The organism is Klebsiella sp. PK01, assembly GCF_057624675.1.
Genome location: NZ_JBYEZM010000001.1, coordinates 856052 through 911562, shown reverse-complemented (window position 1 = coordinate 911562; position 55511 = coordinate 856052). Strand labels below are relative to the sequence as shown.

53 protein-coding genes, 2 tRNA genes, 5 other RNA genes and 1 other annotated feature (1 of these 61 cut by a window edge) are annotated in these 55511 nt (G+C 53.3%); of the genes, 33 read left to right on the top strand and 27 right to left on the bottom strand.

The window, feature by feature from the left end; translation table 11 throughout:
* Nucleotides 1-5: 5 nt before the first annotated feature.
* The 8 genes from AC22LX_RS04430 to AC22LX_RS04395 form a co-directional block, all read right to left on the bottom strand.
* Nucleotides 6-138: non-coding RNA, RtT sRNA (locus AC22LX_RS04430), on the bottom strand.
* A 43-nt stretch (nucleotides 139-181) separates the two neighbouring features.
* A non-coding RNA gene (locus AC22LX_RS04425) (RtT sRNA) lies at nucleotides 182-314 on the bottom strand.
* Nucleotides 315-357: 43 nt separating this feature from the next.
* Nucleotides 358-490, bottom strand: a non-coding RNA gene (locus AC22LX_RS04420) — RtT sRNA.
* 43 nt (nucleotides 491-533) lie between these two features.
* Nucleotides 534-618, bottom strand: a tRNA-Tyr gene (locus AC22LX_RS04415).
* Nucleotides 619-657: 39 nt separating this feature from the next.
* Nucleotides 658-790: non-coding RNA, RtT sRNA (locus AC22LX_RS04410), on the bottom strand.
* 43 nt (nucleotides 791-833) lie between these two features.
* A tRNA-Tyr gene (locus AC22LX_RS04405) sits at nucleotides 834-918 on the bottom strand.
* A gap of 159 nt (nucleotides 919-1077) precedes the next feature.
* Nucleotides 1078-1920, bottom strand: coding sequence for a formyltetrahydrofolate deformylase (purU, locus tag AC22LX_RS04400; RefSeq protein ID WP_487333767.1), 843 nt, complete (start codon nucleotides 1918-1920; stop codon nucleotides 1078-1080).
* 44 nt (nucleotides 1921-1964) lie between these two features.
* Nucleotides 1965-2423, bottom strand: coding sequence for a YchJ family protein (locus AC22LX_RS04395; protein WP_045397568.1), 459 nt, complete (start codon nucleotides 2421-2423; stop codon nucleotides 1965-1967).
* Between the two features lie 110 nt (nucleotides 2424-2533).
* Here AC22LX_RS04395 and rssA point away from each other — a divergent pair, with 110 nt between their 5' ends.
* The 3 genes from rssA (at nucleotide 2534) to galU (ending at nucleotide 5637) form a co-directional block, all read left to right on the top strand.
* Nucleotides 2534-3433, top strand: a complete 900-nt coding sequence (gene rssA / locus AC22LX_RS04390; protein ID WP_045397562.1) for a patatin-like phospholipase RssA — start codon at nucleotides 2534-2536, stop codon at nucleotides 3431-3433.
* A gap of 89 nt (nucleotides 3434-3522) precedes the next feature.
* The gene (gene rssB, locus AC22LX_RS04385) at nucleotides 3523-4536 is read left to right on the top strand and encodes a two-component system response regulator RssB (RefSeq protein ID WP_045397559.1); all 1014 of its coding nucleotides are present in this window, start codon (nucleotides 3523-3525) and stop codon (nucleotides 4534-4536) included.
* 198 nt (nucleotides 4537-4734) lie between these two features.
* Nucleotides 4735-5637, top strand: a complete 903-nt coding sequence (galU, locus tag AC22LX_RS04380; RefSeq protein WP_045397556.1) for a UTP--glucose-1-phosphate uridylyltransferase GalU — start codon at nucleotides 4735-4737, stop codon at nucleotides 5635-5637.
* Between the two features lie 125 nt (nucleotides 5638-5762).
* Here galU and hns read toward each other — a convergent pair whose 3' ends face one another.
* On the bottom strand, nucleotides 5763-6170 hold the full coding sequence (gene hns / locus AC22LX_RS04375; protein WP_004103116.1) for a histone-like nucleoid-structuring protein H-NS: 408 nt from the start codon (nucleotides 6168-6170) through the stop codon (nucleotides 5763-5765).
* Between the two features lie 546 nt (nucleotides 6171-6716).
* Between hns and tdk the strand changes: the two genes are divergently transcribed.
* Nucleotides 6717-7337, top strand: a complete 621-nt coding sequence (gene tdk, locus AC22LX_RS04370) for a thymidine kinase (RefSeq protein ID WP_045397553.1) — start codon at nucleotides 6717-6719, stop codon at nucleotides 7335-7337.
* Between the two features lie 184 nt (nucleotides 7338-7521).
* On the opposite strand, the gene adhE is transcribed toward tdk, so the two are convergent.
* Nucleotides 7522-10200 (bottom strand): bifunctional acetaldehyde-CoA/alcohol dehydrogenase, encoded by a 2679-nt coding sequence (gene adhE / locus AC22LX_RS04365; protein WP_045397551.1) that lies wholly within the window; start codon nucleotides 10198-10200, stop codon nucleotides 7522-7524.
* A 478-nt stretch (nucleotides 10201-10678) separates the two neighbouring features.
* Here adhE and AC22LX_RS04360 point away from each other — a divergent pair, with 478 nt between their 5' ends.
* The 7 genes from AC22LX_RS04360 to AC22LX_RS04330 all read left to right on the top strand — a co-directional run bounded on the left by AC22LX_RS04360 (nucleotide 10679) and on the right by AC22LX_RS04330 (nucleotide 18548).
* Complete coding sequence (locus AC22LX_RS04360; RefSeq protein WP_045397549.1) at nucleotides 10679-11326, top strand: YchE family NAAT transporter; 648 nt, start codon at nucleotides 10679-10681, stop codon at nucleotides 11324-11326.
* Between the two features lie 753 nt (nucleotides 11327-12079).
* Nucleotides 12080-13711, top strand: coding sequence for an oligopeptide ABC transporter substrate-binding protein OppA (gene oppA / locus AC22LX_RS04355; RefSeq protein ID WP_045397547.1), 1632 nt, complete (start codon nucleotides 12080-12082; stop codon nucleotides 13709-13711).
* Nucleotides 13712-13795: 84 nt separating this feature from the next.
* Nucleotides 13796-14716, top strand: coding sequence for an oligopeptide ABC transporter permease OppB (oppB, locus tag AC22LX_RS04350; RefSeq protein ID WP_015367069.1), 921 nt, complete (start codon nucleotides 13796-13798; stop codon nucleotides 14714-14716).
* Nucleotides 14717-14730: 14 nt separating this feature from the next.
* Nucleotides 14731-15639 carry an oligopeptide ABC transporter permease OppC gene (oppC, locus tag AC22LX_RS04345; protein WP_015367068.1) on the top strand — a complete coding sequence of 303 codons (909 nt, stop codon included), beginning with the start codon at nucleotides 14731-14733 and terminating at the stop codon, nucleotides 15637-15639.
* Between the two features lie 11 nt (nucleotides 15640-15650).
* Entirely contained in the window at nucleotides 15651-16664 is a 1014-nt protein-coding gene (gene oppD / locus AC22LX_RS04340; protein ID WP_045397545.1) for an ABC transporter ATP-binding protein, read from the top strand.
* Nucleotides 16661-17665, top strand: coding sequence for a murein tripeptide/oligopeptide ABC transporter ATP-binding protein OppF (gene oppF, locus AC22LX_RS04335; protein WP_015367066.1), 1005 nt, complete (start codon nucleotides 16661-16663; stop codon nucleotides 17663-17665). The genes oppD and oppF overlap by 4 nt, the downstream gene beginning before the upstream one ends.
* A 16-nt stretch (nucleotides 17666-17681) precedes the next feature.
* The gene (locus AC22LX_RS04330; protein ID WP_045368707.1) at nucleotides 17682-18548 is read left to right on the top strand and encodes an ion transporter; all 867 of its coding nucleotides are present in this window, start codon (nucleotides 17682-17684) and stop codon (nucleotides 18546-18548) included.
* A 68-nt stretch (nucleotides 18549-18616) separates the two neighbouring features.
* On the opposite strand, the gene AC22LX_RS04325 is transcribed toward AC22LX_RS04330, so the two are convergent.
* Both AC22LX_RS04325 and cls read right to left on the bottom strand, forming a co-directional pair.
* Nucleotides 18617-18946 carry an HI1450 family dsDNA-mimic protein gene (locus AC22LX_RS04325; protein ID WP_015367064.1) on the bottom strand — a complete coding sequence of 110 codons (330 nt, stop codon included), beginning with the start codon at nucleotides 18944-18946 and terminating at the stop codon, nucleotides 18617-18619.
* A 34-nt stretch (nucleotides 18947-18980) separates the two neighbouring features.
* Nucleotides 18981-20441, bottom strand: a complete 1461-nt coding sequence (cls, locus tag AC22LX_RS04320) for a cardiolipin synthase (RefSeq protein ID WP_045397543.1) — start codon at nucleotides 20439-20441, stop codon at nucleotides 18981-18983.
* 144 nt (nucleotides 20442-20585) lie between these two features.
* Between cls and AC22LX_RS04315 the strand changes: the two genes are divergently transcribed.
* Nucleotides 20586-20759, top strand: a complete 174-nt coding sequence (locus tag AC22LX_RS04315) for a YciY family protein (protein ID WP_086538044.1) — start codon at nucleotides 20586-20588, stop codon at nucleotides 20757-20759.
* A 52-nt stretch (nucleotides 20760-20811) separates the two neighbouring features.
* On the opposite strand, the gene AC22LX_RS04310 is transcribed toward AC22LX_RS04315, so the two are convergent.
* Complete coding sequence (locus tag AC22LX_RS04310) at nucleotides 20812-21108, bottom strand: YciI family protein (RefSeq protein ID WP_015367051.1); 297 nt, start codon at nucleotides 21106-21108, stop codon at nucleotides 20812-20814.
* A 210-nt stretch (nucleotides 21109-21318) separates the two neighbouring features.
* Between AC22LX_RS04310 and tonB the strand changes: the two genes are divergently transcribed.
* Nucleotides 21319-22059 (top strand): TonB system transport protein TonB, encoded by a 741-nt coding sequence (tonB, locus tag AC22LX_RS04305; RefSeq protein ID WP_045397540.1) that lies wholly within the window; start codon nucleotides 21319-21321, stop codon nucleotides 22057-22059.
* Between the two features lie 37 nt (nucleotides 22060-22096).
* On the opposite strand, the gene AC22LX_RS04300 is transcribed toward tonB, so the two are convergent.
* From AC22LX_RS04300 to pfkB, 3 genes are all read right to left on the bottom strand, one after another.
* Entirely contained in the window at nucleotides 22097-22963 is an 867-nt protein-coding gene (locus AC22LX_RS04300; RefSeq protein ID WP_047046724.1) for a fructosamine kinase family protein, read from the bottom strand.
* A gap of 105 nt (nucleotides 22964-23068) precedes the next feature.
* Nucleotides 23069-23353, bottom strand: a complete 285-nt coding sequence (gene ghoS, locus AC22LX_RS04295; RefSeq protein WP_047046721.1) for a type V toxin-antitoxin system endoribonuclease antitoxin GhoS — start codon at nucleotides 23351-23353, stop codon at nucleotides 23069-23071.
* Nucleotides 23354-23439: 86 nt separating this feature from the next.
* The gene (pfkB, locus tag AC22LX_RS04290; RefSeq protein ID WP_045397531.1) at nucleotides 23440-24372 is read right to left on the bottom strand and encodes a 6-phosphofructokinase II; all 933 of its coding nucleotides are present in this window, start codon (nucleotides 24370-24372) and stop codon (nucleotides 23440-23442) included.
* A gap of 357 nt (nucleotides 24373-24729) precedes the next feature.
* Here pfkB and AC22LX_RS04285 point away from each other — a divergent pair, with 357 nt between their 5' ends.
* From AC22LX_RS04285 to ihfA, 9 genes are all read left to right on the top strand, one after another.
* Complete coding sequence (locus AC22LX_RS04285) at nucleotides 24730-25488, top strand: DUF481 domain-containing protein (protein WP_015705111.1); 759 nt, start codon at nucleotides 24730-24732, stop codon at nucleotides 25486-25488.
* Nucleotides 25489-25919: 431 nt separating this feature from the next.
* Nucleotides 25920-27848, top strand: a complete 1929-nt coding sequence (gene thrS / locus AC22LX_RS04280) for a threonine--tRNA ligase (RefSeq protein WP_045397528.1) — start codon at nucleotides 25920-25922, stop codon at nucleotides 27846-27848.
* A gap of 3 nt (nucleotides 27849-27851) precedes the next feature.
* Entirely contained in the window at nucleotides 27852-28394 is a 543-nt protein-coding gene (infC, locus tag AC22LX_RS04275; protein WP_004189469.1) for a translation initiation factor IF-3, read from the top strand.
* Between the two features lie 90 nt (nucleotides 28395-28484).
* The gene (rpmI, locus tag AC22LX_RS04270) at nucleotides 28485-28682 is read left to right on the top strand and encodes a 50S ribosomal protein L35 (RefSeq protein ID WP_001124225.1); all 198 of its coding nucleotides are present in this window, start codon (nucleotides 28485-28487) and stop codon (nucleotides 28680-28682) included.
* A 50-nt stretch (nucleotides 28683-28732) separates the two neighbouring features.
* Nucleotides 28733-29089, top strand: a complete 357-nt coding sequence (rplT, locus tag AC22LX_RS04265) for a 50S ribosomal protein L20 (protein ID WP_004102963.1) — start codon at nucleotides 28733-28735, stop codon at nucleotides 29087-29089.
* Between the two features lie 118 nt (nucleotides 29090-29207).
* Nucleotides 29208-29332, top strand: a sequence feature (Phe leader region).
* Nucleotides 29213-29257, top strand: a complete 45-nt coding sequence (pheM, locus tag AC22LX_RS04260; protein WP_001386830.1) for a pheST operon leader peptide PheM — start codon at nucleotides 29213-29215, stop codon at nucleotides 29255-29257. Its footprint overlaps the feature before it by 45 nt.
* Before the next feature lie 63 nt (nucleotides 29333-29395).
* Nucleotides 29396-30379: a phenylalanine--tRNA ligase subunit alpha gene (gene pheS, locus AC22LX_RS04255; protein ID WP_015367044.1), complete on the top strand. Its 984-nt coding sequence runs from the start codon at nucleotides 29396-29398 to the stop codon at nucleotides 30377-30379.
* A 15-nt stretch (nucleotides 30380-30394) separates the two neighbouring features.
* Nucleotides 30395-32782, top strand: coding sequence for a phenylalanine--tRNA ligase subunit beta (gene pheT, locus AC22LX_RS04250; RefSeq protein ID WP_045422920.1), 2388 nt, complete (start codon nucleotides 30395-30397; stop codon nucleotides 32780-32782).
* A 4-nt stretch (nucleotides 32783-32786) separates the two neighbouring features.
* The gene (gene ihfA, locus AC22LX_RS04245) at nucleotides 32787-33086 is read left to right on the top strand and encodes an integration host factor subunit alpha (RefSeq protein WP_015367042.1); all 300 of its coding nucleotides are present in this window, start codon (nucleotides 32787-32789) and stop codon (nucleotides 33084-33086) included.
* A gap of 57 nt (nucleotides 33087-33143) precedes the next feature.
* Here ihfA and AC22LX_RS04240 read toward each other — a convergent pair whose 3' ends face one another.
* The 3 genes from AC22LX_RS04240 to admX are packed head-to-tail and all read right to left on the bottom strand — an operon-like array spanning nucleotide 33144 to nucleotide 35712.
* Complete coding sequence (locus AC22LX_RS04240) at nucleotides 33144-33497, bottom strand: RidA family protein (RefSeq protein WP_072251454.1); 354 nt, start codon at nucleotides 33495-33497, stop codon at nucleotides 33144-33146.
* Entirely contained in the window at nucleotides 33494-34759 is a 1266-nt protein-coding gene (locus tag AC22LX_RS04235; protein ID WP_323133878.1) for a D-amino acid dehydrogenase, read from the bottom strand. Before AC22LX_RS04235 ends, AC22LX_RS04240 begins: the two co-directional genes overlap by 4 nt.
* A 38-nt stretch (nucleotides 34760-34797) precedes the next feature.
* Nucleotides 34798-35712, bottom strand: coding sequence for an HTH-type transcriptional regulator AdmX (gene admX, locus AC22LX_RS04230; RefSeq protein WP_049060848.1), 915 nt, complete (start codon nucleotides 35710-35712; stop codon nucleotides 34798-34800).
* Nucleotides 35713-35989: 277 nt separating this feature from the next.
* On the opposite strand from admX, the gene AC22LX_RS04225 reads away from it, so the two are divergent.
* Both AC22LX_RS04225 and btuC read left to right on the top strand, forming a co-directional pair.
* The gene (locus AC22LX_RS04225; protein WP_045396055.1) at nucleotides 35990-37423 is read left to right on the top strand and encodes a gluconate:proton symporter; all 1434 of its coding nucleotides are present in this window, start codon (nucleotides 35990-35992) and stop codon (nucleotides 37421-37423) included.
* Nucleotides 37424-37550: 127 nt separating this feature from the next.
* Nucleotides 37551-38537, top strand: coding sequence for a vitamin B12 ABC transporter permease BtuC (gene btuC, locus AC22LX_RS04220; RefSeq protein WP_045396058.1), 987 nt, complete (start codon nucleotides 37551-37553; stop codon nucleotides 38535-38537).
* 36 nt (nucleotides 38538-38573) lie between these two features.
* Here the strand turns inward: btuC and AC22LX_RS04215 are convergent, their stop codons facing one another.
* The gene (locus tag AC22LX_RS04215) at nucleotides 38574-39374 is read right to left on the bottom strand and encodes a MetQ/NlpA family ABC transporter substrate-binding protein (RefSeq protein WP_045362713.1); all 801 of its coding nucleotides are present in this window, start codon (nucleotides 39372-39374) and stop codon (nucleotides 38574-38576) included.
* A 231-nt stretch (nucleotides 39375-39605) separates the two neighbouring features.
* Here AC22LX_RS04215 and AC22LX_RS04210 point away from each other — a divergent pair, with 231 nt between their 5' ends.
* The 4 genes from AC22LX_RS04210 (at nucleotide 39606) to selO (ending at nucleotide 43008) form a co-directional block, all read left to right on the top strand.
* A complete protein-coding gene (locus AC22LX_RS04210; RefSeq protein WP_045396063.1) occupies nucleotides 39606-40157 on the top strand; it encodes a glutathione peroxidase in 552 nt (183 codons plus the stop codon).
* Nucleotides 40157-40906 carry a vitamin B12 ABC transporter ATP-binding protein BtuD gene (gene btuD, locus AC22LX_RS04205; protein ID WP_047050196.1) on the top strand — a complete coding sequence of 250 codons (750 nt, stop codon included), beginning with the start codon at nucleotides 40157-40159 and terminating at the stop codon, nucleotides 40904-40906. Before AC22LX_RS04210 ends, btuD begins: the two co-directional genes overlap by 1 nt.
* An 81-nt stretch (nucleotides 40907-40987) precedes the next feature.
* Nucleotides 40988-41452, top strand: a complete 465-nt coding sequence (locus AC22LX_RS04200) for an NlpC/P60 family protein (protein ID WP_045396070.1) — start codon at nucleotides 40988-40990, stop codon at nucleotides 41450-41452.
* A 113-nt stretch (nucleotides 41453-41565) separates the two neighbouring features.
* A complete protein-coding gene (selO, locus tag AC22LX_RS04195) occupies nucleotides 41566-43008 on the top strand; it encodes a protein adenylyltransferase SelO (RefSeq protein ID WP_063447547.1) in 1443 nt (480 codons plus the stop codon).
* Nucleotides 43009-43036: 28 nt separating this feature from the next.
* Here the strand turns inward: selO and hemP are convergent, their stop codons facing one another.
* The 3 genes from hemP to ppsR all read right to left on the bottom strand — a co-directional run bounded on the left by hemP (nucleotide 43037) and on the right by ppsR (nucleotide 45421).
* Nucleotides 43037-43216, bottom strand: a complete 180-nt coding sequence (gene hemP, locus AC22LX_RS04190) for a hemin uptake protein HemP (protein ID WP_161799839.1) — start codon at nucleotides 43214-43216, stop codon at nucleotides 43037-43039.
* A gap of 170 nt (nucleotides 43217-43386) precedes the next feature.
* Nucleotides 43387-44433 (bottom strand): 3-deoxy-7-phosphoheptulonate synthase AroH, encoded by a 1047-nt coding sequence (gene aroH, locus AC22LX_RS04185; protein ID WP_047050216.1) that lies wholly within the window; start codon nucleotides 44431-44433, stop codon nucleotides 43387-43389.
* A gap of 154 nt (nucleotides 44434-44587) precedes the next feature.
* Nucleotides 44588-45421: a posphoenolpyruvate synthetase regulatory kinase/phosphorylase PpsR gene (gene ppsR, locus AC22LX_RS04180; RefSeq protein WP_015367027.1), complete on the bottom strand. Its 834-nt coding sequence runs from the start codon at nucleotides 45419-45421 to the stop codon at nucleotides 44588-44590.
* A gap of 330 nt (nucleotides 45422-45751) precedes the next feature.
* On the opposite strand from ppsR, the gene ppsA reads away from it, so the two are divergent.
* Nucleotides 45752-48130, top strand: a complete 2379-nt coding sequence (gene ppsA / locus AC22LX_RS04175; protein ID WP_015367026.1) for a phosphoenolpyruvate synthase — start codon at nucleotides 45752-45754, stop codon at nucleotides 48128-48130.
* Nucleotides 48131-48213: 83 nt separating this feature from the next.
* Here ppsA and rprA read toward each other — a convergent pair.
* Both rprA and ydiK read right to left on the bottom strand, forming a co-directional pair.
* Nucleotides 48214-48321, bottom strand: an RNA gene (gene rprA / locus AC22LX_RS04170) — antisense sRNA RprA.
* A gap of 170 nt (nucleotides 48322-48491) precedes the next feature.
* Complete coding sequence (gene ydiK, locus AC22LX_RS04165; protein WP_045396076.1) at nucleotides 48492-49616, bottom strand: AI-2E family transporter YdiK; 1125 nt, start codon at nucleotides 49614-49616, stop codon at nucleotides 48492-48494.
* A 218-nt stretch (nucleotides 49617-49834) separates the two neighbouring features.
* On the opposite strand from ydiK, the gene ydiJ reads away from it, so the two are divergent.
* Both ydiJ and menI read left to right on the top strand, forming a co-directional pair.
* Nucleotides 49835-52891: a D-2-hydroxyglutarate dehydrogenase YdiJ gene (gene ydiJ, locus AC22LX_RS04160; RefSeq protein ID WP_487333766.1), complete on the top strand. Its 3057-nt coding sequence runs from the start codon at nucleotides 49835-49837 to the stop codon at nucleotides 52889-52891.
* Nucleotides 52888-53298: a 1,4-dihydroxy-2-naphthoyl-CoA hydrolase gene (menI, locus tag AC22LX_RS04155; RefSeq protein ID WP_045396082.1), complete on the top strand. Its 411-nt coding sequence runs from the start codon at nucleotides 52888-52890 to the stop codon at nucleotides 53296-53298. Before ydiJ ends, menI begins: the two co-directional genes overlap by 4 nt.
* A gap of 46 nt (nucleotides 53299-53344) precedes the next feature.
* Here menI and AC22LX_RS04150 read toward each other — a convergent pair whose 3' ends face one another.
* Nucleotides 53345-53533 carry a YegP family protein gene (locus tag AC22LX_RS04150; RefSeq protein WP_045396087.1) on the bottom strand — a complete coding sequence of 63 codons (189 nt, stop codon included), beginning with the start codon at nucleotides 53531-53533 and terminating at the stop codon, nucleotides 53345-53347.
* Nucleotides 53534-53700: 167 nt separating this feature from the next.
* On the opposite strand from AC22LX_RS04150, the gene AC22LX_RS04145 reads away from it, so the two are divergent.
* Nucleotides 53701-53949: a GlsB/YeaQ/YmgE family stress response membrane protein gene (locus AC22LX_RS04145; RefSeq protein ID WP_020079088.1), complete on the top strand. Its 249-nt coding sequence runs from the start codon at nucleotides 53701-53703 to the stop codon at nucleotides 53947-53949.
* A gap of 520 nt (nucleotides 53950-54469) precedes the next feature.
* Here the strand turns inward: AC22LX_RS04145 and AC22LX_RS04140 are convergent.
* Nucleotides 54470-55066 carry a hypothetical protein gene (locus AC22LX_RS04140; RefSeq protein ID WP_487333765.1) on the bottom strand — a complete coding sequence of 199 codons (597 nt, stop codon included), beginning with the start codon at nucleotides 55064-55066 and terminating at the stop codon, nucleotides 54470-54472.
* A gap of 177 nt (nucleotides 55067-55243) precedes the next feature.
* On the opposite strand from AC22LX_RS04140, the gene AC22LX_RS04135 reads away from it, so the two are divergent.
* Nucleotides 55244-55511: the 5' portion of an MBL fold metallo-hydrolase gene (locus tag AC22LX_RS04135; RefSeq protein ID WP_487333764.1), read on the top strand. The gene runs 542 nt beyond the window's last position; only the first 268 of its 810 coding nucleotides appear in the window; the start codon lies at nucleotides 55244-55246; its stop codon lies off the right edge, out of view.

Genomic DNA, 55511 nt, shown 5'->3' with positions numbered 1-55511 from the left:
GGAGATGGTGGTGGGGGAAGGATTACTCGGCGCTAAAGCGCCTCGCCCTTCGGGCCGTTGCCTGCGGCAACGTTCTCTCGCTGACGCTCGAGTCGAACCTTAGTCGAAGCTTCTCATCCTTCCCCATTGGGCAGAATATAGAATATCGCAGGTAGATTAAGCTGGGCATAACATGGGGAGATGGTGGTGGGGGAAGGATTACTCGGCGCTAAAGCGCCTCGCCCTTCGGGCCGTTGCCTGCGGCAACGTTCTCTCGCTAACGCTCGAGTCGAACCTTAGTCGAAGCTTCTCATCCTTCCCCGTAGGGCAGAATATAGAATATCGCAAGTAGATTAAGCTGGGCATAACATGAGGAGATGGTGGTGGGGGAAGGATTACTCGGCGCTAAAGCGCCTCGCCCTTCGGGCCGTTGCCTGCGGCAACGTTCTCTCGCTAACGCTCGAGTCGAACCTTAGTCGAAGCTTCTCATCCTTCCCCGTAGGGCAGAATATAGAATATCGCAAGTAGATTAAGCTGGGCATGACATGAGGAGATGGTGGTGGGGGAAGGATTCGAACCTTCGAAGTCGATGACGGCAGATTTACAGTCTGCTCCCTTTGGCCGCTCGGGAACCCCACCAGGGGTAAAATCAAATTGTAGGCTATTCAGCAAAATGAATGGTGGTGGGGGAAGGATAACTCGTCGCTATCGCTCCTCGCCCTTCGGGCCGTTGCCTATGGCAACGTTCTCTCGCTGGCGCTCGAGTCGAACCTTAGTCTAAGGTTCTCACCCTTCCCGCTAAATGCAAACATCGTTTACGCTTGTCGGGGAAACCATATCACTGTAGTGAATAATGGTGGTGGGGGAAGGATTCGAACCTTCGAAGTCGATGACGGCAGATTTACAGTCTGCTCCCTTTGGCCGCTCGGGAACCCCACCACGGGGTAATGCTTTGTACTGGCCTGCTCCCTTCTCGGGAAGCGGGGCGCATCATACCAAATGACGCGCCCCTGTAAAGCATTCCTTTGACAAAATTAAACTGGTTGCCTGATTTTTACGCGTAACGCCGTAAAGCTAACCAATTCATTTCGCTGTCGATTAAAGAATAATCGTCCGGTTACCGTAAACAAAGACGCGCTGCGCCAGCACCCGATAAAGCGCTCGGCTTAAGACGTTTTTTTCAACGTCGCGCCCCGCGCGCATCATATCTTCGGCGGTATAGGTATGATCGACGTGAATCACGTCCTGCATGATGATTGGGCCTTCATCCAGATTATCATTCACGTAGTGGGCGGTGGCGCCGATAATCTTCACCCCGCGCTCATAGGCCTGATGATACGGACGCGCACCGATAAACGCCGGCAGGAACGAGTGGTGAATATTAATGATTTTGTTCGGGAAACGAGCAACAAACGCCGGAGTTAGCACGCGCATGTACTTTGCCAGTACCACGTAGTCCGGATCGTGGGCGGCTATCGCATCGCCCATTCGCTGGTCGTGCTCTTCACGGCTCAGTCCCTCATGGCTCACCAGCTCAAAAGGAATACCGAAACGTTCCACCAGCGTGCGCAGCGTTTCATGGTTGCCGATTACCGCGGCGATGTCGACATCCAGCCCACCGTAGTTGGCTTTCATCAGTAGATCGCCGAGACAGTGCGCTTCTTTGGTGACCAGAATCACCACCCGGCGACGGCCGGCCGGGTTGAGTTCGCGAATTGAACCTTCCGGCAGCGCGCTATCGAGGTCGGCCAGCAGTGTGGCGTCGTTAAAAATACCTTCGAGCTCGGTACGCATGAAGAAGCGACCGGTACGGTGGTCGACAAACTCATTGTTCTGCACGATGTTTAACTCGTGCTTGTAGCAGATATTCGTGATACGCGCGATGAGGCCTTTCTGATCAGGGCAAATGGTGCGTAGTACTTTACGTTGTAATGAATGCATCGCGGGGGAAATCCTGTTGTGTTTGCAATTGCTGATGCCGGGCCTTACTGGCCGCAGCATTTTTTAAATTTTTTACCTGAACCGCAAGGGCAGGGGTCATTACGACCAATTAATGGCCGGGTGCCGTCAATATAGTACCACTGTCCGTTTTCTTTTAAGAATCTGGAACGTTCAATAATCGCGCCGGGGCGGTTATCTTCAGTAAAACGTGCGATAAAACTGACGAAGCCTTCGTCGGGATTACGTCCGTTATCGGTGGCGAAAACGGTTAAGCCGAGCCATTGCGTATTGGCAAAGCCTTTTTCAATATCGGTGCGAAAACGTGACGCTTCACAGGTCGGATGCCAGGTTTTGATTAAATAATCGACATCTTTCATCACGAATGCGCTATAGCGGGAACGCATCAGCTGTGACGGGCTCGGCGCTAGCTGACCGCCGTCCAGATATCGCTGGCAACATGAGCTATACTCGAGAGCGCTGCCACAGGGGCATAATTGCGACAAAATCGCCTCCATGGAAAAGAATGACGGCGCCTGAGCGCCAACCTGCATTATGTTAACTGAGCGATGGCGCTGATGTCATGCTCGGAGTGGAAGGATATGTATCAGTACTAATGAGAAAGTTGAAGATTGGTTTAGCGCTAGGGGCTGGCGCCGCGCGCGGTTGGTCGCATATCGGCGTGATAAAAGCGCTGCATCGGGCGGGAATTGATGTCGATGTAGTGGCGGGATGTTCTATTGGTGCCTTAGTCGGTGCGGCTTACGCCTGCAATCGTCTCCCTGCGTTGGAAAAGTGGGTTAGCTCCTTTAGCAACTGGGATGTGCTGCGCTTGATGGATCTCTCCTGGCGGCGCGGCGGTTTGTTACGCGGCGAGCGGGTGTTCAATCAATACCGGCAAATTATGCCTGTTGCGCAAATCGAAGAGTGTGAACGTCGTTTTGCCGCCGTGGCGACAAACCTGAGCACCGGGCGTGAATTATGGTTTACGGAAGGTGACCTGCACATGGCGGTCCGCGCTTCTTGTAGTATGCCGGGCCTGATGTCGCCGGTGATGCATAACGGCTACTGGCTGGTAGATGGTGCGGTGGTCAATCCGGTTCCGGTCTCGCTAACGCGAGCCTTGGGGGCGGATATTGTGATTGCCGTTGACCTCCAGCATGACGCCCATCTTATGCAGCAGGACCTGTTATCAATCGAATCGCCGCGTCCGGAGCCGATAGAAGAGCTAAGTTGGCATTCCCGCCTGCGATCCCGGTTGGGGAGAATGAGCTCTCGTCGTGCGACAATAACCCCCACGGCGATGGAGATTATGTCCACCTCGATTCAGGTGCTGGAAAACCGCCTGAAACGTAATCGTATGGCAGGCGATCCGCCAGATATCCTGCTACAGCCGTTTTGTCCGCAAATCTCCACTCTCGATTTTCATCGTGCTGGCGAAGCGATGGCCGCAGGACAGCTGGCCGTTGAGAAAAAAATGGATGAATTATTACCCTTGGTGCGCACTTCCGCGTAGCGCACTTGTCCAACACTTAAGTAAATTCTGACAGGCGATAGCGTGAATAGCGTGCCACTATTTAATTATCGTCAGCCAGGGGAGAGAACATGACGCAGCCATTGGCGGGAAAACAGATTCTGATAGTTGAAGACGAACCCGTTTTCCGCTCTCTTCTGGATAGCTGGCTCACTTCACTGGGGGCGACCATCCGCCAGGCGGAAGACGGCATTGAGGCGCTGCAGCAAATCGCGATTTCGAAACCGGATCTGATGATTTGTGATATCTCGATGCCGAGAATGAACGGCCTGGAGCTGGTTGAACAGGTTCGCAACCAGGGTGAACAACTTCCTATTTTGATGATTTCCGCGACCGAAAACATGGCGGACATTGCCAAAGCGCTGCGTCTTGGCGTGCAGGATGTCTTACTGAAGCCGGTAAAAGATTTTAATCGCCTGCGTGAAACGGTGTATGCATGTCTCTACCCGACAATGTTTAGTTCTCGAGTAGAAGAGGAAGAGCGATTATTTGAAGACTGGGATGCGTTAGTTAGCGATCCTCTGGCCGCGTCAAGGTTATTGCAGGAGCTTCAGCCGCCGGTACAGCAGGAGATATCTCATTGTCGCATTCATTACCGTCAGCTTATCTCTGCGGATAAACCGGGGCTGGTGCTGGATATTGCGCCGTTATCAGAAAACGATCTGGCGTTTTATTGCCTGGATGTTACCCGTGCCGGTGATAATGGCGTTCTGGCCGCATTATTATTACGCGCTTTGTTTAATGGTTTGTTGCAAGAACAGCTTGCTCATCAGGGGCAGCGACTGCCGGAAATGGGCGCATTGTTAAAACAAGTTAACCAATTACTCCGCCAGGCCAATTTACCAGGCCAATTCCCATTGTTGGTTGGTTATTATCACAGCGGATTAAAAAATTTGATTCTGGTTTCTGCTGGCCTTAACGGCACGCTGAATACCGGAGAGCATAAAATTCAAATTAGTAACGGCGTTCCGTTAGGAACGTTGGGCAACGCATACCTCAACCAAATTAGCCAGCGCTGCACATCATGGCAGTGTCAAATTTGGGGAGCCGGGGGACGTTTACGCCTGATGTTGTCTGCAGATTGAACAATTCTATCTATTTTTAGTAGGTGGGATTACCGGGCCTACATTTCCGGTGGTACTATCACTGCGTTTTATGCGTAAAAGTCCTAATTCGAGGGTATCCAAACCTTTTCAGACCAGGTTTATCTGATCAGACTGATATACTCGATGCGTTATTTATTGACGATTAAGTTCAAAAAACGAACAGTCCAGGAGATTTCAATGGCTGCCCTTAATTCTAAAGTAAGAAAAGCTGTTATCCCGGTAGCGGGATTAGGCACCAGGATGCTACCCGCCACCAAGGCTATTCCGAAAGAAATGCTGCCACTGGTAGATAAACCATTAATCCAATATGTTGTTAACGAATGTATCGCCGCTGGGATTACTGAAATTGTTCTGGTGACACACTCTTCGAAAAACTCTATTGAAAACCATTTCGATACCAGCTTCGAACTCGAAGCGATGCTGGAAAAACGTGTAAAACGTCAGCTTCTGGAAGAAGTTCAGTCTATTTGTCCGCCGCACGTCACCATCATGCAGGTACGTCAGGGGCTGGCTAAAGGTCTGGGCCACGCGGTGCTGTGCGCGCATCCGGTTGTCGGCGACGAACCGGTTGCGGTTATTCTGCCGGACGTGATTCTGGACGAATATGAATCCGATCTGACCCGCGATAACCTGGCGGAAATGATTGCTCGCTTTGACGAAACGGGCGCCAGCCAGATCATGGTTGAGCCGGTTGATGACGTTACGGCCTATGGTGTTGTTGACTGCAAAGGCGAAAGCCTGCAGCCTGGCGAAAGCGTGCCGATGGTTGGCGTTGTTGAGAAACCGAAGGCAGACGTCGCGCCGTCTAATCTGGCGGTAGTCGGTCGTTATGTGCTGAGCGCCGATATTTGGCCGCTGCTGGCGAAAACCCCTCCGGGAGCTGGCGATGAAATTCAGCTGACTGATGCTATTGATATGCTGATCGAGAAAGAAACCGTTGAAGCCTACCACATGAAAGGCAAAAGCCATGACTGCGGTAATAAGCTCGGTTATATGCAGGCCTTCGTAGAATATGGCGTTCGCCATAAAACTCTGGGCGAAGACTTTAAAGCCTGGCTTGAGCAGGCTGTCGCGAAGTAATATTCGCCAGCAGAACAACCGGATCGTCTGATGATGATCCGGTTTTTTTATGCCTGTTACTTTAAGCGTGTAGCGATAAAAAAAATCCCGCCGAAGCGGGATTTTTATATCAAGCATAAAGCTAATTAGAGCAGGAAATCGTCCAGTGTTTTACCTTGCTCGTCCATTGCTTTCTTGATGACTGCCGGAGTACGACCCTGGCCAGTCCAGGTTTTAGTTTCGCCGTTTTCATCAACGTAGCTGTATTTAGCCGGACGTGCAGCACGTTTAGTTTTGGTGCCAGCTTTAACTGCCGCCATGGTGCTCAGCAGTTCATTCGGATCAATACCGTCAGCGATCAGCATTTCGCGGTACTGTTGCAGTTTACGAGTGCGCTCTTCAATTTCTGCAGCAGCGGCGCTTTCTTCTTCGCGACGTTCGTTAACGACAACTTCTAATTTTTCCAGCATCTCTTCAAGCGTTTCAAGGGTGCATTCTCTTGCCTGCGCACGAAGAGTACGGATGTTGTTCAAAATTTTAAGTGCTTCGCTCATTGTAGTAATCTCAAACTTATATTGTGGGGTGGTTTGTTGAAGTAATAATAGAGCGATAAAATCAGATGTGCAATAGGGGAGAATGTAAGGAATTCAAAATTACTTGTTATTTGTCTGGTTGATTAAATAATTTAAGTTAAATTTTCGCGCGACTTCACATCTTCTCGCTTATAGCTTAAGCATACGCACTGGCGCTAAAACCATGAGTCAGGATGGTTTTCCTGCGTTTCGAGAGTAAATTTATACTTTACGTGGATAAATATCACTCTTCAGTTTTAGCGCATTAGTTACGGTGATGCTTAATATAAATTGGCGGCCAAAACCCATTATAGTTGTCCGGAGAATGGCGGTTTAAGCACAAAACGACAATGATTTGTATCTGCTGGCGCAGTAACGGTCTTGCCTGAAGCTATTCATTCACCGTCCGTTTCATTTTTTGTAAAGCATTATCGTTAAGTCGGCAATACCCCCTGTGAAAGCACGGTCGGCTCGGTAATATATGATACAATTGCGCAGTAAAACACATTGATTGGGGTTACGCAGCCGATGGCACAACTTTATTTTTACTATTCTGCAATGAATGCCGGTAAGTCTACCGCACTGTTGCAGTCTTCGTACAATTACCAGGAACGAGGGATGCGTACAGTCGTTTATACCGCTGAAATCGACGACCGCTTTGGTTCTGGCAAAGTGAGCTCGCGAATCGGGCTGTCTTCTCCGGCGCGGCTGTATAATCCTCAGACGTCATTATATGCCGATATAGCGTCAGAACATGCCCGCCAGCCTATTCATTGCGTGCTGGTGGACGAAAGCCAGTTCCTGACCCGTGAACAGGTCCACGAGCTCTCAGAAGTGGTGGATGAGCTCGATATCCCTGTATTGTGCTACGGCTTGCGTACGGACTTTCGCGGTGAGTTATTTAGCGGTAGCCAGTATTTGTTGGCATGGTCGGATAAGCTGGTTGAATTAAAAACTATTTGCTTCTGTGGGCGAAAGGCAAGCATGGTTTTGCGTCTTGACCAGGAGGGGCGACCGTACAATGAGGGCGAGCAGGTGGTGATTGGCGGTAATGAGCGCTACGTTTCCGTATGCCGTAAGCATTATAAAGAGGCGTTGAATATCGGTTCGTTAACCCAGGTGCAAAGTAAGCTGCGCCACTGCGAATAATTCTTTAATTTCATTATCTTCAGGCGCCTGTATGGCGCCTGTTGTCTTTTATGGAATCGGTTCCTGTATTCAGATATTACCCAGTGTATTGCTTCTTGTACTTCTGTATGTGAACACGAATAAAGTACGAATATAAAAAAAGCCCCATCAATAGATGGGGCTTCGTTCATATCAATGCCGTGAATTAAGCGGATTTTTTCGCTTTTTTCTCAGCTTTGACTGGAGCCGCTTCTTTTTTCACAGCCGCTGCTTCGCCTTCGACAAAGTCACGACCGTAGTAGGTGTCCAGCAGAATCTGTTTCAGCTCGGCGATCAGCGGGTAGCGCGGGTTAGCGCCGGTGCACTGGTCATCGAAGGCGTCTTCAGACAGCTTATCAACGTGAGCCAGGAAATCAGCTTCCTGAACACCGGCTTCACGGATAGATTTCGGAATACCCAGCTCCGCTTTGAGGCTTTCCAGCCATGCCAGCAGTTTCTCGATTTTCGCAGCAGTGCGGTCGCCCGGAGCGCTCAGACCCAGGTGGTCTGCGATCTCGGCGTAACGACGGCGTGCCTGCGGACGGTCATACTGACTGAATGCGGTCTGCTTGGTCGGGTTGTCATTCGCGTTATAGCGGATAACGTTGCAGATCAGCAGGGCGTTCGCCAGACCGTGAGGAATGTGGAACTGTGAGCCCAGTTTGTGCGCCATAGAGTGGCACACGCCCAGGAAGGCGTTAGCAAACGCGATACCGGCGATAGTGGCGGCACTGTGCACACGTTCGCGGGCTACCGGGTTCTTAGAACCTTCGTGGTAAGAGGCCGGCAGATACTCTTTCAGCAGTTTCAGCGCCTGCAGAGCCTGACCATCGGAGAACTCGGAAGCCAGTACGGAGACGTAAGCTTCCAGGGCATGAGTCACGGCGTCCAGACCACCGAAGGCGCACAGGGACTTCGGCATATCCATGACCAGGTTGGCATCGACAATCGCCATATCCGGAGTCAGCGCGTAATCGGCCAGCGGATATTTCTGTCCAGTTGCATCGTCGGTTACCACGGCGAACGGAGTCACTTCAGAGCCGGTACCGGAAGTCGTGGTGATGGCAACCATCTTCGCTTTAACGCCCATTTTCGGGAACTTGTAGATACGTTTACGGATATCCATAAAGCGCAGCGCCAGTTCTTCGAAGTGGGTTTCCGGATGCTCATACATAACCCACATGATTTTGGCTGCATCCATCGGGGAACCGCCGCCCAGCGCAATGATTACGTCTGGTTTGAAGGAGTTGGCCAGATCCGCGCCTTTACGCACGATGGTCAGCGTTGGGTCAGCTTCAACTTCAAAGAACACTTCGGTTTCTACGCCAGCCGCTTTCAGTACGGAAGTGATCTGGTCGGCATAACCGTTGTTGAACAGGAAGCGGTCAGTCACAATCAGCGCGCGTTTGTGACCATCAGTAATCACTTCATCCAGTGCGATTGGCAGAGAGCCACGACGGAAGTAGATAGATTTCGGAAGTTTATGCCACAACATGTTTTCAGCTCGCTTAGCAACGGTTTTCTTGTTGATCAGGTGTTTCGGACCAACGTTTTCAGAGATGGAGTTACCACCCCAGGAACCACAACCCAGAGTTAGGGAAGGTGCGAGTTTGAAGTTATACAGGTCGCCGATACCACCCTGAGAAGCCGGGGTGTTGATCAGGATACGCGCGGTTTTCATCATCTGGCCGAAGTAGGCCACGCGAGCCGGCTGGTTGTCCTGGTCGGTGTACAGGCAAGAGGTGTGACCGATACCGCCCATGGCGACCAGTTTTTCTGCTTTATCGACCGCGTCTTCGAAATCTTTCGCCCGGTACATTGCCAGCGTCGGGGACAGTTTTTCGTGAGCGAACGGTTCGCTTTCGTCAACGTCGGTAACTTCGCCGATCAGAATCTTAGTGGTGGCCGGCACGGTGAAGCCTGCCAGTTCAGCGATTTTTGCCGCCGGTTGACCAACGATCGCCGCATTCAGCGCGCCATTTTTCAGGATGATGTCCTGAACGGCTTTCAATTCTTTGCCCTGCAGCAGGTAGCCGCCGTGGCTGGCAAAACGTTCGCGAACGGCATCGTAGACCGAGTCGACAACAACAACAGACTGTTCAGAAGCACAGATAACGCCGTTATCGAAGGTTTTTGACATCAGTACGGACGCTACTGCGCGTTTAATATCGGCAGTTTCATCGATAACAACCGGCGTGTTACCTGCACCAACGCCGATAGCTGGTTTACCAGAACTGTAAGCAGCTTTAACCATACCTGGGCCACCGGTGGCGAGGATCAGGTTGATGTCAGGGTGGTGCATCAGCGCATTAGACAGTTCTACTGAAGGTTGGTCGATCCAACCAATCAGATCTTTCGGCGCACCGGCAGCAATCGCCGCCTGCAATACGATGTCAGCCGCTTTGTTGGTAGCGTCTTTAGCACGCGGGTGCGGGGAGAAGATAATGGCGTTACGCGTCTTCAGGCTGATCAGCGATTTGAAGATAGCCGTTGAGGTCGGGTTGGTAGTCGGAACGATACCGCAAATAATACCGATTGGTTCAGCAATGGTGATGGTACCGAAAGTGTCGTCTTCAGACAGGACGCCACAGGTTTTTTCATCTTTATAGGCGTTGTAGATATATTCGGAGGCGAAGTGGTTTTTGATCACTTTATCTTCAATAATACCCATGCCGGATTCGGCAACGGCCATTTTTGCGAGAGGGATTCGAGCATCTGCAGCGGCCAGAGCGGCGGCACGGAAGATCTTATCAACTTGTTCTTGAGTGAAACTGGCATATTCACGCTGGGCTTTTTTTACGCGCTCTACAAGTGCGTTAAGTTCAGCGACATTAGTAACAGCCATAATGCTCTCCTGATAATGTTAAACTTTTTTAGTAAAACAGTAGCTCGATTCGACATTATAGACAGGCTGTTAACAGCTTGCATGTAAATGTTAACGTAAAGATTTCTAACGCTTTGAACACACTGATTTACTAAAAAAGCTTTGTCTCACTACGCACTCAGGTACTTCGGCCTTTCACTCTCTTGATGTAGCCAAGATTACTCACTTCTGAGTATGAATTACGTGATTTAGATCAATATTTGGCGATGCTGATACCTTTCAGCAGGGCAATAATTGACCAGTTAGATGATGGGGAGTGATAAGGTATGCATATTTAATGAATAAAGCCCATCCGCTAAACAAATATATAACAAATAAAAGCAAACAGCCGCGGCTGCATATTTGAGATGAATTGTGGCTATGAAAAGGGTATCTTCTGCCAAATTAATTTGTACTGACACTGTCAACAGCCTTTTTTAATGGTGCTGCGGAGTTCACTGTGACCCTACCGTTGTTTGATTTCGCTGTTTATTTTAAATTTTTTATCGGCCTTTTCGCGCTGGTCAACCCGGTCGGCATCATCCCGGTTTTCATTAGCATGACCAGCTACCAGACGGCGCTGGTGCGCAATAAGACGAATCTGACGGCTAATCTGTCGGTGGCTATCATTCTCCTTACCTCGCTCTTCCTTGGCGATGGCATCTTGCAAATTTTCGGCATCTCTATTGATTCTTTCCGTATTGCGGGTGGGATCCTGGTGGTGACTATCGCCATGTCGATGATTAGCGGCAAACTCGGTGAAGATAAACAAAACAAACAGGAGAAGTCGGAGACGGCTATTCGTGAAAGTATCGGTGTCGTACCGTTAGCGTTACCTTTAATGGCGGGGCCAGGGGCGATAAGCTCCACGATCGTTTGGGGGACTCGCTATCACTCCATTGCCCACCTGATCGGTTTTTCAATCGCCATTGCGCTGTTTGCCGCCTGTTGTTGGGGAATTTTCCGCATGGCGCCATGGTTGGTCAGATTGTTAGGGCAGACCGGGATTAACGTCATTACTCGTATCATGGGTCTGTTGCTGATGGCTTTAGGGATTGAGTTTATCGTCACCGGGATTAAAGCGCTGTTTCCTGGATTGACAGGGTAACTTACTTGGCAGGAGCGGGGCGTGGGGCCTCGCGTTTGAAAGATTATTAGCAAAACTTATTTCTGCAGCTGATATAAAAGACAAACTATAACTTTTACCAATTATGATTTAATTTTATATTTATCATATGGTTAGTCGTTTTTATTCTATCTCGCCGTACTGTCTTTCTCCCCTCATCACTGTTATTTTCGTCACATCATTCTCTGGCGCTTGCTGTCGGATCATTGAAATGATATTAGTAATTTCTGCGAGACAGCAGATTAATGTGCTAAAAATTAGACAATTGTTAAATTATTGTGCAAAAAAGCAACTTTGCGCGCAGAGCGGGAACGCAAAATGACAGGGTGTTCCTATCTTGCTGATTAAAAGCAATATTTTTGCTTTTTTAACATGATAAGTCTTACGTTAAGTGCGGCTAAAAAAACAATAAAAGAGAATCCGGTAACATATTTGCAAATTGCATTGGCGGACATGAAACCGTTTTGGTACTTTCCGGCCTGATCGCTAACTAAATAATGTGCACAGATGAGAATTATTATTACATAACTCATTGTGCCGGAATTCCCCTCTGGACAGGGGGATAAAGAATCGACGTCAAGGCTGCCGTTTGAGCGGTCGTAATAAATAAGTCGGTGATAGCAAGCAGTAGAATCTGACAGCGGCAAAGACTCCTGCACTGTACAGAATCCCTTTAAGGGAAAAATAACAGGCTGGTTAAATAACCAGTAATTATAATGAGTGGAGTAACAACACATGACCATCATCACTAAAAAAAGTCTGGTAGCGGCGGGAATTTTATCTGCGCTAATCACCGCAAATGTTGCTATGGCAGCAGATGTTCCTGCTGGGGTGCAACTGGCGGATAAACAAACGCTGGTGCGTAATAACGGGGCAGAGGTGCAATCTCTGGATCCGCATAAAATTGAAGGCGTCCCGGAGTCCAACGTTAACCGCGATCTGTTTGAAGGGTTAGTGATTGGCGATCTTAACGGCCATCCTGTGCCGGGCGTTGCCGAATCGTGGGATAACAAGGATTTTAAAGTCTGGACCTTCCATATCCGCAAGGATGCCAAATGGTCCGACGGTTCACCGGTTACCGCGCAAGATTTCGTTTATAGCTGGCAGCGTCTGGCCGATCCGAAAACGGCATCTCCTTACGCCAGCTATCTCCAGTACGGCCATGTCGCCAACGTCGATGAGATTATCGCTGGCAAAAAACCTGCAACAGACCTTGGCGTCAAAGCGATTGACGACAAAACGTTTGAAGTCACGCTGAGCGAACCGGTTCCTTATTTCTATAAACTCCTCGTCCATCCATCCGTTTCTCCAGTACCAAAAGCTGCCATTGAAAAATATGGTGAGAAATGGACTCAGCCGGCGAATATTGTCACCAACGGCGCTTATAAATTAAAAGACTGGGTGGTCAACGAGCGTATTGTGCTCGAGCGTAATACGAATTACTGGGACAACGCCAAAACCGTTATTAACCAGGTAACTTACCTGCCAATTTCTTCTGAAGTTACCGATGTGAACCGCTATCGCAGCGGCGAGATCGACATGACCTATAACAACATGCCGATTGAACTGTTCCAGAAGCTGAAAAAAGAGATCCCGAAAGAAGTTCACGTCGATCCTTATCTGTGTACTTATTATTACGAAATCAATAACCAGAAAGCGCCATTTACCGACGTACGCGTCCGTACCGCGCTTAAGCTGGCGCTGGATCGCGATATTATCGTCAATAAAGTGAAAAACCAGGGCGATCTGCCGGCTTACAGTTATACCCCGCCATACACCGACGGCATGAAACTCGTTGAGCCGGAGTGGTTCAAATGGTCTCAGGACAAGCGTAATGAAGAAGCGAAAAAATTGCTGGCGGAAGCCGGTTATACCGCTGATAAGCCGCTGACCTTTAATCTGCTCTACAACACTTCCGATTTACATAAAAAACTGGCTATCGCCGTGGCGTCCATCTGGAAGAAAAACCTTGGCGCTAACGTTAAGCTGGAAAATCAGGAGTGGAAAACCTTCCTCGATAGCCGTCATCAGGGCACCTTCGATGTCGCTCGCGCCGGCTGGTGCGCTGATTACAACGAGCCGACATCGTTCCTGAACACCATGCTCAGCGACAGCTCTAACAACACGGCGCATTATAAGAGCCCGGCATTCGATAAGATCATCGGCGATACCCTGCAGGTCACCGATGAAGCGAAACGCGCCGAGCTGTACGCGCAGTCGGAACAACAGCTGGATAAAGATTCCGCGATTGTGCCTGTTTACTACTATGTGAACGCGCGCCTGGTTAAACCGTGGGTTGGCGGTTATACCGGTAAAGACCCGTTGGATAATATTTACGTGAAGAACCTTTATATTATCAAACATTAATGGCAAGACGTGGGGCAGGCTGAGCTTGCCCCACCGTGTCTGAATTCATCGCACTCGATAGGCACAGGCCAGAAGGTACGGGCAATGTTAAAATTCATATTACGTCGCTGTCTGGAAGCGATTCCGACGCTATTCATTCTTATTACTATCTCTTTCTTCATGATGCGCCTCGCGCCGGGCAGTCCTTTTACCGGTGAACGCACGCTGCCGCCGGAAGTCATGGCGAATATTGAAGCGAAATATCATTTAAACGACCCCATCATGACCCAGTACTTCAATTATCTGAAGCAACTGGCGCACGGTGATTTCGGTCCTTCCTTCAAATATAAAGATTATTCGGTCAACGATCTGGTCGCATCAAGCTTCCCGGTTTCCGCCAAACTGGGCCTTGCAGCCTTCTTGTTAGCCGTGATTCTTGGCGTCAGCGCCGGGGTTATTGCCGCGTTAAAACAGAATACCAAATGGGACTACGCGGTGATGGGGGTGGCAATGACCGGCGTCGTCATACCGAGTTTCGTGGTGGCGCCGCTGTTGGTGATGATTTTCGCCATCACGCTGCACTGGCTGCCTGGCGGCGGCTGGAACGGCGGGGCGCTGAAATTTATGATCCTGCCAATGGTGGCGTTATCGCTGGCCTATATTGCCAGTATCGCCCGTATCACCCGCGGTTCGATGATTGAAGTTTTGCACTCTAACTTCATTCGCACCGCGCGGGCGAAAGGTCTGCCGATGCGCAGAATTATCTTCCGCCACGCGTTGAAGCCTGCGCTGCTGCCGGTGCTTTCCTATATGGGGCCGGCGTTCGTCGGCATTATCACCGGCTCAATGGTTATCGAAACGATTTACGGCCTGCCGGGTATTGGCCAGTTATTCGTCAACGGCGCGCTTAACCGCGACTACTCGCTGGTGCTTAGCCTGACGATTCTGGTCGGCGCGCTGACCATTCTGTTTAACGCGATCGTCGACGTGCTGTACGCCGTTATCGATCCGAAAATTCGCTACTGAAGCCGGAGTTCGCCATGATGTTAAGTAAGAAAAACAGCGAGGCGCTGGAGCACTTCAGTGAGAAGCTGGAGGTTGAGGGCCGTAGCCTGTGGCAGGATGCGCGTCGCCGCTTTATGCATAACCGCGCGGCGGTAGCCAGCCTGATTGTGCTGGTGATTATTGCGCTGTTTGTGACTATCGCTCCAATGTTGTCGCAGTTCTCCTATTTCGATACCGACTGGGGGATGATGTCCAACGCTCCGGATATGGAGTCTGGTCACTATTTTGGTACCGATTCATCCGGTCGCGACCTGCTGGTGCGCGTAGCGATTGGCGGACGTATTTCGCTGATGGTTGGCGTGGCCGCAGCGCTGGTGGCGGTGATCCTCGGCACCCTCTATGGTTCACTTTCCGGTTATCTCGGCGGCAAAGTGGACTCGGTGATGATGCGTTTGCTGGAAATCCTCAACTCCTTCCCGTTCATGTTCTTCGTGATCCTGCTGGTTACCTTCTTTGGTCAGAACATCCTGCTGATCTTTGTGGCGATCGGGATGGTATCTTGGCTGGATATGGCGCGTATCGTACGCGGTCAGACCCTGAGTCTGAAACGTAAAGAGTTCATCGAAGCCGCGCAGGTCGGCGGGGTCTCCACCGCGAATATCGTTATTCGCCATATCGTGCCGAACGTCCTGGGCGTGGTGGTGGTTTACGCTTCACTGCTGGTACCCAGCATGATTCTGTTCGAATCCTTCCTGAGCTTCCTCGGCCTTGGTACCCAGGAGCCGCTGAGCAGTTGGGGCGCGTTACTCAGTGATGGCGCCAACTCAATGGAAGTCTCGCCGTGGCTGTTATTGTTCCCTGCCGGGTTCCTGGTGGTAACGCTGTTCTGTTTCAACTTTATCGGCGATGGCCTGCGTGATGCCCTCGACCCGAAAGACCGCTAAGGAGCGCCGTCATGAGCACAATTGAAATGACTAAAGCGCCGCAGGCCGCGCAGCAAAGCGGTCTGCTGCTGGATGTGAAGGATCTTCGGGTGACGTTTAAAACGCCGGATGGCGATGTCACCGCGGTTAACGATCTGAATTTTAACCTGCGGGCTGGTGAAACCTTAGGTATCGTCGGTGAGTCAGGTTCCGGTAAATCGCAAACGGCATTCGCTTTAATGGGGCTGCTGGCGGCGAATGGCCATATCGGTGGTTCCGCCACTTTTAACGGTCGTGAAATCCTCAATTTGCCGGAGCGCGATCTGAATAAGCTGCGTGCCGAACAGATTTCGATGATTTTCCAGGATCCGATGACGTCGTTGAACCCTTATATGCGGGTCGGCGAGCAGCTGATGGAAGTGCTGATGCTGCATAAAGGGCTGAGCAAAGCCGCGGCTTTTGAAGAGTCGGTACGGATGCTCGATGCGGTGAAGATGCCGGAAGCGCGTAAGCGCATGAAGATGTTCCCGCACGAGTTCTCCGGCGGAATGCGCCAGCGCGTGATGATCGCCATGGCGCTGTTATGTCGGCCAAAACTGCTGATTGCCGATGAACCGACCACCGCGTTGGACGTCACCGTGCAGGCGCAGATCATGACCCTGCTTAACGAGCTGAAGCGCGAGTTTAACACCGCGATTATTATGATTACCCACGACCTCGGCGTGGTGGCGGGGATCTGCGATAAGGTACTGGTGATGTATGCCGGGCGTACCATGGAATACGGTCAGGCGCGCGATGTGTTCTACCGACCGTCGCACCCGTACTCGATCGGTTTACTCAATGCGGTACCGCGTCTCGATGGCGAAGGCGATTCCTTGCTGACGATTCCAGGCAACCCGCCGAACCTGCTGCGTCTGCCGAAAGGATGTCCGTTCCAGCCGCGCTGTCCGCATGCTATGGAAATCTGTAATAGCGCTCCGCCTCTGGAGTCGTTTGCGCCAGGTCGCCTGCGCGCCTGCTTTAAACCGGTAGGGGATCTGCTATGAACGCCGTGATCGAACAAAGAAAAGTGTTGCTCGAAATTGCTGACCTGAAAGTACATTTTGATATTAAAGATGGTAAGCAATGGTTCTGGCAGCCGTCAAAAACGCTCAAAGCGGTGGATGGCGTTACTCTGCGCCTGTATGAAGGCGAAACGCTCGGGGTGGTTGGTGAATCCGGCTGCGGTAAATCGACCTTCGCCCGCGCCATCATCGGCCTGGTGAAAGCTACCGACGGTAAAGTGGCCTGGCTTGGAAAAGATCTGTTAGGCATGAAGCCGGAAGAGTGGCGCGACGTGCGCAGCGATATCCAGATGATCTTCCAGGATCCTTTAGCATCGCTGAATCCGCGTATGACCATTGGCGAAATCATCGCTGAACCGCTGCGGACCTATCACCCGAAGATGCCACGTCAGGAAGTGCGCGATCGCGTGAAGGCGATGATGATGAAGGTCGGACTGCTGCCGAACCTGATTAACCGCTATCCGCACGAATTCTCCGGCGGCCAGTGTCAGCGCATTGGTATCGCTCGCGCGCTGATCCTTGAGCCTAAGTTGATTATTTGCGATGAGCCGGTATCGGCGCTGGATGTTTCCATCCAGGCGCAGGTGGTGAACTTACTACAACAACTGCAGCGGGAGATGGGGCTGTCGTTGATTTTTATTGCCCATGACCTGGCGGTAGTAAAACATATTTCCGACCGCGTGCTGGTCATGTATTTGGGTCATGCGGTGGAGTTAGGTACCTATGATGAGGTGTACCATAATCCGCTGCATCCTTATACCAAAGCGCTGATGTCGGCCGTACCGGTGCCGGATCCTGATCTTGAGAAGAATAAAACCATCCAACTGCTGGAAGGGGAGTTGCCTTCGCCGATTAATCCGCCTTCGGGTTGCGTGTTCCGCACCCGATGTCCATTGGCCGGGCCCGAATGCGCCAAAACGCGTCCGGTGCTGGAAGGCAGTTTCCGCCATGCGGTTTCCTGCCTGAAGGTAGACCCGTTATAATCACTTGGGCTGACTGATGTCAGCCCTTTTTTATTGTGAGGTTAACGTGGCAGTTTCGCTTTCCGCCGCCCGTTTGCGGCTTTACCATTTACTTTTCGATCAAACTCGTCGCTCCGGCCGCCGTTTTGAAGGGCTTTGCGGTTTATTCGCCCTGTTGAGCGTGGTCATTATTTTTGTTGAGTCCGGACTCGGTTCGCAGTATCACCTGTCGCTAGATGAATGGCATATTTTTGTCTGGCTGGAGTTGGGGGTCACCGCGGTCTTCACCGCGGAATATATTTTACGTGTTATCAGCTGGCCGAATCCGCTGCGCTATATCTTCAGCTTCTGGGGATTTATCGATCTGGCGACCGTTTTGCCGCTGTATGTGATGTGGCTATGGCCGGAAATGAGCCTCGAGTATGTTTTTGCCTGGCGGGCCATGCGGGTTATCCGCGCGCTGCGTATTCTTAAACTGCTGCGTTTTATGCCGTCGCTGAATATTTTTTGGCGGGCTATCGTCAGCGCCCGCCATCAGCTCATTCTGTTCTACTCGTTTATTGCTATTGTGATGGTGATTTTCGGCTCGCTGATGTATTTAATTGAAGGGCCGCAATACGGGTTTACCACCTTAAATGCTTCGGTCTATTGGGCAATCGTCACCATTACTACCGTGGGGTATGGCGACATTACGCCGCATACGCCGCTAGGGCGGATACTCGCCTCGGTGTTAATTCTCATCGGTTATTCTATCATCGCCATTCCAACCGGGCTGATAACGACCCATATGACTACGGCGCTGCAAAACCGACGCGCCCGCCGCGTTTGCCCAAACTGCAATAACGCCGAGCATGATAAAAACGCCCGTTTCTGCCACGCCTGCGGAACAGAATTACCGCAATAACGTATAAAACAAAAAGCCTGCCGATGTTACCGTCGGCAGGCTTTTTTACAGGCGCATTAGCTTAATGCTTATTCACGCCACAGAATGTGGCACAGCTTGTGATCTTTTTCGCGGCACAGCAGAACGCGAGCGAAGATATCGTTGATCTCACCGCCATCGGTATCGGCCAGGCCAATGACAACTTCGGCGAAGAAATCTGGATTGAGGTCGTAATCGACATGCTCCTGCCAGTCTTCCGCCGGGTCAAACAGCTCGGCGCCGCCGCGCTCTTCAAACTGCAGATTGAAAAGAATGATATCCGCTGGGTCTAGGTTATCTGCCGCCAGCTCAAGAAAGATATCGTAGGCCTGTTCGAGCGTTTCGTCTTCGGTCAGGCGATTGTTTAAATCCATATCCATGATTGCTACCCGTTAAGCATCTGATGGGCACGTTTTACAGCAACGGGCTGAAGAAGTAAAACAGTCGCTCTGCGATCCGCTGCCATAGCGGACGTTTGGCCCACAGTTTTGCATCCAGCAGGCGCGATCGGGAGATGTAATCGTCCTGTACCGCCGCCAGGTCTCCGCCGAAGCCCACGTCGTCTATCGCCAGCGTGATCTCGAAATTAAGCCACAGGCTGCGCATATCGAGATTAACGGTACCGACCAGGCTCAATTCGCCATCCACCAGCACGCTTTTGGTATGTAGCAGACCGCCTTCGAATTGGTAAATTTTCACGCCAGCGGCAAGCAGTTCAGTGAAGAAGGCGCGACTGGCCCAGCCTACCAGCAAGGAGTCGTTTTTACGCGGCATGATAATACTCACCTCGACACCGCGTTGGGCGGCGGTACAGATGGCGTGCAGCAGGTCATCGCTGGGGACGAAGTAGGGGGTGGTCATGATCAGATGTTCTTTCGCCGCATAGGCTGCGGTTAACAACGCCTGATGAATCAAATCTTCCGGGAAGCCGGGACCAGAAGCAATGGTATGGATGGTATGTCCATTGGCTTCCTCAAACGGCATGATGTTGACGTCCGGCGGCGGCGGCAAAATTCGCTTGCCGGTCTCAATTTCCCAGTCGCAGGAGTAGACGATACCCATCGCCGTCGCCACCGGACCTTCCATTCGCGCCATCAGATCGACCCATTGGCCGACGCCGGAATCCTGTTTGAAGTAGCGCGGGTCAACCATATTCATGCTACCGGTGTAGGCAATATAGTTGTCAATCATCACCATTTTACGGTGCTGACGCAGATCCATACGGCGTAAAAATACACGCATCAGATTCACTTTCAGCGCTTCGACCACCTCGATACCGGCGTTACGCATCATTGCCGCCCACGGGCTGCGGAAAAAGGCGACGCTACCGGCCGAATCGAGCATCAGCCGGCAATGCACGCCGCGTCGTGCGGCTGCCATCAGCGATTCCGCCACCTGGTCGGCCATCCCGCCGGGCTGCCAGATGTAGAATACCATTTCGATGTTATGCCGCGCCAGCTGGATGTCTCGAATCAGCGCCTGCATGACATCATCAGATTCGGTCAGCAGCTGTAGCTGGTTACCTTTTACGCCAGCGATCCCCTGGCGACGTTCGCACAGTTTGAACAGTGATTCGGCAACCGGGCTATTTTCTTCAGCAAAAATATGTTTGCAGCTTTTCAGGTCCGTTAGCCATTTGGCGGTGGAGGGCCACATGGCGCGAGCGCGCTCGGCTCGACGCTTACCAAGATGCAGTTCGCCGAAAGAGAGGTAAGCGATAATTCCCACCAGCGGCAGGATGTAAATGATCAGTAACCATGCCATGGCGGAAGGCACTGCGCGACGTTTCATTAAAATGCGTAATGTAACGCCGGCAATCAGTAGCCAGTAACCAAGAATGACTAGCCAGTTTACGACCGTGTAAAAGGTTGTCATAGATGAAAAATCCTTTTGAATAGCCCGATGCCATGAGTTTACGCATCATCATCCATCTGGCAAATAAAAACGCAGCGAAAGCGATGGTCAGACAGATTCATCGGTTTATAATGAGGGCTGTTTTTCACTCGTAGAGTAGTAGCAATGAAGCGTAGTAGAACGGAAGTAGGGCGCTGGCGCATGCTTAGACAAGTAAGTCGCCGTAAATCGCGCTGGCTGGAAGCCCAATCTCGCCGCAACATGCGGATTCTTTCAATCAGGAAGTGCCTGGTCAAACGGCAGCGTCATGCTTTGCTGTTCACCTTCTCTGAATTCTGAGAGTTAAAACGAAAGGCACCGCTTGCGGTGCCTATGTGTTTTAAGTGGTTGATTAAAATACTTTTTTGTAAGGTTTCACCGAGACGTGCTGATAGACGCCTGCGGCGATATAGGGGTCATCGTTGGCCCAGGACTGCGCCGCTTCCAGCGATTCAAATTCTGCGATAACCGTTGAGCCGCTAAATCCTGCCGCGCCAGGTTCATTGCTATCTACCGCGGGCATTGGGCCTGCGGTCAGTAAACGGCCTTCATCATGTAATAGTTGTAGGCGCGCCAGATGGGCAGGGCGCACCGCCTGGCGTTTTTCCAGAGAATCGGCGATATCTTCTGCGTAGATGACGTAAAGCACGGCAAGGCTCCTTAATCAAAAAATAGGCAAATCACGTGACGTGAAAGCGTTATGAGCAGCAATGTAAGATGCGCACGCCTTTAGCATGCCACGGCACGCCGGTTTTTTTCCACAAAACGAGGCAAAATTTGATGCAAGATAACACGTCTTATTGAATATGATTGCTATTTGCATTTAAAATCAGGGCATCATTTTTCAACAGAAACGACTATGAGCGCAATGACCCTTGATTTACCTCGCCGCTTTCCGTGGCCAACGCTGCTGTCCGTGGCTATCCACGGTGCCGTTGTGGCGGGGTTGCTTTATACCTCGGTACATCAGGTTATTGAAAAGCCTTCGCCTTCACAGCCAATCGAAATAACGATGGTGGCGCCGGCGGATTTAGAGCCTCCACAGGCGGCGCAGCCGGTCGTTGAACCCGTTGTTGAACCGGAGCCGGAGCCGGAACCTGAAGTGGTGCCTGAGCCGCCAAAAGAGGCGCCAGTGGTAATCCACAAACCGGAGCCGAAGCCCAAACCTAAGCCGAAACCAAAGCCTAAGCCAGAGAAAAAGGTCGAGCCGAAACGTGAGGTGAAACCCGCTGAGCCGCGTCCGGTCTCGCCGTTTGAGAATAACAATACGGCGCCTGCGCGTACCGCCCCGAGTACGACGGCGGCAACGGCAAAACCGATGACCACCGCGCCGAGCGGTCCTAAAGCGTTGAAACGCGGCGACCCTTCTTACCCGCAACGTGCGCAGGCGCTACGTATTGAAGGTGACGTGAGCGTGAAATTTGATGTTACTGCCGATGGTCGCGTGGAGAACATCCAGATAGTCTCCGCCAAGCCGGCCAATATGTTTGAGCGTGATGTCAAAACAGCGATGCGTAAATGGCGCTACGAGCCTGGCAGACCGGGTACTGGCCTGACGATGAACATCCAATTCCGCTTAAATGGCGTGAAAATGGATTAATCCTGCTGATGAAAAAGGCCCCTTTGAGGGCCTTTTTTTACGCTTCTTGCAGGGCTTCATCGAGCGCTTTTTGCGCGGTAACCAGGTGTTGGCCGCCGAACAGAATCGCCCGATTAAGTAAGGTATATAGCTGGTAAATCGGTTGTCGTTCAAGGAAGCCAGCAGGCAGCGGCGAGACCGACTGGTAACCGTCATAAATCTGCGGCGGCTGTTCCGGATGAAGTGGCAGCATAGCCAAATCGCATTCGCGATCGCCCCAATAACACGCCGGATCGAAAATATACGGGCCATTGGGCCCCAGCGCGCAGTTCCCTGACCACAAGTCGCCATGTAATAAAGAAGGCTGCGGCTGATGGTTGCTGAGCCGCCGCTGTACGGTGTCGACAATGCTGTCGATATCGCCGAAGTGCAGCCCTTTTTCCGCCGCTAGCTCCAGCTGCCAGCCAATGCGTTGTTCAGCGAAAAACGTTGACCAGCGGCGCTGCCAGGCATTCGGCTGCGGGGTCGTCGACAGATCGTTGTCAAAATCAAGGCCAAACTGCGGCTGATCGCTCCACTGATGTAAATGGGCTATTTGCTGACCGAGCAGAAACGCGTTATGTGCATCCAGCGGGCGCGGCGGTAAATATTCCATCACCAGAAAGCTGTAATCCCGATCGCTGCCGACGGCGAAGACCTGCGGAACGCTAACGGTTTTACAGCGCGAGAGCAGCTCCAGCTGATCCGCCTCCGCGGTAAAAATGGGGAGCAGCTCGCGTTCATCGCATTTGACGAAATAATCTTTCCCGCCAAAACGTAAATGCCAGGCGGCATGGATTTCTCCGCCGGGTAGCTCGTTGCGCAGTTCGATTTCAGCGCCGTCAGTGTGCTGCTCGCTTAACAAATTGCTAATAGCTTGCCACATGCTGTCTCTCCCCATGTTTTCCACCATATCATAAGGTTAGCGTATAACCTGGCCGTAAAGTACGAGCTAACGCACAACTGGCGCCTTCAGCGGTGGCGATCGCACTTATTGAGCTTTTAACCATTCGCTAAATGTGGTGATGGCGATCTCTGCCGGTCTGCCTAAGGCCGTTTCCGCAAGACCTGCGCTTAAAGCCCGGACGTCGTCGGCGCTCTGCGCGCTCAGCAGGCCAAATGTGTTGGTGCCTAATTCATGAGTTTTGCCATCATCATCGTTGAGCGTCAGGACAAAACCTGCGCGGATGAAATGATTGCTGAGCTCATTTATCTCGGTCAGCGCCTGTTCCTGAAATTTAACGGTGATCACGTGCGCGGTAATATCGTTGCTCATTTTTCACTCTGTTGTTATGCATGGAATTTCTAGCATAGACCATGATGGCGAATTGACCCCCTTCACCGGAGCGAAGGGGGGCGAGACTAGCGGCCACACAGGTAATCGTAGATTTTCTGCGTATTGGCTAAGGAACAGAGACGGGTGCCGTGGTTAATCGTGGCGGCGCTGCCGGCGGCGACGCCAAAGCGGACCATATCTTCCAGCGAGGCGTGCTCGGCGAGACGCAAAGTCATCGCGCCGACCATACTGTCGCCGGCGCCGACGGTGCTTTGGCTTTTCATCGGCGGCGGCACCACCTGTACGCTACCGTTGGAATCAACACCCAGCGCCCCCTGCGGGCCCAGCGAAACCACTACCCGGCGTACTTTTCCGGAGCGGATGAGCTCCAGCGCGGCATTGCGCACATCGTCCGGCTGGCTGAGGTCGCGCTGTACCAGCGCGCTGAGTTCTTTCTGGTTAGGTTTGACCAGTTCGATATTGCCAACGTCCAGCGCGGCGGCCAGCGCATCGCCAGAGCTGTCGATGATGCAACGCAGCCCGTGTTGCTGGGCATTTTTTACCAGTTGAGTCAGATGCCCGACGCTGATACCGGGCGGCAGACTGCCGCTGATAACCAGCAGAGAACCGGGCTCAATCGCCAGCACTTTCTCTTCCAGGCGGCGGAATTCATCTTCGGTTAGCGCCGCGCCGGGCATGACAAAGCGATATTGTTCGCCGCTGGCATCGACATGCACATGTAAGTTTTGCCGCGTCCAGTCGCGGGTTTCTACTGTTTCGACCGGGACCTGCTCATCAGCCATCAGGGCTGAAAGATGCTCGCCGGTGGCGCCCCCAACCGGAAAAATCGCCGTCGCTTTACCGCCCAGAAAAGTAATCGCCCGGGCGACGTTGATGCCGCCGCCGCCGGGTTCGAAAACCGGAGCGCTACAGCGTAATTTGCCTTCGGGGTAAATTTGCGGCGTCAGCGTTGCGCTGTCGAGTGATGGGGCTAGCGTGAGCGTATAAATTTTGGTCATCCTGTTCCTCCTTAATACGAATAAAGCTGCTTTTTTAAGCATGGCACCGAAATGGAGTGAGGGGAAGCGGGGCGGGCGGCGGATTTACAAAGATGTCTGTGTTTTTATCTTTATGAAATAAAGATTGTTTTGGGAACCGTCTTATTCAAAAAACGAAATAGCAACTGATTGCTAAGTTATTCGTGCTTTTTTATAATCAAGCGCCTTTCTTAAGACTCGCATTCAGCGCGCCTCGCGAAAGTTTCCGGGACCTGTCGGGTCTCCTTAAATGTTGTACGGACTCTAAATTCAATGAAGGGATCTCTGGTCCATTCATCATTTGTACTGTCCTGAAGATATGTATTTTAGAGAGTTATAATGAAGCTTTTGAAGACAGTACCCGCAGCGGCATTGCTGGCGGGGGGGCTTTTTGCGTCTGTAAACGCACTGGCCGATGATTCCGTTTTTACCGTCATGGATGACCCTTCCACTGCTAAGAAACCTTTCGAAGGTGCTGTGAATGCGGGTTATCTCGCTCAGTCCGGCAACACGAAAAGCTCCTCAATGACCGCTGACTCAACGCTGACCTGGTACGGCGATACCACGGCCTGGTCACTGTGGGGCAACGCGAGCAACACGTCCTCTAACGATCAACGCTCTTCGGAAAAATATGCCGTTGGCGGTCGTAGTCGTTATAACCTGACCGATATGAACTACGTATTTGGTCAGGCCAGCTGGCTGACCGACCGCTACAACGGTTATCAACAGCGCGACGTCCTGACCGCCGGTTATGGTCGCCAGATCCTCAACGGCCCGGTTCACAGCCTGCGTTTTGAATTTGGTCCGGGCGTGCGTTATGACGAATATACCGATGGCGATAACGAAACTCAGCCGCTGGGTTACGCGTCCGGAACCTGGGCGTGGCAGATGACCGACAACGCTAAATTTACGCAAGGTGTTTCGGTATTCGGGGCTGAAGACACGACGCTGAATTCGGAAAGTGCATTAAACGTGGCCATCAACGCCCACTTTGCGCTACGCGTCGCCTATAACCTGACGTGGAACTCGCAGCCGCCGGCCTCGGCGCCGGAGCATACCGACCGCCGCACCACCTTGTCGCTCGGTTATAAAATGTAATTTTTCAGGCCGGGCAGCCGGCCTGATTCCTGTTGTTTCCTGCCGGGTATGAATACTCACTATAACGGATGATTTTTTCATTCGTTTTTTAGCGGTGGGGGGATTTATTTATGTATGCAGATAATTTATCGATTAATTAACCGCGTGGTATGAGCGGGAATTGCCACGATTAATTGTCAGCGCCCCTTGCTATTTAAAAGAAGAATAACCATTTAGTTATTGCGTCTTTAATCGCGCACTAATGATGTGTACACTAACACCCGGTGTTATCAACGAGCGGCTGCAGGTGAGGGCGGTTCAATAGATAGACGGGCGTACTCATATTTTCGCAGAGTGAAGCGGGAGCTGAGCCACAACTCGTTGATAATTATGATTATATTGTTTTGTATGTGCTCTTTCGTGTGGGGCACCACTGCAAATAAGGACATAAAATGCCTGTAATTACGCTTCCTGATGGCAGCCAACGCCATTTCGACCACGCAGTTAGCCCGATGGATGTTGCTCTGGATATCGGTCCAGGCCTGGCAAAAGCCACCATCGCCGGACGTGTTAACGGTGAGCTGGTTGATGCCTGCGACCCGATCGAAAATGATTCCACGCTTTCTATTATCACCGCAAAAGATGAAGACGGTCTGGAGATCATTCGTCACTCCTGCGCGCACCTGTTAGGTCATGCGATCAAGCAGCTGTGGCCGAACACTAAAATGGCCATTGGCCCGGTTGTCGACAACGGTTTTTACTATGATGTCGATCTGGACCACACCCTGACTCAGGAAGACATCGACGCGCTCGAAAAACGTATGCACGAGCTCGCCGAGAAAAACTACGATGTCATCAAGAAGAAAGTCAGCTGGCACGAAGCGCGTGAAACCTTCGTGAAGCGCGGCGAAACCTATAAAGTTTCCATTCTTGACGAAAACATCGGCCATGATGACAAGCCTGGCTTGTATCATCACGAAGAATATATCGATATGTGCCGCGGCCCGCACGTACCGAATATGCGTTTCTGCCATCACTTCAAACTGATGAAAACCGCTGGCGCGTACTGGCGTGGCGACAGCAACAATAAAATGTTGCAGCGTATCTACGGTACCGCGTGGGCAGATAAAAAAGCGCTGAACGCCTACCTGCAGCGTCTGGAAGAAGCCGCTAAGCGTGACCACCGTAAAATCGGGAAACAGCTTGACCTGTATCATATGCAGGAAGAAGCACCGGGTATGGTGTTCTGGCACAATGACGGCTGGACCATCTTCCGTGAACTGGAAACTTTCGTTCGCTCGAAGCTGAAAGAGTATCAGTATCAGGAAGTCAAAGGCCCGTTCATGATGGACCGTGTGCTGTGGGAAAAAACCGGCCACTGGGACAACTACAAAGATGCGATGTTCACCACCTCTTCCGAGAACCGTGAATACTGCATTAAGCCGATGAACTGCCCGGGTCACGTGCAGATCTTCAACCAGGGGTTGAAATCTTACCGCGATCTGCCGCTGCGTATGGCTGAATTCGGTAGCTGCCACCGTAATGAGCCGTCGGGCGCGCTGCATGGTCTGATGCGCGTTCGCGGCTTTACTCAGGATGATGCGCATATCTTCTGTACTGAAGATCAGGTTCGCGATGAAGTGAACGCCTGTATTCGTATGGTTTATGATATGTACAGCACCTTTGGCTTCGAGAAAATCGTCGTCAAGCTGTCTACTCGCCCGGAAAAACGTATCGGTAGCGACGAGACCTGGGATCGCGCGGAAGCGGATCTGGCGGTGGCGCTGGAAGAAAACAACATCCCATTTGAATATCAACTGGGCGAAGGGGCGTTCTACGGCCCGAAAATTGAATTTACCCTGTATGACTGCCTCGATCGTGCATGGCAGTGCGGTACTGTACAGCTGGACTTCTCCCTGCCGCAGCGTTTAAGCGCCTCTTATGTTGGCGAAAACAACGAGCGTCAGGTACCGGTAATGATTCACCGCGCGATTCTCGGCTCGCTGGAGCGCTTCATCGGCATCCTGACCGAAGAGTTCGCTGGCTTCTTCCCAACCTGGCTTGCGCCAGTGCAGGTAGTGGTCATGAATATTACTGATTCTCAGTCTGAATACGTTAACGAATTGACGCGTAAACTACAAAATGCGGGCATTCGCGTAAAAGCGGACTTGAGAAATGAGAAGATTGGCTTTAAAATCCGCGAGCACACTTTACGTCGTGTCCCGTATATGTTGGTCTGTGGCGACAAAGAAGTCGAAGCCGGCAAAGTGGCCGTGCGTACCCGTCGCGGTAAAGACCTCGGCAGCATGGACGTAAATGAAGTGATCGAGAAGCTGCAACAAGAGATTCGCAGCCGCAGTCTTCAACAACTGGAGGAATAAGGTATTAAAGGCGGAAAACGAGTTCAAACGGCACGTCCGAATCGTATTAATGGCGAGATTCGCGCCCAGGAAGTTCGCTTAACTGGTCTGGAAGGTGAGCAGCTGGGTATTGTGAGTCTGAGAGAAGCTATCGAAAAGGCTGAAGAGGCTGGAGTAGATTTAGTTGAAATCAGCCCTAACGCCGAACCGCCAGTTTGTCGTATCATGGACTACGGCAAGTTCCTTTATGAAAAGAGTAAGTCTTCTAAGGAACAGAAGAAGAAGCAGAAAGTTATCCAGGTTAAGGAAATTAAATTCCGCCCTGGTACTGATGAAGGTGACTATCAGGTAAAACTCCGCAGCCTGATTCGCTTTCTCGAAGATGGCGATAAGGCCAAGATCACGCTGCGTTTCCGCGGTCGTGAGATGGCCCACCAGCAGATCGGTATGGAAGTGCTTAATCGCGTGAAAGACGATCTGGTTGAACTGGCAGTAGTCGAATCCTTCCCAACGAAGATCGAAGGCCGCCAGATGATCATGGTGCTCGCTCCGAAGAAGAAACAGTAAGGCCATCAAGTAACATTCCGGTGGGCTTCGGCTCACTGGTTTGTTCGCCTTTGTTTCGTTTATTAACAATGCGAAGTGGAAGTTATTAAAATGCCAAAAATTAAGACCGTACGCGGTGCTGCAAAGCGCTTCAAAAAAACCGGTAAAGGTGGTTTTAAGCACAAGCACGCTAACCTGCGTCACATTCTGACCAAAAAAGCTACCAAGCGTAAACGTCACCTGCGTCCGAAAGCCATGGTTTCCAAAGGCGATCTGGGCCTGGTAATCGCGTGCCTGCCGTACGCATAAGTCGTTAACCCTTTTAACTTTTTAATTAGAATAGATACAGGAGAGCACATATGGCTCGCGTAAAACGTGGTGTAGTTGCCCGTGCACGTCACAAGAAAATTTTGAAACAAGCTAAAGGTTACTACGGTGCGCGTTCTCGCGTATACCGCGTTGCCTTCCAGGCTGTTATCAAAGCTGGTCAGTACGCTTATCGTGACCGTCGTCAGAAAAAGCGTCAGTTCCGCCAACTGTGGATTGCGCGTATCAACGCAGCAGCACGTCAGAACGGTATTTCTTACAGCAAATTCATCAACGGCCTGAAAAAAGCCTCTGTTGAAATCGACCGTAAGATCCTGGCTGACATCGCCGTATTCGACAAATTAGCGTTCACCGCTCTGGTCGAAAAAGCGAAAGCAGCTCTGGCATAAGCCAGTTGAAAGAGGGAGCTTGTCTCCCTCTTTTCGTTTCAACACTATCAATACATTGACTTTTATCCGTGCAGGCTTTTCAATACAGGTCTGACATTTCTTACCAGACAAGGTAATGCAAGCATGAATGCTGCTATTTTCCGCTTCTTTTTTTACTTTAGCACCTGAACTCAGGAGGCTAGCGCGTGAAAGAAGAAACGGAAAACAGCGCCAGAAAGCCTCCCCTGTGGAGGCTTTTTTCGTATATAGATTCGGGATATTTATTTCACTAAAACCGGTGTCTGCACCGACATAATGAGGAAAACCATGTCACATCTCGCAGAGCTGGTTGCCAGTGCCAAGGCAGCCATTAACGAGGCATCAGATGTTGCCGCGCTGGACAACGTCCGCGTTGAATATCTGGGTAAAAAAGGGCATCTGACCCTGCAAATGACCACCCTGCGTGAGTTGCCGCCGGAAGAGCGTCCGGCAGCGGGTGCGGTCATTAACGAAGCGAAAGAGCAGGTGCAGCAGGCGCTGAACGCGCGTAAGGCTGAACTGGAAGGCGCCGCGCTCAATGCCCGTCTGGCCGCAGAGACCATCGACGTCTCGCTGCCGGGTCGCCGCATCGAAAATGGTGGTTTGCATCCGGTTACCCGCACTATCGACCGTATCGAAAACTTCTTCGGCGAACTCGGCTTCACCGTGGCGACTGGCCCGGAAATCGAAGATGATTATCATAACTTCGATGCGCTGAACATTCCGGGTCACCATCCGGCGCGCGCTGACCACGATACCTTCTGGTTCGATGCGACCCGTCTGCTGCGTACTCAGACTTCTGGCGTACAGATCCGCACCATGGAAAACCAGCAGCCGCCAATTCGTATTATCGCGCCGGGCCGCGTCTATCGTAACGATTACGATCAGACCCACACCCCGATGTTCCATCAGATGGAAGGTCTGATTGTCGATAAGAACATCAGCTTCACCAATCTGAAGGGTACCCTGCACGATTTCCTGAATAACTTCTTCGAAGAAGATCTGCAGGTACGATTCCGTCCGTCCTACTTCCCGTTCACCGAACCGTCTGCAGAAGTTGACGTGATGGGTAAAAACGGTAAATGGCTGGAAGTACTGGGCTGCGGCATGGTGCACCCGAACGTTCTGCGTAACGTCGGCATCGATCCGGAAGTTTACTCCGGCTTCGCCTTCGGCATGGGCATGGAGCGTCTGACCATGCTGCGTTATGGCGTGACCGATTTGCGCGCATTCTTCGAAAACGATCTGCGTTTCCTCAAACAGTTTAAATAAGGGCAGGACAGAACAATGAAATTCAGTGAACTGTGGTTACGCGAATGGGTTAACCCGGCGATCGACAGCGAAGCGCTGTCCGATCAGATTACCATGGCGGGCCTGGAAGTTGACGGCGTTGAGCCGGTGGCCGGTAGCTTCAACGGCGTGGTCGTCGGTGAAGTGGTCGAGTGCGGCCAGCATCCGAATGCTGACAAACTGCGCGTTACTAAAGTCAATGTCGGCGGCGAGCGTCTGCTCGATATTGTCTGCGGCGCGCCGAACTGCCGCCAGGGGCTGAAGGTGGCCGTCGCGACCATTGGCGCCGTACTGCCGGGTGATTTTAAAATTAAAGCGGCGAAACTGCGCGGCGAACCGTCGGAAGGGATGCTGTGCTCTTTCTCCGAGTTGGGTATTTCCGACGACCATAGCGGTATCATCGAACTGCCGGCCGATGCGCCGATCGGTACCGATATTCGCGAATACCTCAAGCTTGACGATAACACCATTGAAATCAGCGTTACGCCAAACCGCGCCGACTGCCTGGGTATCATCGGCGTGGCGCGCGATGTCGCTGTGCTGAACAAAGCGCCGCTGAACGCGCCGGAAATCACTCCGGTTGCCGCCACCATCGATGACGTGCTGCCGATTCAGGTTGACGCGCCGCAGGCGTGCCCGCGCTATCTGGGCCGCGTGGTGAAAGGCATCAACGTCAAAGCGCCAACCCCGCTGTGGATGAAAGAGAAACTGCGTCGCTGCGGTATCCGCTCCATCGATGCGGTGGTTGACGTGACCAACTACGTGCTGCTTGAGCTGGGCCAGCCGATGCACGCCTTTGACCGCGACCGCATTGACGGCGGTATCGTGGTGCGGATGGCGAAAGAGGGCGAAACGCTGGTGCTGCTGGACGGCTCTGAAGCTAAGCTCGACAGCGATACGCTGGTCATTGCTGACCATAATAAAGCGCTGGCGATGGGCGGTATCTTCGGCGGCGAACATTCCGGCGTTAACGACGAAACCCAGAACGTGCTGCTGGAATGCGCGTTTTTCAGCCCGCTGTCTATCACCGGCCGCGCGCGCCGTCATGGCCTGCACACCGATGCATCCCACCGCTACGAGCGCGGCGTCGATCCGGCCCTGCAGTATAAAGCGCTGGAGCGTGCAACCCGTCTGCTGATCGACCTGTGTGGCGGTGAAGCCGGTCCGATTATCGATGTGACCAACGAAGAGACGCTGCCAAAACGCGCCACCATCACCCTGCGCCGCAGCAAGCTGGATCGCCTGATTGGCCATCATATTGATGACGCGCAGGTGAGCGATATTCTGCAGCGCCTGGGTTGCGAAGTGACCGTTGGTCAGGACGAGTGGCAGGCCGTTGCGCCAAGCTGGCGTTTCGATATGGAGATCGAAGAAGACCTGGTTGAAGAAGTGGCCCGCGTCTACGGCTACAACAACATTCCTGACGAGCCGGTACAGGCGGGTCTGATCATGGGTACTCACCGTGAAGCGGACCTGTCGCTGAAGCGCGTGAAAACGCTGCTGAACGACAAAGGTTATCAGGAAGTCATTACCTACAGCTTTGTTGACCCGAAAGTACAGCAGCTAATCCATGCCGGTGAAGAAGCGCTGATTCTGCCAAGCCCGATCTCCAGTGAAATGTCGGCGATGCGCCTGTCGCTGTGGACCGGTCTGTTGGGCACCGTCGTCTACAACCAGAACCGCCAACAGAGCCGCGTACGCATCTTTGAGAGCGGTCTGCGCTTCGTGCCGGATACGCAGGCGCCGCTGGGCATTCGTCAGGATGTGATGCTGGCCGGGGTGATTAGCGGTAACCGCTACGAAGAGCACTGGAACCTGGCAAAAGAAACCGTCGATTTCTATGATTTGAAAGGCGATCTGGAATCTGTTCTTGACCTGACCGGTAAATTAGCCGATATCGAATTCCGCGCAGAAGCGGCTACCGCACTGCATCCGGGACAATCCGCGGCGATTTATCTGAAAGGTGAACGCATTGGTTTCATTGGGGTTGTTCATCCGGAACTGGAACGTAAACTGGATCTCAACGGCCGCACTCTGGTGTTTGAAATTGAGTGGAACAAGCTTGCAGACCGCGTGGTGCCTCAGGCGCGCGAAATTTCCCGCTTCCCGGCGAACCGTCGCGATATCGCGGTACTGGTCGCGGAAAACGTCCCTGCAGCCGATGTTTTGGCCGAATGTAAGAAAGTTGGCGTAAATCAGGTAGTTGGCGTAAACTTATTTGACGTGTACCGTGGTAAGGGTGTGGCGGAAGGCTTTAAGAGCCTTGCGATTAGCCTGATCCTTCAGGATACCAGCCGTACACTCGAAGAAGAGGAGATTGCCGCTACCGTTGCCAAATGTGTAGAGGCATTAAGAGAGCGATTCCAGGCATCATTGAGGGATTGAACCTATGGCGCTTACAAAAGCTGAAATGTCAGAATATCTGTTTGATAAGCTTGGGCTTAGCAAGCGGGATGCCAAAGAACTGGTAGAGTTGTTTTTCGAAGAGATCCGTCGTGCTCTGGAAAACGGAGAACAGGTAAAACTCTCCGGGTTTGGCAACTTCGATTTGCGTGATAAGAACCAACGCCCGGGACGTAACCCGAAAACGGGGGAAGATATTCCCATTACAGCCCGGCGTGTGGTGACCTTCAGACCCGGACAGAAGTTAAAAAGCCGTGTCGAAAACGCTTCACCCAGAGAGAAATAATCTGGACTGACTAATTAAAAAGGCCGCTATGCGGCCTTTTTTCTTACCTAATTTATCTTACGCTTTTACGGCGGTGACCATGATCTCCACCAGAATATCTGGCCGCGCCATCTCGGCCTGAACGGCTGCCCGCGCCGGGCTATGGCCTTCCGGCATCCACTTCACCCAGACCTCATTAAACGCCGCAAAATCGCGTGAGATATCTTTAAGCCAGATTTGTGCGGAAAGGATGTGCTGCTTGTCGCTATCGGCCGCGGCCAGCAGGGCGTCGATCTTCTCCAGTACTTCGCGGGTTTGCAGCGCAATATCATCAGTGCTGCTTTTCGGCGTTTGGCCGGAGAGGAACACCAGATTGCCATATTCGACGCTGGCGGAAAGTCGGGGTTGCGGATTATTACGAATAATTGTCATGCGGATTGTTTCCATGTCAGACCATCTAAAGAAATTGCCGGCGCTTCGCCGTCGAGGAGCGCTCCCAGCACCACGGCGCTGCCGGCCGCGAGCGTAAAACCAAGGCTACCCTGGCCGAGATTCATCCACAGATTCTGGTATCCGGCGCGCCCCAGCATCGGTGGGCCCGCGGGCGTCGACGGACGCATACCGGTCCAGGCTTCGGCCTCATCCAGCCCCTGTAGATCGGGAAAGCTGCTAGCGACGATTTTCTTCAGCGCCTGAACGCGGCTATCACGTAGTTCATCCCCGTCGTAGCCGATATCCACCATCGCCGCGATGCGCAACTGTTCTCCCAGGCGGGCGTAAACGATTTTGTGTCCGTAGTCGGTCACGCTGATATCCGGCGCGATCCCGGCCTCTTTAGGATAGGGAAGGGTCAGGCTGTATCCCTTCAGCGCGCACAGCGGCACGCGCACGCCCAGATGACCCAGCAGCGGGCCGCTACCGTTGCCGGCGGCGACGACATAATCATCGCCGGTTATCGTACCGCGGCTGGTCTCAAGCGAACTGATGCGCCCGTCGCGTTTATTGAGCTTGAGCACCTCGCAGTGGGTGAGCAGGCTGAAGTTGCTACTGGCATTGAGTTTGTCGAGCAGGGCGAGACAGAATTTATGGCAGTCTGCCGTTTCATCTCCCGGTGAATAAATCCCGCCCTGTAGCGAATGGCTGATGTGTTTCAGCGCCGGTTCCAGCTGCAGGCAGGCTTCGGCGCTTAGCGCATGCTGGTACTGCGGATTCATTCCTTTCGCTGCTTTATGAAAGTCATATTCCCGACGATGGATAATAAGTTTGCCGCTACGCCGCCAGTGAAAATCGGCAAGATTATCTTCATCAAGCCACGACTGCATGACCTGACGACTGAGCAGGGATAAGCGCAAAATATGATCGCCGTTAATTTTGTTGCTTTGGCTATTGCAGGCACGCAGAAACTGCAACAGCCAGCGCCACTGCTGGAAAGACATTTGCAGGCGCATATTCAGCGGCGAATCGGCTTTGCCCATCCATTTAATTCCCTGCAGGGGGACGCCGCGGTCGGCAAGCGGCGCGACGTAGCGGTAGCTTAGCTGCCCGCCGTTGGCAAAGCTGGTGGCGCTGCCCGGCTCGGCGTTGCGCTCCAGCAGTTGAACCTGGTGTCCGCTCTTAATTAATACCCAGGCGGTGGCCAGTCCCACCACGCCGCCGCCGATAATCACAATGCGTTTTTTCATAACCTGATATATCCACCGCTGATAAATATCTTGCGGTTATGTCAAAGCATTTACCCTTGCGGCGCAATTGACTTTTTATGGTCAGGGTATAACTGCAGGTTAATTCCTTTGAGCTGTTGACGCAGCTGTCGACACAGAAAATCGACAAATTTCTGCGTGATTGGGCTGAGCGAAACATCGGCGCGACGCAGCAGGCAAAGGTTAATTTTCATCGGCGGCGTAATGGGGTGAATCATTTCCGGCGACAGATTATGCCGCGCCGAGAAAATATCGGTAATGCTGCAGCCGATGCCGCGCTTCACGAACTCGGTGGCCATGTAATAGGTCTGCACGTTAAGCCGGGTGGTGGAAAAGTCACGGCGAGTGGCGATGGCGGCAGAGAGCGAATGCGGCCCCGGCGAGATCCAGCGCTGCTGATCGATCTCCTTGATGTCCACCGCGCCTTGTCGGTAGTCGCGGTCGATATAGACCAGCGGCACTTCGGCAATCAGGGTGGTGATGATCTCCCCCTGCTGGACCGGCTGCAGCGTCAGCGCTAAATCTATTTCGCGCAGATCCAATTTCTTGACCAACGTCTCAGTATGCTCGGTGGTTAAGGTCATCACCAGATTACTGTTTTGCTGATAAAAATCGGTCACCAGCTCCGGCACCAGGCTTAATCCAAGGCTTGGTAAACAGCCTAAGGCGATCTTGGCGCGCGGGTCGCGGGCCAGATTATCGGCCAGCAGGCGCAGGTTATCGAGATCCTGATAAATGCTCTGCGCCTTTTCAAAAAGTGTGAGCGCTTCGCTACTCGGCAGCAGCTTGCCTCGTACCCGCTGAAACAGCTTAAAGCCGAGCTTAAGCTCGGCGTTTTTTAACGCTTTACTGGCGGCCGGCTGGGAGATATTCAGCGATTCCGCCGCGCGTGAGAGAGAGCCGCAAGTCATCACGGCGTAGAAGATTTCCAGATGGCGCAGTTTCATGAACAGTTAACTCAGGGTTATAGCTTGCCGATAAAAAGTCATTTTCTACTAACACTAAATTAACATAAATTTAATCGCCAATCAGCGCTTCGGTTACATATTGCGCTGCTGGTACCGTCTTCAGGCGGTCTTTTACGTTCTCAGAACCATTCCCTTTGTACCCTGCAAACCCTCAGGCCATGAAGCCAATAATGATAACGAGGGGGGATATTTTCTGAGCAGGCCCGAATACGCCAACCTGCAATTACGGTCGGTTTTAATGGCTTTAAGGAGTTATATGAGTGACTCAACGCTCGCTGGCAATACCCTCGCCAGACGAAATATCACGAGAAAAAACGTTGTTATTGGCCTGTTATTGGTGCTTTTTGTGTTAACCGCGTGGTGGTGCCATGGCCGCCCGAGCAGTGAACTCGGCCTGTTGGGCTTTACGCCATTAGTGGCGTTAGCGGTGCTGTCGCTGGTCGGTGTCGATATTGTGTTGGCGGTGATTTCTTCGATTATCATCGCCATGATTATGACCTCGACCGGATTGCCGGAAATGGGCACCATGCTGGCGAAATCCACCGGTTCGTTTATTGCCACCGTCGGGCTGATTATTATGCTCGGCGCCGGGGTGGGTGAAGTCGCCACTCGTACCGGCGCCGCGGTTGAGTTAGTGAAATTTGTGGTTCACCGCATCGGCCTTTCCAGCCAGACGCGGGTGAAGTTCGGCATCGTTGTATCTTCGATTTTAATCTGCGGCTCGCTGGGCACAATGGCCGGTGGTAACGCGATTATCGTCGCGGTGATCATCCCGGTGGCGGCTGCGGTACGCTTAACGCCGCCGACGGTGGCTGCGCTGATGATGACCGCCGGTTCGGTAGGGTTGTTTACCGGGCCGTTTACGCCCAGTACCGTCACCATCCTGAGCCTCGGCGGATTGAGCTATCCTGATTATCTGCTGTACGTTGGCCTGCCGATGAGCGCAGTCACGTTATTGGCCGGCTGGGTGATGGCGGGGCGGATCCAGAAGATGACCGAAGGTAAACTGCGCTATGAAGTCGATCTCACGGAGAAGCCAACAGAAGCACTGAGCGCCGCGCAGCTGCGTCGGCGTAAGCTTAGCGCACTGGCCTTCGCGGCAACGATTATTGTAATGGCGGTCATTGGCGTGGTGATCAAAGCCGGATTCAGCTTTGCGATTATCGTGATGCTACTGGTAGCCCTGATTACCGGGCTGGTGGGCGGCCTGCGCCCGACGCAGATCCTGCAGGCGCTGTACCACGGTTGTGGCCGTCTGGTGTGGATGTTTATTCTGTACTGGCTGTATAACCCGATCCTGGAGCTGATGGATGGCCTTCATGCCTATCAGGGGCTGCTCGACTATACCCAGCCGCTGCTGGAAGGCATTTCGCCTGCCTGGCTGTGCTTTTGCATCTTCGCTTTCAATATTATTGGTCACGTACCGGGGGCGGCGGTGGCGCAGATGACCTTCACCCACAAAATTTTCGGCCCGATGCTGATGGCCGCCGGCGTACCGCCGCAGGGAACCACTGCGGTGCTGCTGGCCTCTTCGCAGGTCGACTGGTTTGGCCCATTCCCCTCTTCGGATATGTTTGGTCAGATGGGGCTGGCGCAGTCTACCCATCTGAAATACATGCTGTATAACGGCTGGGCGATTGTGGTGGCGAATATCATTCTCTTCGCGCTACTGTTCCAGATACTGGTGTAACTTCCGTTTTCACGCAGGCGTCCTGGCGAGCACTGACGTCTGCGTGAAGATTGCTCTGCGTTTTTCCTTTTCTCCCCGCCATCGCCACCGTAAAATCAATCACCTCGCTCACTTGCCTCCGGGACTTATGCAGACCTTCGTCGATATTCAACAGCGCCATAACCGTCGTTGGCTAACCGCCTTAACGCTGATTCTGCTCGTCACATTGACTATTAGCCTGTGCGCCGGTGACCAGTGGATCCCGCCGCAGGAGTGGTTTAGCGCCAAAGGCGAGCTGTTTATCTGGCAAATCCGCCTGCCGCGCACGCTGGCGGTGCTGTTAGTGGGGGCGGCGCTGGCGCTTTCCGGGGCGATCATGCAGGCGCTGTTTGAAAATCCGTTGGCGGAGCCGGGTCTGCTGGGCGTTTCTAACGGTGCGGGCGTTGGGCTGATTGCCGCCGTGCTGTTAGGCCACGGCGTGTTACCCATGTGGGCGCTGGGGCTGTGCGCCATTGCCGGCGCGCTGCTGATTACCTTTATTCTGCTCCGTTTCGCCCGGCGCCACCTGTCCACCAGCCGTCTGCTGCTGGCGGGCGTGGCGCTCGGCATTATTTGTAGCGCGTTGATGACCTGGGCGGTCTATTTCTCAACCTCTTTTGACCTGCGCCAGCTGATGTACTGGATGATGGGGGGTTTTGGCGGCGTCGACTGGCAGCAGCTGTGGCTGATGCTGGCGCTAATACCGGTGCTGCTGTGGGTATGCTGGCAGTCGCAGCCGCTGAACTTACTGGCGTTGGGCGAAGTCTCGGCGCGTCAGCTCGGCCTGCCGCTGTGGTTATGGCGAAAACTACTGGTGGTGGCCACCGGCTGGCTGGTCGGCGTCAGCGTGGCGCTAGCGGGGGCGATTGGCTTTATTGGTCTGGTGATCCCGCATATTTTGCGCCTGTGCGGCCTGAGCGATCATCGGGTGCTGCTTCCCGCCTGCCTGTTAGCTGGCGCCAGCGCGCTGCTCGGCGCCGATATCATCGCCCGTCTGGCGTTATCGGCGGCGGAATTACCGATCGGCGTGGTGACGGCGACGCTGGGGGCGCCGGTGTTCATCTGGTTGCTGCTGCGTTCGGGGCGACGGGGGTAGGGAGACGCCGTCATAGTGGACGGCGTCGGGTGACGATTACCAGCCTTTGATGGCATCGCCTTTATAGACTTCCTGCGCTTTATCGGCGACTTCCCTGGTCTGGAAGGCCTCTTTCAGCTCCTGAATTTTCTTGCTGTCTTTATTATCCTCGCGCGAGACGATCGCATTCACATAAGGTGAATCCGGGCCTTCCATAAACAGGCCATCGCGGGCGGCGGATAAACCGACCTGCGCCGAGAAATTAGTGTTGATGATGGCAAGCGTTACGTTCGGATCGTCGAGCGTACGGGTCAGCTGCGGAGTATCGACTTCAACAATCTTCAGATGTTTCGGATTATCGATGATATCCAGCGTGGTGGGCAGATAGCCGACACCATCTTTCAGCTTGATTAATCCTTGCGCCTGTAACAGCAGCAGGCTGCGGCCGAGGGTGGTGGTTTCGTTAGAGATAGAGACGGTCGCGCCGTCAGGCAGTTCGCTGATATTTTTGATTTTGCGCGAATAGGCGGCAATCGGGAAGACGAACGTTTTACCGACGATAGCGAATTTATAGCCGCGCTCTTTCGACTGCGCCTCGAGATAGGGCAGCGTCTGGAAGGCGTTAGCATCGACATCTTTATTATTTAACGCTTCATTCGGCAGGACATAATCATTAAAAGAGATAACCTCAACGTCGAGGTTATATTTGTCTTTTGCTACCTGCTCTACGACTTTCCAGATAGCTTCATCCGGGCCGGTATTGATCGCGACTTTAACCTTATTGTTATCGTCCGGAGAGCAGGCGGATAACAGCGCCACCGATGTGGCGATTAACACCGAGCTTAACAACTTCTTCATCTCTAAAAACTCTCTTAAATTAACAAGTAACGAAACACTATTACATACTTTTCACACTGTACACTGATTTGTCCGTTGCTGATATTGAGAGGAATTCATGTTGCCGTCGACAAGCGCAGCGCTGTCACATCAAGCGACATTTGCCCGCGAATCAAAGTAGAATCAAGCGCGTTGAATCCGCTACAGTAGATAGGGATCTCCTTAACCTGCATTATTGACTGAGGGAAGGCTATGCAACACGACATTCTTAATACCGAAGTGACGACCATCGATGGCGAAAAAACCACCCTGGCGGCGTATGCCGGAAAGGTGCTGCTGATCGTCAACGTGGCCTCAAAATGCGGCCTCACGCCGCAGTATGAGCAACTGGAAGCGCTGCAAGAAGAGTTTGCCCCGCAGGGATTTAGCGTCCTTGGCTTCCCTTGTAATCAGTTTCTCGGCCAGGAGCCGGGCAGCGAAGAAGAGATTAAAACGTTCTGTAGCGTAACCTACGGCGTCACCTTCCCGCTGTTCAGTAAAATTGACGTCAACGGCGAACATCGCGCGCCGCTGTATCAAAAATTGATTGCCGCCGCGCCGAAGGCCATCGCGCCGGAAGGGAGCGGTTTCTATGAGCGGATGGCCAGTAAAGGCCGCGCGCCGCTGTACGTTGACGACATCCTGTGGAACTTTGAAAAATTCCTCGTGGGCCGCGATGGTCAGGTGATTCAGCGTTTCTCGCCGGATATGACGCCGGACGACCCGCAACTGCTGGCTGCGGTAAAAGGAGCGCTAGCGCAATAATGCCGTTTTTGATGCAGCTACAGGATGTAGCGGAAGCGGGGCGGCTGTCGCCGTTTACCGCTGACGTTCGGCCCGGAGAGATAGTCCATCTGGTGGGGCCGAACGGCGCGGGTAAAAGTACCCTGCTGGCGCGGATGGCCGGGCTGACCGTCGGCCCTGGCCTGATCACCCTTAACCAGCGGGCGCTGGATCAGTGGCCCGCGGCGGAACTTGCCCGCCATCGCGCCTATTTGAATCAGCAGCAGCTCCCGCCCTTTGCAATGCCGGTGTGGCACTATCTGTCATTACATATGCAAGACAGCGCCCCGCAGGGATTGCTCAACGAGATAGCCGGGCAACTGGGGTTAAGCGATAAGCTGGGGCGCCAGGTCAACCAGATCTCCGGCGGCGAGTGGCAGCGGGTGCGTCTGGCGGCGGTGATCCTGCAGATTCACCGCCGCGCGAATCCCGCCGGGCAGCTGTTATTGTTAGATGAACCGATGAACAGCCTCGATGTCGCGCAGCAGGCGGCGCTGGATAGCGTGCTGGCGTCGCTGAGCGCGCTGGGGGTCGCTATCGTGATGAGCAGCCACGATCTCAACCATACGCTGCGTCATGCGCAGAGGGCGTGGCTCATTTGTGAGGGGCGGATGATTGCCTGCGGAGAAACGTATGAGGTGTTAAGTGAAGAGAATTTGACCGCCGCTTATCATATCGCGTTTCAGCGGGTGGAAGTCGCTGGTCATCTAATGCTCGTGGCGTCACAGTAGCGGTTAAGGATCTTGCCTGTAAGCCGCTAAACAGGCTAAATTATTTCAATAACAGGACAGGGAACAGAGGAATCGTCTGAGATGCGTGTGTGGTTCATTTTTATTGCGGCGATGGTGCTGGCAGGCTGTAGCAGCCACCGGGCGCCGCCGCCGAATCCACGGCTGGCTGATTCCATTACCGTGGTAGCGAATCTCAATGAGCAATTGCGTAACTGGCGTGGGGCGCCGTACCGCTATGGCGGCATGACGCCGCGCGGCGTCGACTGCTCTGGCTTTGTGGTACGCACGTTCCGCGATAAATTCGCCATGCAGCTGCCGCGGGAAACTCGTGAGCAGGCGGAAATCGGCACCCGCATTGATAAAAGCGATCTGTTGCCCGGCGATCTGGTGTTCTTCAAAACCGGCTCCGGCGAAAGCGGCCTGCACGTCGGTATCTATGATACCGACAATCAATTTATTCACGCCTCCACCAGCCAGGGCGTTACCCGCTCGTCGCTGGACAACGTCTACTGGAACAAGAAATTCTGGCAGGCGAGGCGCATTTAACCCGCATTCGGCGAAAAAAGGGAGCGATGGCTCCCTTTTTTAATTGCCATAACCCTGCAGTTCGCCCGTGTTAATCCCCTGTTTAAGGCACTACACTGGCGGCAGGAGGAACCATGACCCTGTCTTTTACTACTCACTGGCGCGATCGGCTGCCGGGTTTTTACACATCGCTGGCACCCACGCCGCTGGATAACGCGCGTCTCATCTGGCGCAACACCGCTCTGGCGCAAACGCTGGGCGTCCCGGAAACGTTATTCGAACCCGAGCGAGGAGCGGGCGTCTGGGGTGGCGAAGCGTTGCTGCCGGGAATGTCGCCGCTGGCGCAGGTCTATAGCGGCCATCAGTTCGGCGCCTGGGCCGGCCAGCTTGGCGATGGACGCGGCATTCTGCTTGGCGAGCAGCAGTTGCCGGATGGTCAACGTTTTGACTGGCATCTTAAAGGCGCGGGTCTGACGCCCTATTCGAGAATGGGCGATGGCCGGGCGGTACTGCGCTCGACTATCCGCGAAAGCCTTGCCAGTGAAGCAATGCATGCGCTGGGCATTCCCACTACCCGCGCGCTGGCGATGGTGACCAGCGACACACCGGTTTACCGCGAACGCGAAGAACGCGGCACGATGCTGATGCGCATCGCCGAAAGCCACGTACGCTTTGGCCATTTCGAACATTTTTATTATCGTCGCGAAGCGGAAAAAGTGCAGCAGCTAGCAGATTACGTGATTGACCACCACTGGCCGCATCTGCAGCAGGAGGCGGATAAGTATATTCTCTGGTTCCGTGACGTTGTCACGCGCACCGCGGAGATGATAGCCAGCTGGCAGACCGTTGGCTTTGCCCACGGGGTGATGAATACCGATAATATGTCGATTCTTGGCCTGACCATGGATTATGGTCCATATGGCTTCCTCGATGATTTCCAGCCCGGGTTTATCTGTAACCACTCTGATTACCAGGGGCGCTACAGTTTTGATAACCAACCGGCGGTAGGGTTGTGGAACCTGCAGCGTCTGGCCCAGTCGCTCTCGCCGTTTATCAGCGCCGACTCGCTGAACGCGGCGCTGGATGACTATCAGCATGCCTTATTGACCGCCTACGGCCGCCGCATGCGCGACAAACTCGGCTTCTATACTCAGCAAACCGGCGATAACACACTGCTTGATGGACTGTTCAGCCTGATGGAGCGTGAAGGGAGTGACTACACCCGTACCTTCCGGATGCTGAGCCAAAGCGAGCAGCACAGCGCGGCATCGCCGCTGCGCGATGAATTTATCGACCGCGCGGCGTTTGATAGCTGGTTTGCCGACTACCGGGCGCGGCTGCGCGATGAACAGATCGACGATAGCGAACGCCAGCAGCGGATGCAGGGCGTCAACCCGGCGGTGGTGCTACGTAACTGGCTGGCGCAGCGGGCGATAGAACAGGCCGAAGCTGGCGATATGCGCGAGCTGGAACGTCTGCATGAAGCCCTCGCGCAGCCGTTCGCCGATCGTACAGATGATTACGCCAGCCGCCCGCCTGATTGGGGTAAACATCTGGAAGTGAGCTGCTCCAGCTAACCGTAAAGCCTCGCCATCGCGCGGGGTTTTATTTGGTCAAAATTAGCTTACCGGCGTGGGTCTGGCGCAGCAGATAGCGCTGGCCGTCATGTTCGATCACCACGCGTCCTTCCGGGCCTAACAGCGTCCGGCTGCTGATTTGGCGATCGCTGGCAATAGGATAGGGAGCATTGTCTTTTGTTTTCTCTGCTGTGGCAGTGTTATCCATACGCGTCATAGCACCAAAATAAAAATAAAAGAAACAATGATAATCATTATCAGTAATGTTAATTTTCACGGCAAGCCTTTTTTGTCGTGGCTTACCATTTCAGGTAGCTATTGCGCAGAGGATGAACGGCGAGCGGTGAAAACCCGCCGCGAGCGCGGCGGGGGAAGGGATTACAACCGTGTAGCGGTGGCTGCAGCCAGTTCAGCGAGCATTTTTTCGCTATCTTCCCAGCTCAGGCACGGGTCGGTAATCGACTGGCCCCAGGTCAGCGGCTGACCGGGGATCACTTTTTGCGTTCCTTCGGCGAGGAAGCTCTCCGCCATGATCCCGGCAATGGCGGTGGATCCATCGCGGATCTGCTGGCAGATATTGGCGCACACTTCCAGCTGACGGCGATGCTGCTTCTGACAATTGCCGTGGCTGAAGTCGACGACCAGTTGCTCAGGGAGATCGAATTCCCGTAGCGCTTCACCGGCGGCGGCGATATCCGTTGCATGATAATTCGGCCGTTTACCGCCGCGCATAATGATATGGCCGTACGGGTTACCGCTGGTCTGGTAGATGGTCATCTGGCCCTGTTTATCCGGCGACAGGAACATATGGCTGGCGCGCGAGGCGCGTATCGCGTCGACCGCGATGCGGGTGTTGCCATCGGTACCGTTTTTAAAACCAACCGGGCAGGAGAGCGCCGAGGCCATCTCGCGGTGAATTTGGCTTTCGGTGGTGCGCGCGCCGATGGCGCCCCAGCTAATCAGATCGGCGATAAACTGCCCGGTCACCATATCCAGAAATTCGGTGGCGGTGGGGATACCCATCTCGTTGACCTGCAGCAGCAGACGACGCGCCAGTTCAATGCCGTGGTTGACCCGGTAGCTGCCGTTGAGGTCAGGGTCGGAAATGAGTCCTTTCCAGCCCACGACGGTGCGCGGTTTTTCGAAATAGGTGCGCATGACAATTTCCAGCTGCGGCTGGTAACGTTCGCGCATGCCCTGCAGGCGGCGCGCATATTCCAGCGCCGCTTCGGGGTCGTGAATGGAGCAGGGGCCGATAATCACCAGCAGGCGGCGGTCTTCGCCGTTGAGGATCTTTTCAATCCGCCGGCGGGAAGCGGAGACGTGGGCGGCAACCTCGGCCGACACGGGATGGCGCTGCGCCAGTTCCGCGGGCGTTACCAGGCTTTCAATGCGCGCGGTACGCAATTCGTCTGTTTTATTCATTGGGGTCTCAAAAATCTGTTTCTTCCGCGGCGAAAATGCCGGGAAGTGATGCGCATCACGATAAACCAATCCCTGCTTATTGCAAGAGCAGGGCATGATCCTGTATAGGCCACGAGCGATAGCATAAACAAATTTTCAATAATGTACTAGTGTATTAGTACATCCTGCGATTTAGCCCCATGATATCCATGATTTTGGTGGCAATTTCCTCTACCGAATAGTTGGTACTGTTAAGGCAGGGGATCTTGTTTTTGCGATATAGCGCTTCGACTTCGGTGACTTCCATGCGGCACTGGCGCAATGAGGCGTAGCGACTGTTTTCCCGGCGCTCTTCGCGGATTGCCGCCAGGCGCTCCGGGTTAATCGTCAGGCCGAACATCTTGTGCTGCAGCGGCTTTAACGAGGCCGGGAGAACCAGATTGTCCATATCGTCGGCGATAAAAGGGTAGTTAGCGGCGCGAATACCATACTGCATGGCCAGGTACAGGCTGGTCGGCGTTTTACCGCAGCGCGAAACGCCGAGCAGGATCACCTGCGCCTGATCGAGATTGCGCAGCGAAATGCCGTCGTCATGGGCGAGCGTGTAATCGATGGCGGCGATACGCGCATCGTATTTAATCAGGTTACCGGGATTCAGGCCGTGGGTGCGGTGAGCCACCGGCGTGGGATCCAGATGTAATTCTTGCTGCAGCGGGGCTACGAGCGCCTGCACGATATCCTGACAAAAACCCTCGCTTTGCAAAATTATGTCGCGAATTTCGGGGATAACGATGGAATAGAAGACCAGCGGACGGATGCCGGTTTGTTGAAAAATGGCATCGATTTGCTCTTTTACCGCCCGGGCGCGACTGACATTTTCGACGAACGGCAATGTCACGCTACTGATGGCCACCGGGAATTGCGACATTACCGCATGGCCTAAAACTTCCGCCGTAATAGCGGTACCGTCAGAAATATAAAATACGTGGCGATCTACAGCACTGTCCATTTTGACCATCCGGTATAATTATCTAAAAGCAGAGTAAATTTAAGCACAGAGCTTTAACCTTTGTCTCACTTAAAAAAATGAAACGCTATTTTTGTTTTTAATGAAATGGCAGGTTCAGTTTCTGTTTTTGCACACTATTTGTATCAAATATCAATAGAATCCATTTTAATCATATAGTTAGGGAATTCCGGAAAACAATCCTAAAAACAGAAAATTAATTTGCTTGAACGATTCACCGTTTTTTTCAGCGGCATAAATATGTTAGGATGAATACCGTAGTCGATCGTGTGTTTTCTATAATTTGTATTAAATCACAAAAGGATTGTCTCGATGTCCAACAATGGCTCGTCACCGCTGGTGCTTTGGTATAACCAACTCGGCATGAATGATGTAGACAGAGTTGGGGGCAAAAATGCCTCCCTTGGTGAAATGATTACTAACCTGTCCGGTATGGGTGTCTCCGTGCCAAACGGGTTCGCCACCACCGCTGATGCTTTCGATCAGTTCCTGGACCAAAGCGGCGTTAACCAGCGCATTTATGCACTGCTGGATGAAACCGACATTGACGACGTTTCCGCATTAGCGAAAGCGGGCGCGCAGATCCGTCAGTGGATCATCGACACCCCCTTCCAGAGCGAACTGGAAAACGCGATTCGCGAAGCTTATGACCTACTGTCCGCCGATGACGCCGAGGCCTCGTTTGCCGTGCGTTCTTCGGCGACGGCGGAAGATATGCCGGATGCCTCCTTCGCCGGCCAGCAAGAGACATTCCTCAACGTGCAGGGCTTTGACGCCGTGCTCGTTGCCGTGAAGCACGTATTTGCTTCACTGTTTAACGATCGCGCGATCTCCTATCGCGTGCATCAGGGTTACGATCACCGCGGCGTGGCGCTATCCGCCGGGGTGCAGAGGATGGTGCGCTCCGACCTGGCCTCCTCCGGCGTGATGTTCTCCATCGATACCGAGTCCGGTTTCGACCAGGTGGTGTTTATCACCTCGGCGTGGGGGCTTGGCGAGATGGTGGTGCAGGGCGCGGTGAACCCGGACGAATTTTACGTTCACAAACCGACCCTGGCGGCTAACCGCCCGGCTATCGTGCGCCGTACCATGGGGTCGAAAAAAATCCGCATGGTGTACGCGCCGACTCAGGAACACGGCAAGCAGGTGCGGATTGAAGATGTGCCCCAGGCGCAGCGCGATGTTTTCTCGTTAACCAACGAGGAAGTGGAAGAGCTGGCGAAGCAGGCGGTGCAGATCGAGAAGCATTACGGCCGTCCGATGGATATCGAGTGGGCGAAAGATGGCCACACCGGTAAGCTGTTTATCGTCCAGGCGCGCCCGGAAACCGTCCGTTCGCGCGGTCAGGTGATGGAGCGTTATACCCTGCATGCCCAGGGGCAGATCATCGCCGAAGGGCGAGCCATCGGCCACCGTATCGGCGCCGGCCCGGTTAAGGTTATTCACGATATCAGTGAGATGAACCGCATTGAGCCCGGCGACGTGCTGGTCACCGACATGACCGACCCGGATTGGGAACCGATCATGAAGAAAGCCTCGGCGATCGTCACCAACCGCGGCGGACGTACCTGTCACGCGGCGATTATCGCCCGTGAGCTGGGGATCCCGGCGGTGGTCGGCTGCGGCGATGCGACCGACCGTATCCAGGAAAACCAGAATGTCACCGTTTCCTGCGCCGAAGGCGACACCGGCTACGTCTACGCAGAGTTACTGGACTTCAGCGTGAAGAGCTCCAGCGTCGGCGAGATGCCGAACCTGCCGCTGAAGGTGATGATGAACGTCGGCAACCCGGATCGCGCCTTTGACTTCGCTTGCCTGCCGAATGAAGGCGTGGGGCTGGCGCGTCTGGAATTTATCATTAACCGCATGATTGGCGTTCACCCGCGCGCGCTGCTGGAGTTTGACGACCAGGAACCGGGCCTGCAGAACGAAATCCGCGAGTTGATGAAAGGCTACGACTCACCGAGAGAGTTCTACGTTGGCCGCCTGACCGAAGGGATCGCTACCCTTGGCGCCGCCTTCTACCCGAAACGGGTGATCGTGCGTTTGTCCGACTTTAAATCTAACGAATACGCCAACCTGGTGGGCGGCGAGCGTTACGAGCCGGAAGAAGAGAACCCGATGCTTGGCTTCCGCGGCGCCGGACGCTACGTTTCAGAAAGCTTCCGCGATTGCTTCGCGCTGGAGTGTGAAGCGATGAAACGCGTGCGTAACGACATGGGGCTGACCAACGTGGAAGTGATGGTGCCGTTCGTACGTACCGTCGCGCAGGCGAAAGCGGTGGTCGAAGAGCTGGAGCGTCAGGGGCTCAAGCGCGGCGAAAACGGGCTGAAGATCATCATGATGTGCGAAATCCCGTCGAACGCGCTTCTGGCGGAGCAGTTCCTCGAGTACTTCGATGGCTTCTCGATCGGTTCGAACGATATGACGCAGCTGGCGCTGGGCCTTGACCGCGACTCCGGCGTCGTGTCTGAGCTGTTTGATGAACGCAACGACGCGGTGAAAGCGCTGCTGTCGATGGCCATCCGCGCGGCGAAAAAGCAGGGCAAATACGTGGGCATCTGCGGCCAGGGTCCGTCCGACCACGAAGACTTTGCCGCCTGGCTGATGGAAGAGGGGATCGATAGCCTGTCCCTGAACCCGGATACCGTGGTGCAAACCTGGTTAGGTCTGGCTGAACTGAATAAATAAGTTCAACGCGGCTAGCACAATCCCTGGCAGAGATGCCGGGGATTTTTTTTGCCTTCAGCAACGTTTCGCTATTTGATTTTGACGTAAAAAAAAGCCCATCGTGGGAGATGGGCAAAGACTACACACAGCAATTCGTTGTTTCACTCAGGGGATTTCCATGCTTATAAATCAATATCTTGATCTATAACCGTGGGCTAATAGTAGGCATCAGGGCTGTTGGCGTCGATCGGATTCTTCTCAATAGTTAAATCAGTGTGAAGAATATGAGAGGTAAATATCGAGCTGGAACATGAATATGCCGGAAGTGGCGAGGGATTGATAAATTTAGCTTAAGTTTAAGGCGGGTTTCCCCGCCTTTCTGTTACTTTTCGCTTTTGTTATGGCTGGCATTAAGCTCGGCGAGTTCCGCCAGAACCAGATCGGGGTCCAGCGGCGGCGGCGGTACTTCTTGCACCCAGGCGTCGTAAAGACGCCAGGAGACGGCCAGCAGCACCGGGCCGATAAACAGGCCAATCATGCCGAAGGCGATCAGGCCGCCGATAACGCCGGAGAGGATCAGAATCATCGGCAGGTCGGCGCCCATGCGAATTAGCACCGGGCGAATCACGTTATCCATCGTACCCACCACGCAGCTCCACACCAGCAGCACCGTGCCCCAGGTCGTATCGCCGGTCCAGTACAGCCAGATAATCGAGGGCACCAGCACGATAAGCGGCCCCAGTTGTACCAGACAGGTGAAAATCATCACCACGGTCAACAGCGCGGCGTAAGGTACGCCGCTTATCGCCAGCCCGATACCGCCTAGAACCGCCTGCGCCAGCGCGGTGACAACCACGCCCAGCGCCACGGCGCGTACCGCCTGTCCGGCAAGGACCACCGCAGCATCGCCACGCTTTGAGGCCAGACGGGTTGCGAAGTAGCGGAAACCATAGGCGACGCGTTCGCCGCGCCAGTAAAGCAGGGCGCTGAACAACAGCATCAGTCCGCAGTAAACCAGCAGTTTACCAATATGCGCCGCCTGGCCGACAAACCAGGTGGTGGTGGCGCCGATATAAGGGCGGACCTTGGCCATAATCGCCGCGCCGCCCATCTCCAGCAGGCTATGCCAGGCGGAATAGAGTTTATCGCCGATCAGCGGAATCGAATTCAGCCAGGCGAAATCCGGTAGCGTCACCTGCCCGGTGCTGACGATTTTAATCAGCGGGGCGCTATTATCGACCAGACTATTCACCAGTAAGGCGATGGGAATGACAAATAATAAAAACAGCAGCAGCGTCATTACCAGCACCGCCAGCGCGCGTTTGCCGAACAGCAGCTTTTGCAGACGCAGCAGCACCGGCCAGGTGGCGATGACCACCGTACCGGCCCAGGCAAAAGAGAGAATAAATGGTTGCACAACCCACAGGCAGGAAATAATTATCAGGGACAAAAACAGCACCGACAGCAGTATTTGCGGTATGTCCCGGGGCTGATGTTGGTTAATCATAGAGAAAATTTACCTTTCCAGTCGCGTCTCAATGCTGACGCAGCGTAATTCCATGTACAGATAATAATATCAATAATTTCGCGCGCCTGATTTTGCCCGTAAATCTCGTGGGCGGATATGAAAAAAATGTGATAAAAAGTTGAGTGCGCCACGCAAACGTTTAATTTGCGCATTATTACATCATCTAAACACAACATATTCAGGCAGGGTCAAGCGTCATGATCCCACAGATTTCTCAAGCGCCGGGCGTCGTTCAACTGGTGCTGAATTTTTTGCAGGTACTGGAGCAACAAGGATTCACCGGCGATACCGCCACCAGCTATGCCGACCGGCTCACCATGGCGACCGATAACAGCGTCTATCAGCTGTTACCGGACGCCATTCTGTTTCCCCGTTCCACCGCGGACGTCGCTTTACTGGCGCGGCTGGCGGCGGAACCGCGCTTTCAATCGCTGATTTTTACCCCACGCGGCGGCGGTACCGGCACCAATGGTCAAGCGCTGAATGCGGGGATCATCGTCGATATGTCGCGCTATATGAACCGTATTATCGAAATCAATCCTGAAGAGGGGTGGGTGCGGGTCGAAGCCGGGGTAATCAAAGACCAGCTCAACCAGTTTCTTAAGCCCTACGGCTACTTCTTCGCGCCGGAACTGTCGACCAGTAACCGCGCGACGCTCGGCGGAATGATCAATACCGATGCTTCCGGACAGGGTTCATTGGTTTACGGTAAAACCTCCGATCATGTGCTTGGGGTGCGATCGGTACTGATGGGCGGCGATATCCTTGATACCTTGCCTATTCCCGCCGCGCTGGCGGAAACGCTGGGGCGAGAGCAGTCAGCGATTGGCCGCATCTATCGTACCGTCTATCAGCGCTGTAAAGCGCAGCGTCAGCTGATCATCGATAAATTCCCGAAATTGAACCGCTTCCTGACCGGCTACGATCTGCGTCATGTCTTTAATGATGAGATGAGCGAGTTCGACCTGACGCGCATTCTGACCGGCTCCGAAGGCACGCTGGCATTTATCACCGAAGCGCGGCTCGATATTACGCGTCTACCGAAAGTGCGCCGCTTGGTCAACGTCAAGTATGACTCCTTTGATTCGGCGCTGCGTAACGCGCCATTCATGGTTGAAGCGAAGGCGCTGTCAGTGGAGACCGTCGACTCGAAGGTGCTTAATCTGGCGCGCGAAGATATCGTCTGGCACTCGGTAAGCGAACTGATCGCCGATGTGCCGGATAAAGAGATGCTGGGTCTCAATATCGTTGAGTTTGCCGGGGATGATGCTGAATTAATCGACGGTCAGGTAACCACCCTGTGTCAGCGTCTTGATGAACTCATGTCGCAGGGCGCCGCGGGAGTCATTGGCTGGCAGGTCTGTCATGAACTGGATGGCGTCGAGCGCATCTATGCCATGCGTAAAAAGGCGGTTGGTCTGCTGGGCAACACTAAAGGCGCCGCTAAACCGATTCCTTTTGCTGAAGATACCTGCGTGCCGCCGGAGCATCTGGCGGATTACATCACCGAGTTTCGTGCTTTACTCGACGGGCATGGCCTGAGCTACGGCATGTTTGGACACGTCGACGCCGGGGTGCTGCACGTTCGTCCGGCGTTGGATATGTGCGACCCGCAGCAGGAGGTACTGATGAAGCAGATCTCCGATGAGGTGGTGGCGCTGACGGCCAAATATGGCGGCCTGCTGTGGGGCGAACACGGTAAAGGGTTCCGCGCCGAGTACAGTCCGGCCTTTTTTGGCGAGGAGTTATATAGCGAACTGCGTAAAGTGAAAGCGGCATTTGATCCGGACAACCGATTGAATCCGGGGAAAATTTGCCCACCGGAAGGCGTCGATGCGCCGATGATGAAAGTCGATGCGGTGAAGCGTGGCACCTACGATCGTCAAATTCCCATTGCCGTGCGTAGCGCCTGGCGTGGCGCGATGGAGTGTAACGGTAACGGTCTGTGCTTTAACTTCGATGTAAAAAGCCCGATGTGTCCGTCAATGAAGGTCAGTAATCAGCGCATTCATTCGCCGAAAGGCCGCGCGACGCTGGTGCGTGAATGGTTACGTCTGCTGGCCGACCGCGGGATAGACCCGAACAAACTGGAGCAAGAACTTCCGGAAAAAGGTGTGAGCCTGCGCGCTCTGATCGAGCGTACCCGCAATAGCTGGCATGCGCGTAAAGGCGAATATGATTTCTCGCATGAAGTGAAAGAGGCGATGTCCGGCTGCCTGGCCTGTAAGGCCTGTTCAACCCAGTGCCCGATTAAGATCGACGTGCCGGAATTCCGCTCCCGCTTCCTGCAGCTGTATCACAGCCGCTACCTGCGCCCGGTACGCGATCATCTGGTGGCGACGGTCGAATCGTACGCGCCGCTGATGGCCCAGGCGCCGAAAACATTCAACTTCTTTATCAATCAGCCGTGGATGCGCAAGCTGTCGGAAAAACACATCGGCATGGTCGATCTGCCGCTGCTCTCCGTACCGTCGCTCAAGCAGCAGCTGGCAGGCCATCGCTCCGCCAATACCACGCTTGAGGATCTGGAAGCAATGAGCGTCGAACAGCGCGCGAAGAGAGTGCTGGTGGTGCAGGATCCGTTTACCAGCTACTACGAAGCGCAGGTGGTGGCTGACTTTGTCCGCCTGATTGAAAAAGTCGGCTATCAGCCGGTACTGTTGCCGTTCTCACCGAACGGTAAAGCGCAGCATATCAAGGGGTTCCTGACGCGCTTCGCGCGCACGGCGCAGAAAACCGCTGATTTCCTCAACCGCGTAGCGCAGCTGGATATACCGATGGTTGGCGTCGACCCGGCGCTGGTGCTTTGCTATCGCGATGAATATAACCAGACGCTGGGCGAGAAACGCGGCGATTTTCGCGTGATGCTGGCGCATGAATGGCTGACCGAGGCGATAGCGCCTTCAGCCGGGCGGGACAACAGCGGCGAACCCTGGTACCTGTTTGGCCATTGCACCGAAGTGACGGCGCTACCGGCCGCGCCTAAACAGTGGGCAGAGATCTTTGCCCGTTGCGGGGCGAAAATGGAGTACATCAGTACGGGTTGCTGCGGCATGGCTGGCACCTACGGCCACGAAGTGAAAAACCACGCCAACTCGCTGGCGATTTACGCGCTTTCCTGGCAGCAGGCGATGGCGCGTTTACCGCGCGGTCGCTGTCTGGCCACCGGCTATTCCTGCCGAAGCCAGGTGAAGCGTATCGAAGGTAGCGGGGTTCGTCACCCGCTGCAGGCTCTGCTGGAGATTATGGGATGATTTGGAAACGTCAGGCTTCGCTGCCGCAGCTTAACGCGATGGGCGAGGGAAACATGGTTGGCCTGTTGGATATTCACTTTGTGTCCATCAGCGATAACGCGATTGAAGCGACGATGCCGGTGGATCACCGTACACATCAGCCTTTTGGTCTGCTACACGGCGGCGCATCGGTGGTTCTGGCTGAAACCCTTGGCTCGGTCGCGGGCTATCTGTGTACCGAAGGAGAACAAAAAGTGGTCGGCCTGGAAGTCAATGCCAACCATATTCGTTCGGTGCGCAGCGGGCGGGTGCGAGGGGTTTGTACCGCCTTGCATGTTGGCTCTCGCCATCAGGTGTGGCAAATCGATATCACCGATGAGCAGGGGCGACTGTGCTGCTCCTCACGGCTGACCACCGCCGTGGTGTAACGGTCGCCACAATATTTTAAGGGGATGCGCTTGCATCCCCTTCTTGTTATTGCGTTTCGTCCTTGATGACCTCGCTGGCGCCGTTTTTCTGCACCGAGGCGATACCCTTTTTAGCCGCATCTTTCGACGAGTACATCTCGCTAGTGGCGATAGTCTCATGGTTGTCAGCCTTCAGCAGAAAATACCACGGCTGCGAGACACTCTTTTCAGACTTTTTCAGTACGTAATATCCCATTTCTCACTCCTTCGGCGTTAACGAGCACTGAATAATCTGTAGACCATGGCTAACGGCACGGCAAGCAATCATCTAATAAATATATATTTGTTAAATCATTCGTTATAATTATGCTACTATTTTAATTACGAATTACATTCACGGTAACAAAGAGGACGGAGTTAACCATGGGTATCATTTCCTGGATCATTTTTGGTTTGATCGCTGGTATTTTGGCTAAGTGGATTATGCCGGGCAAAGACGGCGGTGGATTTATTGTCACCGTGATCCTCGGTATTATCGGTGCGGTAGTCGGTGGCTGGATCAGTACGTTATTCGGCTTTGGCAAAGTTGACGGTTTTAACTTCGGTAGCTTTGTCGTGGCGGTAATTGGCGCACTTGTGGTGCTGTTTATCTACCGTAAAGTGAAGAGCTAATACGCCGAGCGCCTATTCACGCTGAGACAGCAAACCGCCGTGAATCACGGCGGTTTTTTTGTGCTCATGATAGCCGCAAGCAAACAAAAAAAGCCCGCTGGATACCGGCGGGCGAACCCATTTTGGCAAATTTTTCGGATGCTTCCTTACAAAGGGCGTAAACACCGTTTTGCCGGATGTTAAGGCGCAGCCCGACCGCTTCCCGGCTGGAGAAGCGGCTGGACAATTTTATGCCCAATTCAGTGGTAAAATAAGCTAACAAAAACGGTAGGGGAAGGGGGGATGGTTACTCCAGTAACACGCTCATCACCAGCAGCACTACCATGCACATCGACATAATACTGATATCAATCATCCTGTAAGACACAAGCTCCCGTAAATAATAGCCCAGCGTTGCTCCGGCAAGTATTCATCAACGACGTCAATTGTACATGAGTAAACGCAGACTTAACCAACCCTGCTTTTAAGAATTAACTCACTTCATCACAAAATTGAATCGTTCTGCAAACAAGGCTTGCTATTAATTGCCAGCAGCGTCGATTGGCGCTTTGGGGAAAATCTGTAGTCGGGCTTCGGATGTGTAAAATGGAATCAGCAGAAAAGCTAAACCTGCACCACCGGTTGCATACTGCACTGCCAGATCGGCGCTGCGGGTGATAAATATTTGATGACCTCCCCAACTACAAGCCACGCTCATATCCGGCGTACAGTTTTTCCATTTGCTCAGTAACTCGCCACTTTTTGTCAGGTATAAGTACTTCTTGTCCGAACCCGATGGCGGCGCCGCGGATTCGGCTAACAGGATGAACGTTTGAGTGCTTACTACTTTCCCTTGTCCGTCTAACGATGAGGCCTGTAGCGTTGCGGTAGGGTAGTTGAAGCGTAATTCAACGGTTGCGGCATTTTTATCACTGACGTAAAAAACCTGCGTTAAATTATCCGCGCCCCAATACTTTCCGCCGCTGGATTGAAGCGGTTTGATCTTAAATCGATATACGTTCTGCGTGCGTATATCCCGGCGCTGGGAGTATTCGGCATTGTATTGCGCGCTTTGCGGCGCGTTAACCGAGCAGCCGGTAAGTAACCCCATTAATATTAATGCTGAAATTTTGCGCATGCCTTCCCCGTCCATCATTCATCTATTGCCGCCGGTTGATTATGCCCGTTAAGCCAAACGATAAAAAACGCAGAACGCTACCAAACTCGGTAGGTCGTTGCATCACGCGCCATCTGTCATATAGTTAAAAGAAGTGGTGGCACGCTTGTTATTGCATCATGGAACAGAGAGGGAGATATGACAATTACGCTTTGCAAAGCTTGCGGTACCTCCTATGAATTTAGCGGAGGCCCTACACAACAACATTGCCCGATCTGCGAAGACGAGCGTCAATTTGTTCCTGTGGGCGGGCAGCAGTGGATTACGTTAAATAAGCTTACCGCATCGCATAACAATAAGTGGCAGCAGCATAACAGTGGGCTTTTTAGCATTCGCACCATCCCCAGTTTTGCCATTAACCAGCGTGCATTTCTGCTGCGCACGCCGCAGGGTAATATTCTGTGGG

Coding starts and splice junctions, on each gene's coding strand:
- purU (WP_487333767.1), bottom strand. CDS start 1,920: ATGCATTCATTACAACGTAAAGTACTACGCACCATTTGCCCTGATCAG.
- rssA (WP_045397562.1), top strand. CDS start 2,534: ATGAGAAAGTTGAAGATTGGTTTAGCGCTAGGGGCTGGCGCCGCGCGC.
- rssB (WP_045397559.1), top strand. CDS start 3,523: ATGACGCAGCCATTGGCGGGAAAACAGATTCTGATAGTTGAAGACGAA.
- galU (WP_045397556.1), top strand. CDS start 4,735: ATGGCTGCCCTTAATTCTAAAGTAAGAAAAGCTGTTATCCCGGTAGCG.
- hns (WP_004103116.1), bottom strand. CDS start 6,170: ATGAGCGAAGCACTTAAAATTTTGAACAACATCCGTACTCTTCGTGCG.
- tdk (WP_045397553.1), top strand. CDS start 6,717: ATGGCACAACTTTATTTTTACTATTCTGCAATGAATGCCGGTAAGTCT.
- adhE (WP_045397551.1), bottom strand. CDS start 10,200: ATGGCTGTTACTAATGTCGCTGAACTTAACGCACTTGTAGAGCGCGTA.
- oppA (WP_045397547.1), top strand. CDS start 12,080: ATGACCATCATCACTAAAAAAAGTCTGGTAGCGGCGGGAATTTTATCT.
- oppB (WP_015367069.1), top strand. CDS start 13,796: ATGTTAAAATTCATATTACGTCGCTGTCTGGAAGCGATTCCGACGCTA.
- oppC (WP_015367068.1), top strand. CDS start 14,731: ATGATGTTAAGTAAGAAAAACAGCGAGGCGCTGGAGCACTTCAGTGAG.
- oppD (WP_045397545.1), top strand. CDS start 15,651: ATGAGCACAATTGAAATGACTAAAGCGCCGCAGGCCGCGCAGCAAAGC.
- oppF (WP_015367066.1), top strand. CDS start 16,661: ATGAACGCCGTGATCGAACAAAGAAAAGTGTTGCTCGAAATTGCTGAC.
- AC22LX_RS04330 (WP_045368707.1), top strand. CDS start 17,682: ATGTCAGCCCTTTTTTATTGTGAGGTTAACGTGGCAGTTTCGCTTTCC.
- AC22LX_RS04325 (WP_015367064.1), bottom strand. CDS start 18,946: ATGGATATGGATTTAAACAATCGCCTGACCGAAGACGAAACGCTCGAA.
- cls (WP_045397543.1), bottom strand. CDS start 20,441: ATGACAACCTTTTACACGGTCGTAAACTGGCTAGTCATTCTTGGTTAC.
- AC22LX_RS04315 (WP_086538044.1), top strand. CDS start 20,586: ATGAAGCGTAGTAGAACGGAAGTAGGGCGCTGGCGCATGCTTAGACAA.
- tonB (WP_045397540.1), top strand. CDS start 21,319: ATGAGCGCAATGACCCTTGATTTACCTCGCCGCTTTCCGTGGCCAACG.
- AC22LX_RS04300 (WP_047046724.1), bottom strand. CDS start 22,963: ATGTGGCAAGCTATTAGCAATTTGTTAAGCGAGCAGCACACTGACGGC.
- ghoS (WP_047046721.1), bottom strand. CDS start 23,353: ATGAGCAACGATATTACCGCGCACGTGATCACCGTTAAATTTCAGGAA.
- pfkB (WP_045397531.1), bottom strand. CDS start 24,372: ATGACCAAAATTTATACGCTCACGCTAGCCCCATCACTCGACAGCGCA.
- AC22LX_RS04285 (WP_015705111.1), top strand. CDS start 24,730: ATGAAGCTTTTGAAGACAGTACCCGCAGCGGCATTGCTGGCGGGGGGG.
- thrS (WP_045397528.1), top strand. CDS start 25,920: ATGCCTGTAATTACGCTTCCTGATGGCAGCCAACGCCATTTCGACCAC.
- rpmI (WP_001124225.1), top strand. CDS start 28,485: ATGCCAAAAATTAAGACCGTACGCGGTGCTGCAAAGCGCTTCAAAAAA.
- rplT (WP_004102963.1), top strand. CDS start 28,733: ATGGCTCGCGTAAAACGTGGTGTAGTTGCCCGTGCACGTCACAAGAAA.
- pheS (WP_015367044.1), top strand. CDS start 29,396: ATGTCACATCTCGCAGAGCTGGTTGCCAGTGCCAAGGCAGCCATTAAC.
- pheT (WP_045422920.1), top strand. CDS start 30,395: ATGAAATTCAGTGAACTGTGGTTACGCGAATGGGTTAACCCGGCGATC.
- ihfA (WP_015367042.1), top strand. CDS start 32,787: ATGGCGCTTACAAAAGCTGAAATGTCAGAATATCTGTTTGATAAGCTT.
- AC22LX_RS04240 (WP_072251454.1), bottom strand. CDS start 33,497: ATGACAATTATTCGTAATAATCCGCAACCCCGACTTTCCGCCAGCGTC.
- admX (WP_049060848.1), bottom strand. CDS start 35,712: ATGAAACTGCGCCATCTGGAAATCTTCTACGCCGTGATGACTTGCGGC.
- AC22LX_RS04225 (WP_045396055.1), top strand. CDS start 35,990: ATGAGTGACTCAACGCTCGCTGGCAATACCCTCGCCAGACGAAATATC.
- btuC (WP_045396058.1), top strand. CDS start 37,551: ATGCAGACCTTCGTCGATATTCAACAGCGCCATAACCGTCGTTGGCTA.
- AC22LX_RS04215 (WP_045362713.1), bottom strand. CDS start 39,374: ATGAAGAAGTTGTTAAGCTCGGTGTTAATCGCCACATCGGTGGCGCTG.
- AC22LX_RS04210 (WP_045396063.1), top strand. CDS start 39,606: ATGCAACACGACATTCTTAATACCGAAGTGACGACCATCGATGGCGAA.
- btuD (WP_047050196.1), top strand. CDS start 40,157: ATGCCGTTTTTGATGCAGCTACAGGATGTAGCGGAAGCGGGGCGGCTG.
- AC22LX_RS04200 (WP_045396070.1), top strand. CDS start 40,988: ATGCGTGTGTGGTTCATTTTTATTGCGGCGATGGTGCTGGCAGGCTGT.
- selO (WP_063447547.1), top strand. CDS start 41,566: ATGACCCTGTCTTTTACTACTCACTGGCGCGATCGGCTGCCGGGTTTT.
- hemP (WP_161799839.1), bottom strand. CDS start 43,216: ATGGATAACACTGCCACAGCAGAGAAAACAAAAGACAATGCTCCCTAT.
- aroH (WP_047050216.1), bottom strand. CDS start 44,433: ATGAATAAAACAGACGAATTGCGTACCGCGCGCATTGAAAGCCTGGTA.
- ppsR (WP_015367027.1), bottom strand. CDS start 45,421: ATGGACAGTGCTGTAGATCGCCACGTATTTTATATTTCTGACGGTACC.
- ppsA (WP_015367026.1), top strand. CDS start 45,752: ATGTCCAACAATGGCTCGTCACCGCTGGTGCTTTGGTATAACCAACTC.
- ydiK (WP_045396076.1), bottom strand. CDS start 49,616: ATGATTAACCAACATCAGCCCCGGGACATACCGCAAATACTGCTGTCG.
- ydiJ (WP_487333766.1), top strand. CDS start 49,835: ATGATCCCACAGATTTCTCAAGCGCCGGGCGTCGTTCAACTGGTGCTG.
- menI (WP_045396082.1), top strand. CDS start 52,888: ATGATTTGGAAACGTCAGGCTTCGCTGCCGCAGCTTAACGCGATGGGC.
- AC22LX_RS04150 (WP_045396087.1), bottom strand. CDS start 53,533: ATGGGATATTACGTACTGAAAAAGTCTGAAAAGAGTGTCTCGCAGCCG.
- AC22LX_RS04145 (WP_020079088.1), top strand. CDS start 53,701: ATGGGTATCATTTCCTGGATCATTTTTGGTTTGATCGCTGGTATTTTG.
- AC22LX_RS04140 (WP_487333765.1), bottom strand. CDS start 55,066: ATGCGCAAAATTTCAGCATTAATATTAATGGGGTTACTTACCGGCTGC.